55 protein-coding genes and 2 pseudogenes (1 of these 57 cut by a window edge) are annotated in these 55,596 nt (G+C 67.5%); 46 read left to right on the top strand and 11 right to left on the bottom strand.

All coding sequences use genetic code 11. The features are described 5' to 3' along the window. The 8 genes from ASE91_RS15025 to fliA form a co-directional block, all read left to right on the top strand. On the top strand, positions 1-438 hold the 3' portion of the coding sequence (locus ASE91_RS15025; protein ID WP_056627485.1) for a motility protein A. 216 nt of this gene lie to the left of the window's left edge; 438 of the gene's 654 nt are visible here — the last part of the coding sequence; its start codon lies off the left edge, out of view; it ends in the stop codon at positions 436-438. Next, the gene (locus tag ASE91_RS15020; protein ID WP_056627482.1) at positions 435-983 is read left to right on the top strand and encodes a hypothetical protein; all 549 of its coding nucleotides are present in this window, start codon (positions 435-437) and stop codon (positions 981-983) included. Before ASE91_RS15025 ends, ASE91_RS15020 begins: the two co-directional genes overlap by 4 nt. Then, positions 980-1,513 (top strand): flagella basal body P-ring formation protein FlgA, encoded by a 534-nt coding sequence (locus ASE91_RS15015; RefSeq protein ID WP_056627478.1) that lies wholly within the window; start codon positions 980-982, stop codon positions 1,511-1,513. Before ASE91_RS15020 ends, ASE91_RS15015 begins: the two co-directional genes overlap by 4 nt. Before the next feature lie 102 nt (positions 1,514-1,615). After that, on the top strand, positions 1,616-1,921 hold the full coding sequence (gene flgM, locus ASE91_RS15010) for a flagellar biosynthesis anti-sigma factor FlgM (RefSeq protein ID WP_056627475.1): 306 nt from the start codon (positions 1,616-1,618) through the stop codon (positions 1,919-1,921). Then, a complete protein-coding gene (locus ASE91_RS15005; protein WP_056627472.1) occupies positions 1,908-2,246 on the top strand; it encodes a hypothetical protein in 339 nt (112 codons plus the stop codon). Before flgM ends, ASE91_RS15005 begins: the two co-directional genes overlap by 14 nt. Before the next feature lie 214 nt (positions 2,247-2,460). Then, positions 2,461-3,372 carry a hypothetical protein gene (locus tag ASE91_RS15000; protein ID WP_056627470.1) on the top strand — a complete coding sequence of 304 codons (912 nt, stop codon included), beginning with the start codon at positions 2,461-2,463 and terminating at the stop codon, positions 3,370-3,372. Beyond that, positions 3,372-5,471 carry a flagellar biosynthesis protein FlhA gene (gene flhA / locus ASE91_RS14995; RefSeq protein ID WP_200911268.1) on the top strand — a complete coding sequence of 700 codons (2,100 nt, stop codon included), beginning with the start codon at positions 3,372-3,374 and terminating at the stop codon, positions 5,469-5,471. The genes ASE91_RS15000 and flhA overlap by 1 nt, the downstream gene beginning before the upstream one ends. Further along, positions 5,468-6,214, top strand: a complete 747-nt coding sequence (fliA, locus tag ASE91_RS14990) for an RNA polymerase sigma factor FliA (protein WP_056627467.1) — start codon at positions 5,468-5,470, stop codon at positions 6,212-6,214. Before flhA ends, fliA begins: the two co-directional genes overlap by 4 nt. Before the next feature lie 838 nt (positions 6,215-7,052). Here fliA and ASE91_RS20750 read toward each other — a convergent pair. Both ASE91_RS20750 and ASE91_RS20975 read right to left on the bottom strand, forming a co-directional pair. Continuing rightward, positions 7,053-7,379 (bottom strand): annotated as a pseudogene (locus ASE91_RS20750) (flagellin); the annotation flags it as partial. A 792-nt stretch (positions 7,380-8,171) separates the two neighbouring features. Then, positions 8,172-9,053: pseudogene (locus ASE91_RS20975) on the bottom strand (flagellin N-terminal helical domain-containing protein); the annotation flags it as partial. 232 nt (positions 9,054-9,285) lie between these two features. On the opposite strand from ASE91_RS20975, the gene ASE91_RS14980 reads away from it, so the two are divergent. From ASE91_RS14980 to ASE91_RS14875, 22 genes are all read left to right on the top strand, one after another. Next, positions 9,286-10,554 carry a sigma 54-interacting transcriptional regulator gene (locus ASE91_RS14980; RefSeq protein WP_056627460.1) on the top strand — a complete coding sequence of 423 codons (1,269 nt, stop codon included), beginning with the start codon at positions 9,286-9,288 and terminating at the stop codon, positions 10,552-10,554. Further along, entirely contained in the window at positions 10,551-10,916 is a 366-nt protein-coding gene (fliE, locus tag ASE91_RS14975; RefSeq protein WP_056627459.1) for a flagellar hook-basal body complex protein FliE, read from the top strand. The genes ASE91_RS14980 and fliE overlap by 4 nt, the downstream gene beginning before the upstream one ends. 1 nt (position 10,917) lies before the next feature. After that, entirely contained in the window at positions 10,918-12,621 is a 1,704-nt protein-coding gene (fliF, locus tag ASE91_RS14970; protein ID WP_056627455.1) for a flagellar basal-body MS-ring/collar protein FliF, read from the top strand. Further along, a complete protein-coding gene (gene fliG / locus ASE91_RS14965) occupies positions 12,618-13,625 on the top strand; it encodes a flagellar motor switch protein FliG (protein ID WP_056627452.1) in 1,008 nt (335 codons plus the stop codon). Before fliF ends, fliG begins: the two co-directional genes overlap by 4 nt. Continuing rightward, the gene (locus tag ASE91_RS14960; protein ID WP_056627449.1) at positions 13,618-14,412 is read left to right on the top strand and encodes a FliH/SctL family protein; all 795 of its coding nucleotides are present in this window, start codon (positions 13,618-13,620) and stop codon (positions 14,410-14,412) included. Before fliG ends, ASE91_RS14960 begins: the two co-directional genes overlap by 8 nt. Beyond that, on the top strand, positions 14,406-15,737 hold the full coding sequence (locus ASE91_RS14955; RefSeq protein ID WP_056627446.1) for a FliI/YscN family ATPase: 1,332 nt from the start codon (positions 14,406-14,408) through the stop codon (positions 15,735-15,737). The genes ASE91_RS14960 and ASE91_RS14955 overlap by 7 nt, the downstream gene beginning before the upstream one ends. Then, positions 15,727-16,155, top strand: coding sequence for a hypothetical protein (locus ASE91_RS14950; protein ID WP_235530509.1), 429 nt, complete (start codon positions 15,727-15,729; stop codon positions 16,153-16,155). Before ASE91_RS14955 ends, ASE91_RS14950 begins: the two co-directional genes overlap by 11 nt. Positions 16,156-16,186: 31 nt before the next feature. Then, entirely contained in the window at positions 16,187-18,586 is a 2,400-nt protein-coding gene (locus tag ASE91_RS14945; RefSeq protein ID WP_162233669.1) for a flagellar hook-length control protein FliK, read from the top strand. 11 nt (positions 18,587-18,597) lie between these two features. Continuing rightward, on the top strand, positions 18,598-19,275 hold the full coding sequence (locus ASE91_RS14940; protein ID WP_056002744.1) for a flagellar basal body-associated FliL family protein: 678 nt from the start codon (positions 18,598-18,600) through the stop codon (positions 19,273-19,275). A 6-nt stretch (positions 19,276-19,281) separates the two neighbouring features. Then, entirely contained in the window at positions 19,282-20,235 is a 954-nt protein-coding gene (locus ASE91_RS14935; protein ID WP_056002742.1) for a flagellar motor switch protein FliM, read from the top strand. Further along, entirely contained in the window at positions 20,232-20,528 is a 297-nt protein-coding gene (gene fliN / locus ASE91_RS14930; protein WP_056002739.1) for a flagellar motor switch protein FliN, read from the top strand. Before ASE91_RS14935 ends, fliN begins: the two co-directional genes overlap by 4 nt. Beyond that, a complete protein-coding gene (locus tag ASE91_RS14925; RefSeq protein ID WP_056002736.1) occupies positions 20,528-20,782 on the top strand; it encodes a FliO/MopB family protein in 255 nt (84 codons plus the stop codon). The genes fliN and ASE91_RS14925 overlap by 1 nt, the downstream gene beginning before the upstream one ends. Before the next feature lie 5 nt (positions 20,783-20,787). Further along, positions 20,788-21,714, top strand: a complete 927-nt coding sequence (fliP, locus tag ASE91_RS14920; RefSeq protein ID WP_443024549.1) for a flagellar type III secretion system pore protein FliP — start codon at positions 20,788-20,790, stop codon at positions 21,712-21,714. 5 nt (positions 21,715-21,719) lie between these two features. Continuing rightward, on the top strand, positions 21,720-21,989 hold the full coding sequence (gene fliQ / locus ASE91_RS14915; protein WP_056627437.1) for a flagellar biosynthesis protein FliQ: 270 nt from the start codon (positions 21,720-21,722) through the stop codon (positions 21,987-21,989). Between the two features lie 205 nt (positions 21,990-22,194). Next, positions 22,195-22,968, top strand: coding sequence for a flagellar biosynthetic protein FliR (fliR, locus tag ASE91_RS14910; protein ID WP_056627434.1), 774 nt, complete (start codon positions 22,195-22,197; stop codon positions 22,966-22,968). Beyond that, entirely contained in the window at positions 22,965-24,083 is a 1,119-nt protein-coding gene (locus ASE91_RS14905) for an EscU/YscU/HrcU family type III secretion system export apparatus switch protein (RefSeq protein ID WP_056002727.1), read from the top strand. Before fliR ends, ASE91_RS14905 begins: the two co-directional genes overlap by 4 nt. 62 nt (positions 24,084-24,145) lie before the next feature. Then, positions 24,146-25,651: a flagellar filament capping protein FliD gene (gene fliD / locus ASE91_RS14900; RefSeq protein WP_056627431.1), complete on the top strand. Its 1,506-nt coding sequence runs from the start codon at positions 24,146-24,148 to the stop codon at positions 25,649-25,651. After that, positions 25,651-26,052 (top strand): flagellar export chaperone FliS, encoded by a 402-nt coding sequence (locus ASE91_RS14895; RefSeq protein WP_056002721.1) that lies wholly within the window; start codon positions 25,651-25,653, stop codon positions 26,050-26,052. Before fliD ends, ASE91_RS14895 begins: the two co-directional genes overlap by 1 nt. Positions 26,053-26,091: 39 nt before the next feature. Further along, entirely contained in the window at positions 26,092-26,625 is a 534-nt protein-coding gene (locus ASE91_RS14890) for an NADPH-dependent FMN reductase (RefSeq protein WP_056002718.1), read from the top strand. Between the two features lie 61 nt (positions 26,626-26,686). After that, positions 26,687-27,952 (top strand): diaminopimelate decarboxylase, encoded by a 1,266-nt coding sequence (lysA, locus tag ASE91_RS14885; protein WP_056627427.1) that lies wholly within the window; start codon positions 26,687-26,689, stop codon positions 27,950-27,952. Continuing rightward, positions 27,949-28,704 (top strand): precorrin-2 dehydrogenase/sirohydrochlorin ferrochelatase family protein, encoded by a 756-nt coding sequence (locus tag ASE91_RS14880; RefSeq protein ID WP_056627424.1) that lies wholly within the window; start codon positions 27,949-27,951, stop codon positions 28,702-28,704. Before lysA ends, ASE91_RS14880 begins: the two co-directional genes overlap by 4 nt. Continuing rightward, positions 28,701-29,654, top strand: coding sequence for a zinc transporter ZntB (locus tag ASE91_RS14875; RefSeq protein WP_056627421.1), 954 nt, complete (start codon positions 28,701-28,703; stop codon positions 29,652-29,654). The genes ASE91_RS14880 and ASE91_RS14875 overlap by 4 nt, the downstream gene beginning before the upstream one ends. A gap of 21 nt (positions 29,655-29,675) precedes the next feature. On the opposite strand, the gene ASE91_RS14870 is transcribed toward ASE91_RS14875, so the two are convergent. Together ASE91_RS14870 and ASE91_RS14865 are read right to left on the bottom strand one after the other, a co-directional pair. Next, the gene (locus ASE91_RS14870; protein ID WP_235530508.1) at positions 29,676-30,062 is read right to left on the bottom strand and encodes an HIRAN domain-containing protein; all 387 of its coding nucleotides are present in this window, start codon (positions 30,060-30,062) and stop codon (positions 29,676-29,678) included. After that, positions 30,055-30,645 carry an alpha-ketoglutarate-dependent dioxygenase AlkB gene (locus ASE91_RS14865; protein ID WP_056627418.1) on the bottom strand — a complete coding sequence of 197 codons (591 nt, stop codon included), beginning with the start codon at positions 30,643-30,645 and terminating at the stop codon, positions 30,055-30,057. Before ASE91_RS14865 ends, ASE91_RS14870 begins: the two co-directional genes overlap by 8 nt. An 85-nt stretch (positions 30,646-30,730) precedes the next feature. On the opposite strand from ASE91_RS14865, the gene ASE91_RS14860 reads away from it, so the two are divergent. After that, positions 30,731-31,186 (top strand): NUDIX domain-containing protein, encoded by a 456-nt coding sequence (locus tag ASE91_RS14860; RefSeq protein ID WP_056002705.1) that lies wholly within the window; start codon positions 30,731-30,733, stop codon positions 31,184-31,186. 274 nt (positions 31,187-31,460) lie between these two features. Here ASE91_RS14860 and araD1 read toward each other — a convergent pair whose 3' ends face one another. Next, positions 31,461-32,447, bottom strand: coding sequence for an AraD1 family protein (araD1, locus tag ASE91_RS14855; RefSeq protein ID WP_056627415.1), 987 nt, complete (start codon positions 32,445-32,447; stop codon positions 31,461-31,463). Positions 32,448-32,457: 10 nt separating this feature from the next. Continuing rightward, positions 32,458-33,777: a sugar MFS transporter gene (locus ASE91_RS14850; RefSeq protein ID WP_056002699.1), complete on the bottom strand. Its 1,320-nt coding sequence runs from the start codon at positions 33,775-33,777 to the stop codon at positions 32,458-32,460. A gap of 239 nt (positions 33,778-34,016) precedes the next feature. Between ASE91_RS14850 and ASE91_RS14845 the strand changes: the two genes are divergently transcribed. After that, on the top strand, positions 34,017-35,807 hold the full coding sequence (locus ASE91_RS14845; RefSeq protein WP_156357868.1) for an IlvD/Edd family dehydratase: 1,791 nt from the start codon (positions 34,017-34,019) through the stop codon (positions 35,805-35,807). A gap of 406 nt (positions 35,808-36,213) precedes the next feature. Here the strand turns inward: ASE91_RS14845 and ASE91_RS14840 are convergent, their stop codons facing one another. After that, the gene (locus ASE91_RS14840) at positions 36,214-36,519 is read right to left on the bottom strand and encodes a chorismate mutase (RefSeq protein ID WP_056627412.1); all 306 of its coding nucleotides are present in this window, start codon (positions 36,517-36,519) and stop codon (positions 36,214-36,216) included. 198 nt (positions 36,520-36,717) lie between these two features. On the opposite strand from ASE91_RS14840, the gene rpsD reads away from it, so the two are divergent. Continuing rightward, positions 36,718-37,329 (top strand): 30S ribosomal protein S4, encoded by a 612-nt coding sequence (rpsD, locus tag ASE91_RS14835; protein ID WP_056398950.1) that lies wholly within the window; start codon positions 36,718-36,720, stop codon positions 37,327-37,329. 281 nt (positions 37,330-37,610) lie between these two features. Here rpsD and ASE91_RS14830 read toward each other — a convergent pair whose 3' ends face one another. Beyond that, positions 37,611-38,498 (bottom strand): LysR family transcriptional regulator, encoded by an 888-nt coding sequence (locus ASE91_RS14830; protein ID WP_056627409.1) that lies wholly within the window; start codon positions 38,496-38,498, stop codon positions 37,611-37,613. A gap of 97 nt (positions 38,499-38,595) precedes the next feature. Here ASE91_RS14830 and ASE91_RS14825 point away from each other — a divergent pair, with 97 nt between their 5' ends. From ASE91_RS14825 to ASE91_RS14815, 3 genes are all read left to right on the top strand, one after another. After that, positions 38,596-39,531 (top strand): alpha/beta hydrolase, encoded by a 936-nt coding sequence (locus ASE91_RS14825; RefSeq protein ID WP_056627407.1) that lies wholly within the window; start codon positions 38,596-38,598, stop codon positions 39,529-39,531. 26 nt (positions 39,532-39,557) lie between these two features. Continuing rightward, entirely contained in the window at positions 39,558-39,743 is a 186-nt protein-coding gene (locus ASE91_RS14820; RefSeq protein WP_056002684.1) for a hypothetical protein, read from the top strand. A 289-nt stretch (positions 39,744-40,032) separates the two neighbouring features. Continuing rightward, on the top strand, positions 40,033-41,271 hold the full coding sequence (locus tag ASE91_RS14815; RefSeq protein ID WP_056627404.1) for an MFS transporter: 1,239 nt from the start codon (positions 40,033-40,035) through the stop codon (positions 41,269-41,271). Here ASE91_RS14815 and ASE91_RS14810 read toward each other — a convergent pair. Continuing rightward, complete coding sequence (locus tag ASE91_RS14810; protein WP_235530507.1) at positions 41,198-42,313, bottom strand: ROK family transcriptional regulator; 1,116 nt, start codon at positions 42,311-42,313, stop codon at positions 41,198-41,200. The two genes, ASE91_RS14815 and ASE91_RS14810, sit on opposite strands and share 74 nt — an antisense overlap. 174 nt (positions 42,314-42,487) lie before the next feature. Between ASE91_RS14810 and ASE91_RS14805 the strand changes: the two genes are divergently transcribed. The 4 genes from ASE91_RS14805 (at position 42,488) to ASE91_RS14790 (ending at position 47,826) form a co-directional block, all read left to right on the top strand. Next, positions 42,488-45,181 carry a TonB-dependent receptor gene (locus ASE91_RS14805; RefSeq protein ID WP_056627398.1) on the top strand — a complete coding sequence of 898 codons (2,694 nt, stop codon included), beginning with the start codon at positions 42,488-42,490 and terminating at the stop codon, positions 45,179-45,181. Next, complete coding sequence (locus ASE91_RS14800) at positions 45,163-46,320, top strand: hypothetical protein (RefSeq protein WP_156357865.1); 1,158 nt, start codon at positions 45,163-45,165, stop codon at positions 46,318-46,320. Before ASE91_RS14805 ends, ASE91_RS14800 begins: the two co-directional genes overlap by 19 nt. Before the next feature lie 295 nt (positions 46,321-46,615). Next, entirely contained in the window at positions 46,616-47,017 is a 402-nt protein-coding gene (locus ASE91_RS20010; protein WP_056627395.1) for a hypothetical protein, read from the top strand. 50 nt (positions 47,018-47,067) lie between these two features. Next, positions 47,068-47,826: a M23 family metallopeptidase gene (locus ASE91_RS14790; protein ID WP_056627392.1), complete on the top strand. Its 759-nt coding sequence runs from the start codon at positions 47,068-47,070 to the stop codon at positions 47,824-47,826. A gap of 447 nt (positions 47,827-48,273) precedes the next feature. On the opposite strand, the gene ASE91_RS14785 is transcribed toward ASE91_RS14790, so the two are convergent. Further along, positions 48,274-48,828 carry a septal ring lytic transglycosylase RlpA family protein gene (locus tag ASE91_RS14785; protein ID WP_056002669.1) on the bottom strand — a complete coding sequence of 185 codons (555 nt, stop codon included), beginning with the start codon at positions 48,826-48,828 and terminating at the stop codon, positions 48,274-48,276. Between the two features lie 84 nt (positions 48,829-48,912). Between ASE91_RS14785 and ASE91_RS14780 the strand changes: the two genes are divergently transcribed. The 6 genes from ASE91_RS14780 (at position 48,913) to dacB (ending at position 55,007) form a co-directional block, all read left to right on the top strand. Beyond that, positions 48,913-50,022 (top strand): S-(hydroxymethyl)glutathione dehydrogenase/class III alcohol dehydrogenase, encoded by a 1,110-nt coding sequence (locus ASE91_RS14780; protein WP_056627390.1) that lies wholly within the window; start codon positions 48,913-48,915, stop codon positions 50,020-50,022. A 55-nt stretch (positions 50,023-50,077) separates the two neighbouring features. After that, positions 50,078-51,088: an aldo/keto reductase gene (locus ASE91_RS14775; protein WP_056627387.1), complete on the top strand. Its 1,011-nt coding sequence runs from the start codon at positions 50,078-50,080 to the stop codon at positions 51,086-51,088. After that, positions 51,085-51,816, top strand: coding sequence for an SDR family oxidoreductase (locus ASE91_RS14770; RefSeq protein WP_056002662.1), 732 nt, complete (start codon positions 51,085-51,087; stop codon positions 51,814-51,816). The genes ASE91_RS14775 and ASE91_RS14770 overlap by 4 nt, the downstream gene beginning before the upstream one ends. After that, on the top strand, positions 51,813-52,157 hold the full coding sequence (locus tag ASE91_RS14765) for an L-rhamnose mutarotase (protein WP_056627384.1): 345 nt from the start codon (positions 51,813-51,815) through the stop codon (positions 52,155-52,157). The genes ASE91_RS14770 and ASE91_RS14765 overlap by 4 nt, the downstream gene beginning before the upstream one ends. Before the next feature lie 125 nt (positions 52,158-52,282). After that, complete coding sequence (gene fucP / locus ASE91_RS14760; protein WP_082454056.1) at positions 52,283-53,602, top strand: L-fucose:H+ symporter permease; 1,320 nt, start codon at positions 52,283-52,285, stop codon at positions 53,600-53,602. A gap of 4 nt (positions 53,603-53,606) precedes the next feature. Beyond that, entirely contained in the window at positions 53,607-55,007 is a 1,401-nt protein-coding gene (gene dacB, locus ASE91_RS14755; RefSeq protein ID WP_056627381.1) for a D-alanyl-D-alanine carboxypeptidase/D-alanyl-D-alanine endopeptidase, read from the top strand. A gap of 102 nt (positions 55,008-55,109) precedes the next feature. Here the strand turns inward: dacB and ASE91_RS20735 are convergent. Further along, the coding region (locus tag ASE91_RS20735) for a DUF808 family protein (RefSeq protein WP_235530506.1) at positions 55,110-55,596 on the bottom strand (487 nt) is incomplete at its 5' end.

The raw sequence follows: 55,596 nt of genomic DNA, 5'->3' as shown, positions 1-55,596 counted from the left end.
ACGCTCGACCGTTCGCAGATCGCCGATCCCGATATCGCCGAAGCGATCGCCGCGATCGTCGATGGCGCGGGGCCGGATGCGGTCGGCGAGACGCTGAGCCATCGCAACGCCGCGCGTGCCGAGCGCCACCTCGCCGCCGCCGACATGTGGGCGGCGGTCGCCGAACTGGCACCGGCGCTGGGCATGATCGGCACGCTGGTCGGGCTGGTGCAGATGTTCATGGCGATGACCGATCCGACCGCGATCGGCAAGGCGATGGCGGTCGCGCTGCTGTCGACGCTGTACGGCGCGATCGTCGCCGCGCTGATCGGGATGCCGATCGCAGGACGGCTGCGGCGGATGGCGCGGATCGAGGCGTTCGAACGCAGCCGGTTCGAAGGGCCGCTGGTCGCGCTGGCCCGCCGCGAACGTCCGCATTTCCGGGAGGCCGCAGAATGAAGATGTCGCAGTTCGATGTCGCCCCCGGCCGGCCGCTATGGCTGACCACGCTGGCCGATCTATCGCTGTTGCTGGTCGGATTCTTCGTGTTCCTGCAGGCGGCGCAGATGGTCGACCGGAAGGCGCTGACCGCCGGTATCCGCGCCGGGTTCGATGCCGATGCCGCGCCGATGACGCTCGATCGCGGGATCGTCGACGGCTTTGCCACGGGATCGGCCGCCATGCCGGCCAGCTATGCCCGGACGGTGGAGTTCGTCCGGACCGCCGCCACCGACCCGCGGGTCATGGTGACGCTGACCGGCGGCACCGCCGGCGATGTCGACCCGCTGACCGGCAGCGCCGCGATCCTTGCCAGCGACCGCGCCCGGACCGTCGCGACCGCGCTGGTCGCCGATGGCGCGGTACAGCCCGACCAGCTCGCCTTTGCCCCGCCGGCCACCGGCACGCGCGGCGTCCAGATCGATCTGGGCTTTGCCGGCGACCGGCAAGCCGTTGCCGACCGGCAGGCGCCGGTTGCCGCCCCCGCCAATGGAGCCGACCGATGATCCGCCCGATCCTGACCATCGCATTGCTGACTGCCGCCCCCGCCGTCGCGGCGCAGAGTTTCCAGTCGACCGCGCAGCTCGACGAAGCGATCGTGCAGTTCACCGGTGCCAGCATCGGCATGGACGGCGGCGCGCAGATGCGCGTCGATTCCCGGCTGAAGCTGGCGAAATGCACGATGCCGCAATTCAGCTGGCTGTCGGAACGGCAGGATGCGGTGGTCGTCAACTGCATGGCACCGGCATGGAAGGTCTATGTCCCGGTCCGCCGGCTGGCCCGCGCCCTTCCCGAACGCCCCGCGCCGGCCGTTGCCGTCGTCGCCCCCGCCAAGCCCGAACCGGTGATCCGCCGCGGCGACCCGATCATGGTCGAAGCCGGGGCCGAGGGCTTTTCGATCACCCGCGACGGCGTGGCGATGGGCGATGCGCCGGTCGGTGGCCGGTTGATGGTGAAGGTCGATCCCGCAAAGCCACCGATCCAGGCGATCGCGATGGAATCGGGCCGCGCCGCCCTGCCCGGTTTCGATCGCTGACACGGCAAAATCGACAAAAAATCGATCCGCAGTAATTTTTGCTAAAGAAGTTCGCCATGGCGTCGTTTCTCCTCATGTCAGCAGTTCGTGAAGGACGGGGACATGGTAGATTCAGTCGGTTCAAGGCCGGTATCGTCGATCGGGCAGCGTGCCATCGCACGCCCCGAAGGGCAGACACGCGCCGCAGCGACGCCGGCGCCGGACAGCGCGGTGGCGAAGACCGGCGTGGCGATCCTGTCGGGGGGCACGACGGCGGCCGCCATGTCGGCATCGGCACCGGTCGATACCGACCGGGTCGCGACGATCCGCAAGGCGATCGCCGAGGGCCGTTTCCCGTTGTCGCCCGCCACCATCGCCGACCGGCTCATCGCCCTGAAACTCGATTGGAACAGCAATGAACCGGCGTGATGCGCTGATCCAGATCATCGACAGCCTGCATGCGGAAATCGCCGCGTTGCAGGCGAACGATGTCACCGCGCTGGAAACCGCGACGGCGATGAAGCTGCAGGGGATCGAGGCGGTTGCCGCCAACGACGACGTGCCGCTCGACGCCGAACTGGAAACGCTGGCGCGCGAGGCGCAGCGGCTGAACGAGACCGCGCGCATCTACGTCAATCTGATGACCGCCAACGTCCGGCGGCGCATCGACCAGCTGACCGGCGGCGGATTGCCGGCCTACCGGCCAAGCATTGCCGGCACGCCGCAGCGCATGGCGGCGACGGCGTATCGGTAGGCGCTGCACCAGCCGTCTGGCACGTCACCCCAGCGAAGGCTGGGGTCTCATGCGGCTCTTGCGGGATGCTATCACCGGAAGATCCCAGCCTGCGCTGGGATGACGTTTCGGGGCGGGGCGGATGGCGCGCTTCGTGGGGCGGACGCTGGAAATGCAAAACTGGCACGCTGCTTGCTGAATGTTCTCCCGAACAGGGGAAGCGAAGCACAGCCCGATGAATGTCGTTCCGGTAGAAGCCAGATCAAACGTCCATGCAGCGATCGCGACGGCGAGCGCGCGGACGGGCATCGATTTCAATTTCCTGCTGGGTCAGGCACAGGTCGAAAGCGGCCTGCACACCAACGCGCGCGCCGCGACCTCTTCGGCGACCGGGCTGTATCAGTTCGTCGAACAAAGCTGGCTGGGCGTGGTCAAGGCGCATGGTGCCGAGCACGGCATGGGGTGGGCGTCGGACAGCATCCGCCAGGGGAGCAACGGCCGTTACTATGTCGCCGACCCTGCGACCCGTCAGGCGATCCTGCAATTGCGCAAGGACCCTCAGGCATCGTCGCTGATGGCGGCCGAACATGCCGCCGACAACAAATCCGCACTGGAAGGCGCGCTGGGCCGCAACGCGACCGGCACCGACCTGTATATGGCGCATTTCCTCGGCCTTGGCGGCGCGCGCCAGTTCCTGACGTCGATGCAGGCCAATCCCGACCGGTCGGCGGCGGCAATGTTCCCCGCCGCCGCCCGCGCGAACCGGTCGATCTTCTTCGCGCCCGGCGGCCAGCCGCGCTCGCTCGGCGACATCTACGAACGGATGGGTGCAAAGCTCGATCGCGGAGCGAAGACCGGCGGCGGCAGCGGCGTCGAGGATGGCGGCTTTCCGGTCAACCGGATGCAGCAGCCCGCCGTCATGCTCAACGGCTTTAGCGGCGACGTCATCATGGGCAACGAGGCGCAGGGCGGCGACGAGGCATGGCTGGCGACGACCATCGCCAATCTGAACGTGGTCCGCGGCCGTGGCGGCGTCGGGAACGGCACTGGCGGGGCGAACCCGGCGCAGATGGCTTCGCTGTATCGCCCGACGCCTGAATCGGCGCGGCTGGCCTATTCGATCCTCGCCAATCTGGGAGCCGCGTGATGCAGGCGATCCTGAGCGATCCGAAAAGCATCCTGCCCGCGCTGCGCCAATCGGCGCTGCCCGGCGCGATCCTGCTGCTCGTCCTGCTGATGGTCGTGCCGATCCCGGCGTTCATGCTCGACATCTTCTTCGTCATGAACATCATGATCTCGATCGCGGTGCTTATGGTCGCGCTCAATGCGCAGAAGCCGCTCGACTTCTCCGCCTTCCCCACGGTCCTGCTGTTCGCCACGCTGTTCCGCCTCGGCCTCAACGTCGCATCGACGCGCGTCGTGCTGGTCCACGGCCATGAGGGTGAAGCGGCGGCGGGCCATGTCATCGAGGCGTTCGGCAGCTTCCTGATCGGCGGCGACTATGTCGTCGGTCTTTTCGTCTTTTCGATCCTGATCATCATCAACATGATCGTCGTCACCAAGGGTGCCGGGCGCGTGTCCGAAGTGTCGGCGCGCTTCACCCTCGACGCCTTGCCCGGCAAGCAGATGGCGATCGACGCCGACCTGAACGCCGGCCTCATCACCCCCGACGAAGCGCGGACCAAGCGCATCGAGACCGGGGCCGAAGCCGATTTCTACGGCGCGATGGACGGTTCGTCGAAGTTCGTGAAGGGCGACGCGGTCGCCGGCCTGCTGATCCTTGCCATCAACATCGTCGGCGGCCTGATCCTCGGCGTCGTCAGCCACCAGATGGCGGTCGGACAGGCGGCGCAGACCTATATCCTGCTGGCGATCGGCGACGCGCTGGTCGCGCAGGTGCCGTCGCTGCTGCTGTCGATCGCCGCCGCCGCCATCGTCACCCGCGTCACCTCCACCTCGCAACAGGACCTCGCCGGGCAGATCGGATCGCAGTTCGCGTCGCACCGCACCTGGGCGCCGGTCGCAGGCATTCTCGGCCTGCTGGCGATGCTGCCGGGGATGCCGTTCCTCGTGCTGGCGCCGGCCGCCGGCATCGCCGGCTTCGCATCGTGGAAGCTGGCCAAGCAGAAGAATGCGCCGCCCCCCGCCCCGCCGGTCGAGGCGCTGCCCGAACCGGCCGACCTGTCGAAGATCGGCTGGGACGAGGTCAACGACAATTGCCACATCATGCTCGACATCGGCTACGGGCTCGTGCCGCTGGTCGACGAGCGCAAGGGCGCGCCGCTGATGAGCCGGATCACCGGGGTGCGTCGCCAGCTGTCCAAGGATCTGGGCTTCGTCGTGCCGCAGGTGAAGGTGCGCGACGACATCAACCTCGCCCCCTATACCTATCGCATCTCGATCGGCGGCGTCGTCGTCGGCGAGGATATGGCGTCAGCGACCGAGATGCTGGCGCTCGACACCGGACAGGCGGTCGGCGGCTTTCTGGAGGGCAAGACCGCCAAGGACCCGACCTTCGGCCTCGACGCGATCTGGATCCAGCCGGGCGATGCCGATGCCGCGACCGGTGCCGGCTATCTGGTGGTCGATGCCGGGACGGTCGTCGCCACCCATCTGAACCATGTGCTGACGGTCAACGCGACCGAGCTGCTGGGTCCGGACGAGGTGCAGTCGCTGCTCGATGGCCTGAAAGATCGTGCCGCGAGCCTGGTGGCCGCGCTGTGCCCGCAGCCGCTGACGCTGACCACGCTGACGCAGGTGCTGCGCGCGCTGCTGGCCGAGAATATCCCGCTGAAGGAATTCCGCCGCATCGCCGCCGCCATCGCCGTCGTCGCGCAGCGGACGCAGGATGCCGAAGAGATCGTCGAGCTGATCCGGCCCGAACTGGGTGCGCTCATCATCCAGAAGCTGTGCGGCGTGCGCGAGCCGCTGCGCGTCATGACGCTCGAAGGGCAACTGGAGGCGCTGCTGGGACAGGCGATGCGCGGCGATCCGTCGCGGCGCAACGCGATCGAGCCGGATCTGGGCCGGCGCATCATCGACGCGCTGACCCATGCCGCCCAGCCGCTGATGGCGGAGGCCAAGCCGTTCGCGCTGGTCGTGCAACCGTCGATCCGCGTCGCCGTCCGCAAGCTGGTCAAGTCGTGCCTGCCCGACACCCCGGTCATGAGCTTCTTCGAAGTTCCCGAAGACAAGGCAGTCGAAGTCGTCGCCGTCATCGGCGCACCGGAGGCCATTCCCGCATGAACGCCCCCTTCTTTCCGCAGCCCGAGCTGAACGCCGCGACCTATACGCGGCGGACCCGGCCCAACGACGCCGATGCGCTGGTCCGGCGGCACCTGCCGCTGGTCCGGCGGATCGCGTGGCACGTCCATGGCCATATGAGCACGATGGTCGATGTCGAGGATCTGGTGCAGATCGGTCTGGTCGCGCTGGTCGAGGCGGTGCCGATGTTCGAGGATCGCGGCGCGGTGACGTTCGAACAATATCTCGCCACGCGGCTGCGCGGGGCGATGATCGACGAACTGCGGCGGCAGGCGACGATCAGCCGCGGGGCGATGAAGCGGCGGCGCGACTATGCGAAGGCGGTGTCGGCGTTGACGCAGGAACTGGGCCGCGCGCCGGTGCCCGCCGAGATCGCCGGGCGGCTGGACGTGCCGCTGGGCAAGCTCCGGACCGACTATGCCGATGTCCAGTCGGTGCAGTTCGATTCGATCGACGACGTCTATACCGACGAAGCGCCGTGGTTCATGGACGACGGCCCCGACGCGTTCGAGGCGCTGGCCGAGGGCGAGTTGCGCGAGGCCCTGATCGCCGCGATCACCGCGCTGCCCGAACGCGAGGCGCAGGTGATCCAGCTCTATTATGTCGAGGAACTCAACCTCGAGGAAATCGGACAGGTGCTGGGCGTCGGCGCGGCGCGCATCTGCCAGATCAAGAAATCGGCGCATGAGAAGCTGAAAAAGGCGTTGGCGCGCGCGACGGGGTAAGTGATTGGGATATTCGATATTTAGGCGGGGTTGGGCGTAGGTCCGGCCCCGTTTCTGCGTCCAAAGGTCACAAAGGTCACACTTGCCGCGCTTTTCGCATTGTTGCGATTCCGTTGCAACTGACACCCGGTGCGATGGGGTGGTGCCTCGACAGACGTTGAGAAGAAGCGGGACCCCGGATCAGGTCCGGGGTGACGTTCGCGGGTGGACAGGCGTTGTGCCGCGATCGATCGTGTGGATTTGATCCTGGCCCGATTGGCGGGCTGTAGGAAAGCCGCGATTGGTACGCTGCCTGTTCGTTCGGTTCGCGGCCGGTTCATGCCCGGCATGGTACCTCGGGCATGATCTTGGCCCTTGCGAACGTCGCCCGATCAGCGACCTTTCGCCGTACCCNGTTTTGCTTGGCTCTGGACCCCCGCCTGCCCGGGGGTACGGCGGGGCGCGGACGGAATGCGCGATGTTTGCGGTTCGATGCCATGGCCGGCTCGCCTGCGGCCATCCCCCTCCACCATCCTGCGGATGGTCCCCCTCCCCGCTGGCGGGGAGGAGTTTGCTGTGCCCGGATATTGGGCCGGCTCGTTCTGCAAACCGACTTCGCGGCTGCGCCCTGCCCCCGGCAGGGCGCTGTTCGCCGCTACGTCCCCCTCCACGCGAGCGGGGAGGATTTGCCGGGTGCGATCGGCGTGTCGGTGGAGCGCCGTATATATAGAGTCCGGGCGCGTGCGGCGGACGCCGAAAACCCCCGGCGACGTTTCCGTCGCCGGGGGCCGGTCCCGTTAACGGGAGGACCGCTGCCGCCGCCTTCATGCAAGGGGGAACGGCGGCAGCGGAGCCGGGCTTAGCCGAGCAGCTTGAGCACGCCCTGCTGCGACTGGTTGGCCTGCGCCAGCATTGCGGTCGATGCCTGGCCGAGGATCTGCGCCTTGGCGAGCGCGGTCGATTCCGACGAGAAGTCGGTGTCTTCGATGCGGCTGCGCGCTTCCTGCAGGTTCGACGAGGTGGTGGTCAGGTTGTTGACGGTGACCTGCAGACGGTTCTGCACGGCACCCAGATCGCCACGGATCGACGAAACCTTGTCGAGCGCCTTGTCGATCGCGGTCATCGCGGTCGAAGCATTCGCCTGCGTGGTGACGTTCAGCGCGCCGCCGACCATATCCTTGGCACCGCCCTGCGCAGCGAGACCGACCTTGCCGAGCGACGCGGTCGAGCCTTCGACGCGAACTTCCGCACCGGTATCCGACTTCAGTTCAATACGGCCACGCAGCGTCAGACCGCCGGCGATGTTGGTGCCGGTAGCTGCCGTACCGTCATCGCCCTTGACGCTCTTCACAAGACCCGCACCTGCGGCGGTCGGACCGTCCTGAAGGATGATATCGTTGCCAGTCGACGACGTGAGGACCAAGTTACCGTCGGTATCGCTCGACGCCACCAAGCCGCTGATGCCAGCCTTGTTGATGTTGCCGACGAGGTCCGACATCGAGATGGCACCGTCCCCGTTACCGCCCTTCGCGACCGTATCGTCCAGCGCAACAGTTGCGCCATTGATATAGAGGTCGTTTGCCGCGACAAGCATTGCCGCGTCGATGACGACGGTCGCCTTGGTAGTTGCGGTCGCGGTTACACCGCTATCCTTGGTGACGGCGTTGATCGCCGCTGCCTTCGATGCCGCCGAAGCGTCATTCGAGCTACCGATAGCAACGCCGTTGATTTTGAGGTTGTCCGTCCCGTCGAGTACCGAGGTGCCTGCCGTCGAACCCTTGACCGAGGTAGGCGAGCTCGTTTCGTTCAAGCCGATGGCGGCCAGATCGGTCGCGTCGCCCGAGGTCCCGCGCTTGATGTCGATCGGCTGACCGTTCGAGCTGTTGAGCGCGACGAAGCCGCCATAGGTGCCGGCGGTGAAGCCCGCCTTGCCCGCATCGGCACCGGCGATGACGATGGTCTTGCCGGTATCGTTCGACAGGACGATCTTGCCCTCGTTGTCGAGCTGCGCGCTGACACCGCCGACGTCGCGGTTGATCTTTTCGACCAGTTCCTGACCGGTCGCGCCGGTCACGTTGACGGCGGTACCGCCGCCGACCGCGATCGAGAAGCCGGTCGTGCTGGTGACGCCGCCCGAAGCGATCGGGCCGCCCGACAGGGTGTTGTATGCCGATGCCGACACGCCGGTCTGACCGGTGTTGGTATTGATCGCGGCGGCCGTGGTTTCGGCGGTGCCCGTGGTCAGGGCGGCGGCGAAGGCGTTCTTGCCGTTGATCTGGATATCGGCGGCACCGATCGTGGCGGCGCTGATGCGGCCGGTGGTCGCCTGACCCTCGACGCGATAACCGTTCAGGCCAAGCGCGCTGGCCGAGGTATTGGCGAGCGACAGCGCGGTCGTCTGACCTGCCTGCGCACCGGTCTGGAGCGTCACGCCCTTTACCGAGCCGTCGAGCAGGTTGATGCCGTTGAAGTTGGTCTTGGTCGAGATGTCGTTGATCTGTGCGGTCAGCTGGCCGACTTCCGACTGCAGCGCCTTGCGTTCCGAGGTGCCCAGCGAGCCGTTGGCGGCCTGTCCGGCGAGTTCCTTCATGCGCTGCAGCATGTTGGTGACTTCGCCCAGCGCGCCTTCAGCGGTCTGCGCCATCGAGATGCCGTCGTTGGCGTTGCGGGCGGCGACGGCCATCGTCTTGATCTGGCTGGTCATGCGGGTGGCGATGGCGAGGCCGGCGGCGTCGTCCTTGGCCGAGTTGATGCGCTTGCCGGTCGACAGGCGCTCCATCGACATCTTCAGCGCGTCGTTGGCGGCGGTCGAGGCGTTGGCGGCGCGAAGCGATCCGATGTTGGATCCGATAACGGTCATGGTGTTTCCTCCGGTCTGACGTCCAGCGCCCCGTGGTCCCCCCTGATGAAGCGTGCGGGAACGAAGCTGCTGCCCGGAGAAACGGCCGCTGTCGGCGGGGTTTAAGCGAAAAAATCGGCCCTTCGCGCGCGCGGGGGAGCGCACGCGGCATACAGAGCCGAATCAGGCAGGATTTTACCGGGTGTTAACCAGCGTGGCGGCAAAGAGGTGCCGTCCAGGGGAATCACCACCGATGCGCTCGATCTATCCATCCGCTGCCGTCCTCGCCTCGAAGTTCACGCTCGTGTCCTCGCTGCGCGCGCAAGGGTTCGTGCTGGCCAATGCCGGGCAGAAGCCGGGCCCGGCCGATGCGTTCCTGATCATGGAGGGCGAGGTGCCGCCGATCGCGTCGCGCACGCTGGTGCTGGCCGAAGGGCCGGTCGCCGCGACGCCGTTCGCCGATGGCCGCCCGGCGCGCCTGTGCTACACCCATGCCGACACCGAACTGGCCCATGCCTTTGCCGCGGCGCTGCTGTGCGGCCGGCATGAAGCGGTCGCCGCCGATCCCGAGAGCCTGGCGTTGCAGGCGCTGGCCCGCCGCGTCGCCGCCGCCGACATCACCGTGCTGGTGGGCGGCCCGACCGGCACCGGCAAGGAAGTGCTGGCGCGGACCATCCATGCCGGCAGCACCCGCGCCGCCGGCCCGTTCATCGCGATCAACTGCGCCGCGCTGCCCGAAACCATGCTGGAGGCGATGCTGTTCGGCCATGTGAAGGGCGCGTTCACCGGCGCGGGCGCGGCGGGCGAAGGGTTTTTCCGCGCGGCGCACGGCGGCACGCTGCTGCTCGACGAGATCGCCGAGATGCCGCTGCCGCTGCAGGCCAAGCTGCTGCGCGTGTTGCAGGAACGCGAAGTCGTGCCGATCGGCGCGACCCATGCCGAGGCGGTCGATGTCCGCGTCGTCGCCTGCGCCAATCGCGATTTGCAGGAAGAGGTCGCCGCCGGCCGCTTCCGCGCCGATCTCTATTACCGGCTGAGCGTGTTCCCGCTGACCACCCGCGCGCTGGCCGAGCGGCCGGGCGACATCGCGGCGCTGGCGGCGGCGATGGTCGTGCGCCATGCCGCCGATCGCGCGACGCTGCCATGGATCTCGGACGCGGCGCTGGCGCTGCTGCTGCGCCACGACTGGCCCGGCAATGCCCGAGAGCTGGAGAATGTGATCCAGCGCGCGCTGCTGCTGGGCATGGGCGACCGGATCGAGGCGCACGACATCGTGTTCGATCGCGCCGGTCCCGCCGCGCAGCCGCGGATCGCCGAACCGGTCGCGGCGACGCTGACCAACATCGTGCAGATCCACGAATTCGCCGCGATCCGCCGGACGCTGGAGGAATGCGGCGGCAACCGGGTCGAGACCGCGCGGCGGCTGGGCATTTCGGAACGCACGCTGCGCTATCGCCTCGCCAAGGCGCGTGAGGCCGGCGAGACGCTGGCACCGGCACATGCCGTGGCGGCTTCGGCATGAGCGTCGGCGGTGTCGGCGGCGCGATGGGCGTCGACCGGGTGATGCAGCTTCGCGCGCAGATCCTGGAGCGCAATCAGGCGCTGTCGAAGGCGAACGCACAGGTCGCGGCGGCCCCGGCCCCGGCGGCCGAACCCGCGAAACCGGCGAGCTTCGCCGATGCGATGGGCGACGCGCTGAAGGGCGTGAACGCGCAGCAGAACAAGGCGAGCGAATTGTCGGCGATGTACGAACGCGGCGAGACCGTGGACATCGCGAAGGTGATGATGGCGCGCCAGCAGGCATCGGTCGGTTTCGAAGCGACGATGCAGGTGAGAAATAAACTTTTGTCCGCCTACAAGGACATCATGAGCATGCCGGTCTGATATGGAAAACGCTCTCGCCACCACCGGTGCAGGCGGTGTTCCCGCCCCCGCCGCCGCCGCGCGCTTCGCCAACCCGCTGACCCAGGTCGGCGGATTGATGAAGAACCCCGCCGTCAAGCGCAGCCTGCCGATGATCTTCATCATCGGCCTCGTGCTGTCGGCGGCGATCGCGTGGATGGCGCTGGCCACCCCGCCACAGCGCGTGCTGTTCCCGCAGCTGCCCGACAGCGACAAGCAGGCGGTCGTCGATGCGCTGTCGGCCGCGAAGATCGACAACAGCGTCGACGATTCGGGCGGGATCACCGTCGGCGAGGACGATTATCACCGCGCCCGCATCCTGCTGGCCGGGCAGGACCTGCCCAAGGCCGCACCGGGCGGCTATGCGATCCTCGACCAGTTGCCGATGGGCGTGTCGCGCGCGGTCGAGGGCGAGCGGCTGCGCCAGGCACGCGAGACCGAGCTGGCCAAGTCGATCGGCGAGATCGAATCGGTCGCCGATGCGCGCGTCCACCTCGCCATGCCCGAATCGTCGGTGTTCGTGCGCGACAATGCCCAGCCTTCGGCATCGGTCATCGTCCGCCTCGAACCCGGTCGCAGCCTGACGCAGGCGCAGGTCCGCTCGATCGTCAACCTCGTCGCCTCTTCGGTGCCGGGGATGAAGCCCGATCAGGTGACGATCATCGACCAGATGGGCGCGCTGCTGAGCAAGCCGAGCGACGGCAGCGACAGCAGCACGCTGTCGGACGAGCGGATCGATTATCAGCGCCGGATCGAGGACAAGTATCGCGCGCAGCTCAACACGCTGCTGACCCCGCTCTTGGGTGCAGGCAATTTCTCGGCCGAGATTCAGGCCGATGTCGATCTGGACGAGAGTCAGGCGACGCGCGAAAGCTATGACAAGCAGGGCGTGGTCCGTGCCGAACAGGGGACGTGGGCCGGCAACACGCCGGGCGAGACGACGCCGGGCGGCATCCCCGGTGCGCTGAGCAATACCGCGCCCGCCGCATCGACGCTGGCGACCGCGACACCGGGTCCGTCCGGTGCCACGGTGCAGCCGGGCACCGCGCCGGGGGCACCCGCGCCGGTCAAGACCAGCGAGAATTTCAACCGCGCCTATGATCTGGGCAAGGAAGTGTCGGTGACGCGCGCCGCGCCGGGCGCGATCAAGCGGCTGTCGGTGGCGGTGCTGCTGCGCGAGGCGGAAGGCGGCAAGCCGCGTACCCCGGCCGAGATCCAGCAGATCAACGACCTGGTGAAGGCGGCGGTCGGCTTCAACCAGCAGCGGCAGGACACCGTGACCGTCATCAGCCGCAAATTCTCGCCCGATGCGGTCGCCGGCGACGTCGTGCGGCCATGGTACGATGCCGACTGGGTGCCGATGGCGGCGCGCAACGGCACCGCACTGGTCATCGCGCTGCTGGTGCTGTTCATGGGCGTCCGCCCGATGGTCAAGGCGATCAACGAGAAGCGCAAGGCCGAGGCCGCCGCCGAAACCGCGCGGATCGCCGCACAGGAAGCCGCCGCACAGGCCGCGCTCGCCCCGCCGCCCGCCGAGCCCGAGCCCGAGCCGGTAAGCATGGAAATGCTGGAAGGGGCGCGCAGCTATGACGACCGGGTCGGTCTGGTCCGCGGCTTCACCCGCGACAATCCGGCGCGCGCCGCGCTGGCCGTGCGGGACATGATCCAGTCGGATGCCAAGCAGTGAACGCCCCCACCCGTATCCATAGCGGCGTCGAACGCGCCGCCGTCCTGATGATGCTGGTCGGCGAGGAGGAAGCCGCCGCGATCCTCCAGAAACTGGACCCCGAAGAGGTGCAGCAGCTGGGCAAGGCGATGTTCACCGTTGCCGATGTCAGCGAGGACGAGGTGACCGTCGTGCTCGACGATTTCGTCGAGAAGGCGCGCGAGCGCACGACCGTCGGCTTCGATCCGCGCCCGCACATCGAAACGGTGATGAACCGCGCGCTGGGGGCCGACAAGGCCGAGAGCGTGCTGGCCAAGATCACCCCGATCGAGACCGCGTGCCAGATCGAGCTGCTCGACTGGATGGATGCCAGCGAGATCGTGAGCCTGATCAAGGACGAACATCCGCAGATCGCCGCCGTGCTGCTCGCCAATCTCGACCCCGCCATCGCCGCGCAGGTGCTGGAAGGGCTGCCCGAGGCCGCGCAGCCGCAGATCCTGCACCGCATCGCCAAGCTGGGTCCGATCACGCCCGAGGCGATCGAGACGCTGAAATCGATGCTGTCGCGCCGTTCGACCGGCCGGTCGGGCGGGAGCGGCGTGCAACTGGGCGGTGCCAAGGATGCCGCGCGCATCCTGTCGTCGGGGCGCAAGGCGACCGAGAACCGGGTCATGCCGAAACTGGCCAAGATCGACCGCGACATCGCCCGCGCGATCGAGGACCAGCTGTTCGTCTTCGACAACCTGCTGGAGATGGACGACAAGAATCTGGGCGTGCTGATCCGCAACGTCGACAGCGACCTGCTGGTGCGCGCGCTGAAGGGCGTCGACGAGGCCGGCCGCAACCGGTTCCTGGGTTGCATGTCGGCGCGCGCCGCCGACGGCATTCGCGACGAGATCGAGGCACGCGGACCGATGAAGCTGGCCGAGGTGCTCGACGCGCAGAAGGGCGTCATCACCGTCGCCCGCCAGCTGGCCAAGGACGGCACGATCATGATGGGCGGCGGCGACGACGATTATGTTTGAGAGCGCCGCCCCCCGCGCCGCCGGCGGCTTCGTCGCGGGCTTCGCCAGCCGCCACGTCGCCGCCGCCGACATCCTCGCCCGCGCCTTCGGTGCGCCCGATCCGTTCGCCGAAACCGGTGTCGTGCCGGTCCGCCCTGCCGATTTCGGCGCAGCGGCGGCGGGCGCGGCGGCATCGGGACAGGCCCCTGTACAGGCAACGAGCGGCCCCCGGCATTTCCGCCCGGCCGATCCCGACAGCAATCCGACCGAGGGCTGGGACCCGTTCGGCGCCAATGCCGGCGATGTCGCGGCCACCACGCTGGACCCGGCCGTCGAGGCGCATGCCGCCGGCTATGCCGAGGGTCTGGCCGCCGCCGCCGCCGCCAGCCAGTCCGAACACGCCCGCGACCACGCCTTGCTGGCGCGACTGACCGAGGCGCTGGGCACCGCCACCCATATCGACCGCGAGGCGATGGCCGACCGGCTGCGCCAAACGGTGCTGACGCTGGTCCGTCAGATCGTCGGCGAGGTCGGCGTGTCGGCCAACCGGCTGGCCGAGCGCATCGACGCCGCCGCCGAACTGCTGGCCGACAGCGCCGAATCGGCGATCCTGCGGATGCACGAAGCCGACATTCCGCTGGTCGAGGGCAAGCTGGCCAAGGCGGTGTTCCCGGTCGCCGATCCGGCGGTCGAACGGGGCGGCTTCGTCCTCGAAACCGCGTCGACCGTGGTCGAGGACGGCCCGTCGCTGTGGCTGGAGCAGCTGGGCGCGGCCATCGAAACCGTACCGGTACCCGTATCATGCTGAACCGTTTTGCCGGCGACTATCTGGGCGCGCTCGCCCCGACCGATTTCCGTCCGCGACCGCGCGTCGCCGGACGGCTCGCCTCCTATGACGGGCTGTTGATGGAAGCGGTCGGGCTGTCGCTGCCGGTCGGCACCGTGTGTCAGGTCGGCACCGGCGACGGCGGCCATGTCGAGGCGGAGGCGATCGGGTTTCGCAACGGCCGGACGTTGATGATGAATCTGGGCGGCCCCGCCCCGCTGCTGCCGGGTGCCTTGGTTCGGCCGGGCGACAAGCCCGGCGAGGCCGAGGTCGGCGAGGCGATGCTCGGTCGCGTCGTCGATGGCGCAGGCAAGCCGATCGACGGCAAGGGTCCGATCCGGGGTGCGGGCCGCTGGCCGCTGGCCGGGCGCATCCAGTCGCCGCTCGACCGTGGCCGCGTGCTGGAGCCGATGGACGTCGGTGTCCGCGCGATCAACGGGCTGCTGACGATCGGTCAGGGCCAGCGCGTCGGCATCATGGCGGGCTCCGGCGTCGGCAAGTCGGTGCTGCTGGGCATGATGGTCCGCGCCGCCAAGGCCGATGTGATCGTCGTCGGCCTGATCGGCGAGCGCAGCCGCGAAGTGTCCGACTTCCTCGAAACCAAGCTGAGGGGCGATGCCCGCGCGCGATCGGTCGTAGTTGCGGTGCCGGCCAATCATTCGCCGGTGCTGCGCATTCGCGGCGCACTGCGCGCCACCGCGATCGCCGAGGCGTTTCGCGAACAGGGCAAGAAGGTCCTGCTCATCATCGATTCGCTGACCCGCGTCGCCCATGCCGGGCGCGAGATCGGGCTGGCGCTGGGCGAACCGGCGTCGGCACGGGGCTATCCGCCCAGCGCCATCGCGATGCTGCCGGGGCTGATCGAGCGGGCGGGCACCTGTGTCCGCACCGGCGGGTCGATCACCGCCATCTATACCGTGCTGGCCGATGGCGACGACAACAGCGATCCGGTGGTCGATTCGGCGCGGTCGATCCTCGACGGGCATATCGTGCTCAGCCGGCAACTGGCCGAGCGCGGCGTGTATCCGGCGATCGATCTGGGTCCGTCGGTCAGCCGCGTGATGACCGATATCGCCGACCGGCCGCATCTGGCCGCCGCGCGGGTGCTGCGCCGCCATCTGGCGACGTACGAGGAAAATCGCGATCTGGTGCTGATGGGTGCCTATCGCCCCGGCACCGACGCCGCGATCGACGGCGCGCTGGCGGCGCATCCGGCGGTGATGGAATATGTGAAGCAGGATTCGGACGAGATCGTCTCGCTCGACGATGCGGTCGCCGAGCTGGTGGGTATCTTCGGTGACGGATAAGGCCAAGCGCCTGTCGCGCGTGCTGCGCGTGCGGACCATGCAGCTGAACCTGACCCAGGCAGAGGAGGCACGCGCCGCCGCGCGCGTCGCCGACGAGATCGCGCTGCGCGAACGCATCCACAAGCTGGCCGAGGCGGTGTCGCCGGTGCCGACCCCCAGCGCGACCGCCGCCGGGCTGGGCGCCGCCGCGCATTATCGCGAACGGCTGCACGCCACCGCGCAGGTCGTCGACCGGCGGGTGGTGCAAGCCGACGAAGGGCTGGAGCGCGCCCGATCGGCGACGATGACCGCCAGGCGCGACCAGAGCGCGGTCGAAAAGCTGCTCGAACGCGCCCATGCCGCCCGCGCTCTCCGCGAACTCCGCGCGCTGGAAAATGCGCCGCCGGTGCGCCGACCCAATCGGCACGATCCTTGCTGATCGACCGGTCGAACGCTTGACGGATCGACCTATGCAGCTTCTCACCGCCCTATCCAGTACCGCTTCCCCGCTGGCGATGCAGGCCGCACCGCTGGCCGGTGCCGCCGCAGACGCGTTTGCCGCGCTGTTCGCCACCATCGTTCCGGCGGGTGGCGACGACGGACGGCAGGCCGCTGCCGATGGCGGCAAGCCATTGCCGGTGACGGGCGTCCCGACAATGCCGGTCGTACCCATGCCGGTTGCCACCACGACGACCGTCGCTGCGCCGGCAGTCGTGCCGGTATCGGCCGTCCCGGTGGTCGCGCCGGTGCTGCCGGGTTCGGCCAGCGAGGCGATCGCGATGGTGCCGGCCGATCCCGCACCGCCGGTCCCGACCGTGCGCGACGCGGTGCCGGTGATCGCCGCCGCCGGGGTGCTGGGTGCGCTCAAGCTGCTGCCCGAGGAAGAGCCGGTCGCGGTCCGCGCGCCCGAACCGAGGCCCGAACAACTGATCCAGCCGATGCCGGCGCGCTTCGCACCACCGCTGCCGGTACGTGCCCGCCGCGCGGCGGAGGAACCGGCCGTTCCGACGCCCGATGGTGACGATGCCGATGCGAGCGAGGACGGCGACGTGCCGGTCGTCATGGCGTCGGCCGATGCGCCGCCGATCGACCAAGCGCCGCCCGACCTGCCGCCGATGATCGCGACGCCCGCCGACGCTCTCGCGCCGGTGCCCGACGACGCCGAGCCGGCGATGAAGCGGATCGGCCCGAAGCTGCCGGATACGGAGCCGGCAGTGACGACCAGCGCCGGCCCTGCGCCGGCCGCATCGGGAACGACGGACGCGCGTCCGGCGATGGTCGGTGGCGATCGCGCCGCCGCGTCCGATGGTTCGGCCATGCCGCCGCCCCGTCGGGTTCCGGGCGCACCGGTGGATACGCCAATCGTCGACCAGCGTCCGGGCGTGGACGGCCTGAAGCCGGTTCGTACCCGCGAAACGCCGACCGCCACCGCCGCCACCGTTCCGCAGGAGGCCACCACCGTGGGGCAGCCGGTTGTCGCAGACGGCAGCCCTGCCCCGGCAGCACGCGCGACGCTGGCAACCGGCAATCGCCGCGTTCCCGACCATCAGCGTGCGGCACCCGTCGAGCCCCCCTCCGCGCCCACCCGGCGGTTCGCACCGGTGGCACTTGGCACGTTGCCCGGTACGCCGACCGTCGATCCGGTGCGACCCGACTGGCAGACCGAGGCTCCCGTCGCCAACGGGTTCGCGCCGATCGCTCCGGGCAATGCCGCCGTGCAACCGCAGCCGGGTGTCGGGCCGATCGCGATCGACATCCCCTCGCCCGCCGTCGATGCGGCCGCACCGCCCGCCGATCCGGTGGCGCCGGTCGCGGTTCCGCCGCCGCTCGCCCGGACGCCGGGCGTTTCGTCGGCCGACGTCGCGCCGGTCGTTGCCCCGCAGATCGTCGCACAGGCCGCGCCGATTGCTGCGCCACGCCGGACGGGTCCGATCGCCGCTGCACGCGATACCGCCCCATCGGCCTCGATCGCCGACAAGCCTGCCGCCCCGATGGTCGATCCGGTTACGCCGGCACCTGTCGCCGAGCCGATCGGGCGCGCACCGGTCGTCGACACCGCGCAACGCATACCGGTCGCGGACGCCGCCACGCGTCCGGCCGATCCGGCAACGGTGCTGATCGATCAGCCGACGGTACCGTTCGCGCTGCCGGCCGGACGCGGGGCCGTCGCGCAACCGATCGCCGAACCGCTGACCCCCAATCGACAGACGATCGCGGGCGAAGCAGGCGCGCCGGTCGTGTCGGTCGCGGCATCGACCGTGCAGCCGACCAAGGCCCCGCCGGTCACCCGCGTCGCGGCCGCACCCACCCCCGAAGCCGTGGCCGAGGTCGCGCTGGCCGACGCTGCGCCCGTGCGTCCGCGCCGCGACGACGATGCGCCGCCGCTGCCGACCCCGGCCGCCCCGGCGATCGACGCCGCGACGCTGCGCCCCGTGTCGGCACCGGTCACCGCCGCGCAACCGCATCTCGACACCCGCCAGCCGCAATGGGTGGAGGGAATGATCGACCGGATCGAGACGCTGCGCGACGCCTCGCCGACGCAGGGCGAAACCCGCATCCGCCTGTCGCCCGACGCGTTGGGCGATGTCGAGGTCGCGATCCGCACGACCGAGGACGGCCGCGTCCATGTGCATTTCAGCAGCGAGAACGCCGATGCCGGCCGCCTGCTCGCCGATGCGCAGCCGCGCCTGCTGCAAATGGCCGAGGCCCGCGGGCTGAAGCTGGGCGGCATGCAGGTCGATGTCGGCACGCAGCAACAGCCATCGCAGCGTCAAGCGCAGGATCAGGGGTCGCAGCAACCGCGCGCGCCCCGCTCCACCTTTGCCGACACGCCGGCGTCCTCCACCCGAACCGATAAACGCATCGCCTGAGGAACCACGACATGAGCGACAAGGAAACGCCGGAAGAAAAGCCGGCCAAGAAGAAGGGCAAGCTGGTCAAGATCCTGGTCATGGTCGTCGGCGTCCTCGTCCTGCTGGGCGGGGGCGTCGGTGCCGGGCTGTATGCCAGCTCGTCGGGACTGATCGGCGGCGGCGGCGAGCACGGCAAGGAGGAACCGCCCGAAGAGAAGAAGGACCTGCCCAAGCTGGTCCCGAAATCGGAAGAGGTGAAGGCCGGTGCCGGTGGTGAAGGCGGCGAGGGCGGCGGTCATGGCGGCGGCGAAGGCGGCGGCGAGGGTGGCGAGGCCGCCCATGGCGACGAGAATAGCCGGCCGACGCCCGAGATGGAGGGCGGCGATCGCTGGGCATCGACCTATTACGCGATGGAGAAGGAATTCACCTCCAACCTGTCCGACAGCACGCACTTCATTCAGGTAGGCGTCGCGATCTCCACCTCGTACGACAACAAGGTGATCGAGAATCTGAAGACCCATGAGATCGCGATTCGCTCCGCCATCCTGCTCGCGCTGGGCGAAACGACCGAGGATCAGGTGTTCACCCCCGAGGGCAAGAAACAGCTGTCGCTGCGCCTGAAGAAGGCGATCAACGACACATTGGAGCAAAAGGAAGGCTTTGGCGGCATCGGTAACGTTTATTTTACCACGTTTGTGGTTCAGTAAACGTCCATGGTTAACAGCCCATCCACCGTGCCCGAAGGCAGCGAACGGAGTCGCCGCACGGCGGCTGCGTCGCATGCGCCGAGCCTGGGTGCGGCGAACCTCAATCCGTTCGGCGATCTGCGCGCGCTCGAACACCTGTCGGCCCGCATGGCGCGGTCGTTGCGGCAGGTGTTCGAACCGCTGTTGCGCAAGGGGGTCAAGAGCTGGTCGGAACCGGTCGAGGTCGACCGGTTCGCGGGCTATTGCGCGGCGCGGCGTCCCTATGGGCTGACCGGGTGGGTGCCGCTGACGCTGTCGACCGGGGGAAGCCCGGCGATCATCGTCATCGACGGTACCTTCCTGCTCGAAACGCTCGACACCTTCTTCGGCGGGTTCGGCGAAGCGCCCAATCCGATGCCGATCGAATTCTCCCCCGCCGCCGAAGCGATGCTGCGCCGGCTGGCGAGCGCGATCGCCGCGCCGCTGGGCGAGGCATGGGGGCCGTTGGCCGGCATCGCCTTCGAACCCGGCACACCCGAGGCCAATCCGGCGATGATGGGTGCGATCGACGGCGAGGATGCGGTGATCGCGACGCGGTTCGGCATCCAGCCGGGCGATGCGATGCTGCCGACCTATATCGACATCCTGTATCCGGTCGCGGCGCTCAAGCCCCATGCGCCGCAGCTGTCGACCAAGGTCCATGGCCGCAGCGCGCCCGATCCCAAATGGCTGTCGGGGCTGACGCGGGCGGTGATGACGGTGAAGCTGCCCGTCCGGTCGGTGCTGGCCGAACCGGTCGTGTCGCTCGCCACCTTGCTCGAGCTGAAGGAAGGCGACATCATCCCGATCAATTTCGGGCCGCAGGTACCGGTATGGGTGTCGAACCGGCGGCTGGGAACCGGCACGGTCGGCACCGCCAACGGGCAGGCCGCGATCAAGCTGAACTCCATCGACCCGGGCTTCGAAGAGGAATTCCAATGAACGAGATGACCGGTGGCTTCCCCGCCGAGGCGTCGCTCGCCACCAATTTCAAGCTGTTGCAGGATGTCGACGTCCGCCTGACCGTCGAGATCGGGTCGACGCAGCTGACGCTGCGCGAATTGCTGGCGCTGAGTGAAACGAGCGTGATCGAACTGGACCGCGGTGCCAACGAACTGCTCGACGTGTTCGTCAACGGCACGCTGATCGGGCGCGGCGAGGTGGTGACCGTCGGCGACCGGTTCGGCGTGCGGATGACCGAACTGGTCAGCCCCGACAAGCGGGTCAGCCGCTGATGATGTGGTCGTACATCCTGAAGCTCGTCATCCTGCTGCCGCTGGTGTGCGGGCTGATGATCGGCTGCCTGTATCTGTGGCGCCGGCTCGAAGCGCGGATGCCGGGCAATCAGGGGGAGCGGCTGGTCAAGGTGCGCGAGACGATGATGGTGTCGACCGGCACCAAGATCGCGGTGCTGGAATTTCAGGGCCGGCAGCTGCTGGTCTCGGTCAGCCGTAACGGCGTGACCCTGCTCGACCGGGGCGACAAGTGAACAGGTTGAGCACGACGTTCGACCCGCTGCTGGCCCGGATGCGCCATCGTCCGGCGGCAGTTGCGCGGCGGCGTGCGATGATGGCGACGCCCGCCCCCGCACGCGTCGTGAAGGTTGCGCGCCCGTCGCGCACGCGGGCCAACTGGCGGTTCGAACTCGTACTCGCGGCGATCGGCATCGCGCTGATGCTGTTCCTTGCGGTGCCAGCGATGGCACAGGCGCCGGCCGCGCCCGCCCCTGCCCCCGGTGCCGCCGACGCGCTCGACCGCGCGCTGGGCCAGCTGGGCGGCGGCAACGACGCGCCGATGGCGCTGTCGCTGCAGATCCTCATCATCATGGGGCTGTTGTCGGTCCTGCCCAGCATCCTGCTGATGATGACCAGCTTTACGCGGATCATCATCGTGCTGGCGGTGCTGCGCCAGGCGCTGGGGCTGCAACAGTCGCCCCCCAATCAGGTGCTGATCGGCCTGTCGCTGTTCCTGTCGCTGTTCGTGATGTCGCCCGTGATCGGGCGGATCAACGATACCGCGATCAAGCCCTATGCCGCCGGGCAGATCAATTCGACCCAGATGATCGAGAACGCCAGCCTGCCGCTCCACGCCTTCATGCTGAAGCAGACCCGAACCAAGGACGTGACGATGTTCGCGCAGATGGCGAAGAGCGGCCCGATCGCCTCGCCCGCCGACACGCCGTTTTCGATCCTGCTGCCCGCCTTCGTCACCAGCGAGCTGAAGACCGCGTTCCAGATCGCGTTCCTGATCTTCCTGCCGTTCATCGTCGTCGATCTGGTGGTGGCGACGGTCCTGATGTCGCTGGGCATGATGATGCTGTCGCCGACGATCATCTCGCTGCCGTTCAAATTGCTGCTGTTCGTGCTGGTCGATGGCTGGGCGCTGACCATGGGCAGCCTTGCCGCGTCGTTCGTGAGTTAGCGCGCATGGACGCGAGCTATTTCATGACCGTCGCGCGCGAGGCGATGTGGGTGCTGGCGCTGGTCGCGGCACCGATCCTGATCCCGGCGCTGGTCGCCGGCCTGATCCTCGGCATGATCCAGGCGGCGACGTCGATCAACGAACAGACGCTGTCGTTCGTGCCGAAGCTGGCGGTGGTCGGCATCAGCCTTGCGGTGTTCGGCAGCCTGATCCTCGGGCTGCTCAGCGATTTCACGACGAGCATCTTCGAGCGGATTCCGGATCTGGTGCGGTGATCTTCGCGGCCGCTACCTGCGCGCCCTCCGTCCTTCCGGCGGAGACCGGAATCCATGGATGGGGCGACGGTCGCGCGCTTTCGACAGCATCCGACACAATGGATTCCGGCCTCCGCCGAAAGGACGGGGTGGGCGTAGCTGGCGGTTTGCCTATTCCGAGCTTTACCCCCGCGCAGGCGGGGGTACGGTTGGCGGCGAACCGGCCATGCTAGGCTTCGGCCTTGCGGTCGAACCGCAGCTCTGGGCGCTCCTGTTCACCATGGTCCGGGTCGGCGCGGCGTTCATTATCGCGCCGGTGTTCGGGGCGGTGGCGATGCCGGTGCAGGTGCGCGTGCTGCTGTCGGGGGCGATCGCGGTGCTGGTGCTGCACGCGCAGGCCTTTGCCATTCCGACCGACATCTTTTCGCTCACCACCTTCCTCGCCATCGCGGCAGAGGGGCTGGTCGGCCTCGCCATCGGGCTCGTTCTCCAGATCGCGTTCGCCGCGCCGGTGATCGCCGCCGAGGTCATCGGCATCTCGATGGGCATCGGCTTCGCGGCGATGGTTGATCCGCAGAATGGGGCGCAAAGCCCTGCATTAGGGACCTTCTTGTCGGTGCTGTTGACGTTGCTGTTCCTGTCGCTCGACGGGCATCTGATCCTGATCGACATGCTGGTCCGGTCCTATGAACTGCTGCCTCCCGGCGCGGCGTGGCTGACGCCCGCGAAGCTGCAGAACATCGCGATCTTCGGCGGCTATGCGTTCCTGTCGGGGCTGTTGCTGGCGCTGCCGGTCGGGTTCCTGCTGCTGTGCCTGAACCTCGTCATGGGCATGTTGTCGCGCTCCGCCCCCGCGCTCAACCTGTTCGCAGTCGGCCTGCCCGCCAGCCTGTTCGTCGGGGTCATCGCGCTGTTCGTCGCATTGCCGGCGATGACCGATTACATGCTGGTCGTCGTGCAGGAGGCACTCGAAGCCGCGCACACGCTGGTGCTGGGATGAGCGAGGACAAAACCGAAAGCCCAACCCAGAAGCGCCTCGACAAGGCGCGCGAAGACGGCGACGTCCTCAAGTCCAAGGAACTGGGCACCGCGCTGGTCATCCTCGCGGGGTGCGGCTGGCTGGCGATGTTCGGGCCGACGCTGGTCGCCGCGTGCAAGGCGGTGATGACCGCCAGCTTCCGGTTCGGCCGCGCCGATGTCGAGGATTTCCAGCCTTGGCGGCCGCTGGTCGAGGCCGGATGGAAGCTGGCGGTGCCGGTCGGCAGCGTGCTGGTCTTTGCCGTCGTCGCCAGCATCGTGACGCAGGCGGGACTGACCGGCATCCGCTTCAACGGCGGCGCGCTGGCCCCCAAGGGGTCGCGGATCAACCCGGCATCGGGCATGAAGCGCGTGTTCGGGACGCAGGGCTGGATCGAACTCGGCAAGTCGCTGCTGAAGGTCATCCTGCTCGGCGCGATCGGCTATGTGATGCTGAAATCGGCGGCGGTCAGCTCGATGGGGCTGGTGTCGTCGAACGTCGAACAGGCGATTTCGGACCTGGGCGGCACGTTCCTGACGCTGTTGTTCGTGATGGCGGGCGGGCTGGTGCTGATCGCCGGCCTTGACGTACCGCTGGCGATCTTCCAGCGGATGAGCCGTCTGCAGATGACCAAGCAGGAAGTGCGCGACGAACATAAGGAAAGCGACGGCGATCCGCATGTGAAGGCGCAGATCCGCCAGCGGCGGCACGACATCCTGAAGGGCGGTTTCAAGGCGGCGGTGGGCGAGGCGCATGTCGTGCTGACCAACCCGACCCATTTCGCGGTCGCGCTGCGCTACGAACACGGTCGCGATCAGGTGCCGGTGGTGGTCGCCAAGGGGCGTGGCGCCACCGCGCTCGCGATCCGCGAACTGGCGGCGGAAGCGAAGATCCCGATGCTGGAATATCCGCAGCTCGCCCGCGCCGTCTATTACACCAGCAAGCAGGGGCAGGAGGTTCGCGACGACCTGTATCTCGCCATCGCGACGGTTCTGGCGTTCGTCTTCGGCGTCAACCGGCAGGCGGGCGGAATCCAGCCGCCGGTCACCGTGCCGCCCGAGGCGCGCTTCGATGAAAACGGAAAGATTTCCGCTTAAACGTCCCTAAAGATTTCCGCGCTGCTGCCGCTTGATAGGGGGAGAGTGCGCGGGAGAAGACGATGGCGACCACGACCAGCACAGCGACCGCGTCGACCACGACGATTCCCAAGACGACGACGACCAAGGCCACGACTCCGAACCTTGCCAACGCGCTGGGTGCCGGTTCGGGCGTCGACACCGCCGCGCTGGTCAAGAGCCTGGTCGAGGCGCAGTTCGCCAACAAGAACGCGCAGCTGACCAAGAAATCCGATGTGCTGACCGCGCAGATTTCATCGGTCGCCGAATTGAAGTCGGGCATCAACGAATTCGCGACCGCCCTGACGACGCTGGCCGAATCGAGCGGCCTCAAGACCCAGCTGAGCAGCAGCGGTCCGGCGGTCAGGGTGTCGGTGGCGAGCGGCAAGACCGTCACCAGCCTGAACGCCAGCGTGACCGTCGCCCGCCTCGCCACGTCGCAGGTGGCGGTGACCAAGGATTCGTTCAGCACCACCGGGTCGGTCGGCACCGGCACGCTCCAGCTGAAGCTCGGCAGCGTCGGCGCGGACGGCACCTTCACCGCGAACGGCACGACGATTCCGCCGATCGCCATCGATGCCGGCGATGCGACCTCGTTGCAGAAGGTCGCCGACAAGATCACCGCGGCCAAGGCGGGCGTGACCGCCAGCGTCGTGAACGACGCCAATGGCCAGCGACTGGTGCTGCGCAGCACCGATGGCGCGAACCAGGCCTTCACCATGACCGCCACCCCCGACAGCGGCAGCGCGGTGCCCGGGCTGGAGCGGCTGAACGTCGATTTCGACAGCAGCACCACCGACGGTGCCGAGGTCGTGACCCGCGCGGGCAATGCGGTGTTCAGCGTCGACGGCGTGCCGATGGTCAGCGCGTCGAACACGATTACCGGTGCGGACGGCGTGAAGCTGGAGCTGAAGGCGGTGACGACCGACGGCCCGGTCACGCTCAGTTCGTCGCGACCGACCGACGCGCTGAAGGAGGCGGTGAAGAACGTCGTCGAGGCGTATAACAACATGCTGGCGTCGGTGAACAAGGCGACCGACCCGATCACCGGCGACCTGCGCGCCGACCCGGCCGCGCAGTCGCTGAAGCGGTCGCTGCAGAAGCTGAGCATCGCCGACCTGACCGGCAAGACCGACGGCAGCCCGACGACGTTGGCGCGGATCGGCGTCGCGACCAACAATGACGGGTCGCTGCGCGTCGATGACGCTTTGCTGTCGGCGGCACTGATCGACAATCCCGACGCGGTCGAGGCGATGTTTGTGCCCGGTACCGGCAACGACAAGACGGGCGGCCAGAGCCTGCCCGCCGCGCTCAACCGTATCGCGATTGCGGCGAAGAGCACGACGCTGGGGCTGGGCGCGAGCGACAAGCGCTATGCCGAGGCGCAGACCAATCTGGCCAAGGAACAGGCCAAGGTCGCCGATCAGACCGAAACGACCTCCACCCGGATGACGCAGCAGTTCGCGGCGTCCGAAGCACGCGTCGCCGCGTACAAGGCACAGCAGACCTTCATGGAAAACCAGATCAAGATGTGGACGCGGAGCGAATAATGACCCGCTATGCCACCGCCCTTTCCGGCGATCCCGCCCAGACCTATCGATCGGTCGACCTTGCCGCGCGCACCGGCGGCGCGGACCCGCACGCGCTGGTGTCGCTGTTGTACGAAGAAGCGGTCCGGGCGCTGCGGTCGGCGGCGTGGGCGACCGACAACCGCCAATATGCGATGAAGAGCGACCGGGTGACCCGTGCGACCGCGATCCTGTTCGCGCTGGAAGCGGGTCTCGATTTCGACAAGGGCGGCGACCTGTCGCAGACCCTGTCGCGGCTCTACACGTCCTTGCGCGAACAGATCGTCAATGCCAGCATCGGGCAGGATGCACGCCCCTTCCTGAACGCCGCCGCGTCGCTGACCGATATCGCCGAGGCATGGGAAGCGGTACGGCCGCGTTGAGGCTGGCAAGCGCGGCGATGATCGGTTAGCGCTGCGGCCATGAAGCAACCGCATATCGTCGCGCTGGGGGGCACGCTGCGCCCCACCTCGGGAACCGCCGCCGCGCTGGAGCGGGCGCTGACCCATGCCGCGACGCTGGGTGCGCGCACGACGCTCCTGACCGGGCCGGCGATCGACTTTCCGAACTACGAACCCGAAACGGCGGGCAGCAATGCGCGCATCCAGTCGTTCCTGCGCGCGCTGCGCGATGCCGACGGGATTATCATCGGGTCGCCCGGCTATCACGGTACGCTGTCGGGGCTGGTCAAGAACGCGCTCGACCATGTCGAGATGCTGCGCCGCGACGACCGCGTCTATTTCGACGGACTGCCGGTCGGGCTGGTGGCGACCGCCGCCGGGTGGCAGGCGGCGGTGGCGACGCTCGGCACGCTGCGCACCGTCGCCCATGCGCTGCGCGGCTGGCCGACGCCGATCGGGGTAGCGATCAACACCGTCGAGGATGGTGCGATCGACAAGGCGGACGGCCAGTTGCGGCTGATGGTCGAACAGATGATCGGTTTCGCCGCGCGGTAAGGCGGACCAACGACACGTTCGGCCATTCTCATTGCGCCCGCGCCGTTCTAAAGGCTGGCGCATGGACTGTTTCACGCTTCGCAACGGCACGCTCCATGCCGAGGATGTCAGCCTGCCCGCCATCGCCGATGCGGTCGGGACCCCCGTCTATGTCTATTCGACCGCGACGCTCGAACGGCATGTCCGCGTGTTTCGCGATGCGGTGGCCGGGCTCGGCACCGGCGAACCGCTGGTCGCGTTCGCGGTAAAGGCCAATCCGAACAAGGCGGTATTGGCGACGCTCGCCCGCGCCGGCATGGGGGCCGATGTCGTGTCGGGCGGTGAGCTGTACCGCGCGCTCGACGCCGGCATGGACCCGGACAAGATCGTATTCTCGGGCGTCGGCAAGACCGCCGACGAAATGGCGCAGGGGCTGAATGCGGGCATCGGCCAGTTCAACGTCGAATCGGAACCCGAACTCGACATGCTGTCGGCGGTCGCCACCCGCCTCGGCACGGTCGCGCGGATCGCGATCCGGGTGAACCCCGACGTCGTCGCCGGCACCCATGCGAAGATTTCGACGGGCGGCAAGGAGAACAAGTTCGGCATCGATTACCATGCCGCCCCCGCCGCCTATGCCCATGCCGCAGCGCTGCCCGGTATTCAGGTGCGCGGCGTCGCGGTGCATATCGGCAGCCAGCTCACCGATCTCGTGCCGCTGGCAGAGGCGTTCGACCGGGTCGGTGCGCTGATCGCCGAACTGCGCGCCGCCGGTCACACGATCACCCATGCCGATCTGGGCGGTGGACTGGGCGTACCCTATGACCCGGTTCGGCCGTTGCCGCCCAGCCCGGCCGACTATGGCGCGATGGTCGCCCGCGCGACCGCCGGCTGGGACGCACGGCTGATGTTCGAACCCGGTCGGTTGATCGTTGCCAATGCTGGGGTGCTGGTGTCGCGCGTCATCCGCGTGAAGCAGGGGGCGACCGCGCCGTTCGTCGTCGTCGACGCGGCGATGAACGACCTGCTGCGCCCCAGCCTGTACGACGCCTATCACGACATCCGTGCCGTCCGCCCGACCGGGGAACGTGCCGTGACCAACATCGTCGGCCCGGTGTGCGAGACCGGCGACACCTTCGCGCTGGGTCGTGAGATGGATGTGGTCGCCGCCGACGATCTGGTCGCGTTCATGACCGCCGGCGCGTATGGCGCGACCATGGCCTCCACCTACAATTCGCGCGCGCTGGTGCCCGAGGTGCTGGTGGCGGGCGACCGGTTCGCGGTCGTGCGCGAACGCCCGCCGATCGCGGCACTGGCCGAGGCCGATCGCCTGCCGCCCTGGCTGTGAACGGGCTGCCGATCCTGCTGCGCACCGCCGGGCGGCGTGTCATCCTTGTCGGGGAGGGCGAGCCGGCCGATGCCAAGCGCCGCCTGCTCGAACGCAGCGGGCTGACCGTCGTCGCCGACGACGCCCACGCCCGCATCGCGGTGGTCGCGGTCGAGGACGATGCCGAGGCGCGCACGGCGATCGACGGGCTGAAGGCGCGCGGCATCCTCGTCAACGCCGTCGACCGGCCCGCCGATTGCGACTTCACCCTGCCCGCGATCGTCGACCGGTCGCCGATCCTGATCGCGATCTCGACCGGCGGCGTGTCGGCGGGGCTGGCAGCGGCGATCCGCCAGCGGCTGGAGGCGATCCTGCCCGCCGGGGTCGGGCGGCTGGCCGAGGGGCTGGGCGCGGCGCGCGCGGCGTTGCGTATCCGCTTTCCCGATGGCGGCGACCGCCGCCGCGCAATCGGTGCGGCGATCGCGGCGGGCGGACCGCTCGACCCGATGGTGCCGCATGCCGACGATGCGGTCGCGCGGTGGCTGGACGGGGTCGCAGCGGTCGCCGGCCGGGTCGCGGTGATCCGGCTGCGGTCCGCCGATCCCGACGACCTGACGCTGCGCGAGGCCCGCTGGCTGGGACAGGCCGACCGCATCCATCACGCGCCGCACGTGCCGGCGGCGATCCTCGACCGTGCGCGCGCCGATGCCGTGCGGATCATGGAACCCGTGCCCGCCGAGCCGCTGCCCGGCCTGACGATCGATCTCGCATGACGTGCTCGGCATGGCATATCGAGGGGGGCAAGGCGACGCCGGTCGACCCGCTGACGGCAATCGATACGACGGGCGGCTTCACGTGGATCCACCTGCACGGCGAAGGCGATCAGGTCGCGCTGTGGCTGCGCGACCATGCCCATTTGCCCGAATATGTCATCGAGCCGCTGACCGCCGTCGAGACGCGACCGCGCTGCGACGCGATCGGCAAGGGGGCGTTCGTCAACCTGCGCGGCCTGTCCGACGACGTGCTGAGCAGCGCCGATCCGCTCGCCTCGGTCCGGCTCTATGCCAGCGCCGGGCGGGTCCATTCGGTCACGCGCCGCCGGCTGACCGCCTTCCATACGGTGGTCGACCGGGTCGAAGGTGGCGGCGTCGCCGATCCCGGCGACCTGATCGTCGCCTTTGCCAGCGCGATCACCGAACAGCTCGATCCGTTGATCGCCGATCTGGGCGACACGCTCGACGAATGCGAAGAGGCGCTCGACCCGACCCGCATCTTCGAACAGCGGCGCGCGGTGACCCATACCCGCGTCCGCGCGATCGGTTATCGCCGATTCCTCGTGCCGCAGCGCTCGGCACTCGAAAAACTCGGCCAGTTGCAGGGCGACTGGCTGCAACAGGACGACCGCCTGCACCTCGCCGCCGCCGCCGACCGCGCCGCCCGCATGGCCGAGGAAGTCGATTCGATCCGCGAACGCGCCGCGCTGATCCATGAGACGCTGACTGACCTGCGCGCCGAACAGTTGGACCAGCGATCGTTGCAGATTGCGATCGCGGCGATGGTCTTCCTGCCGCTGACCTTCCTGACCGGTCTGCTCGGCATGAATGTGAAGGGCATTCCCTTTGCCGACGAACCATGGGCCTTTGCCGGCGTGGTCGGGCTGTGCGTCGTCATGAGCGGCGTGATCGTCGCATGGTTCGCGCGTAGGCACTGGATCGCGCGGTAGCGAAGCAGGCCCGCATCGCCCTCAATCGTCGGGGGGAAGGTCGTCCGGCCAGAAATCGGGGTCGGAATCGGCCTGTACCACTACCGGCCGGGGCAGCGTCGGCACCGCGCCATCGAACGCGATCCGGATTGCCGCGCCCATCGCGGTCACCTGTTGAAAGATCGCCGCGACGTCCCGTCCGCTGCGCAACATGCCGACGATCCATGCCGCGCGGTCGGCCGTCAGATAGCCGATCTGGACCCCGCGCGCGCTCAGCACCATTACCGCATGCGGGTCGACCGGATTGCGCGGTTCGGGGACCAGCGTCACCGCCTCCCCCGGCGCGCACAGCAGTATCTCGAACCGGCGGTTGCCGCCGCCGCGATTGGGATGGTCGGCCCCGACGACATGCAGGCTCAACTCACGCATCGCGCAAGCTCCGTGCAAACCGTTCGGTCAGGCTGCGAAAGGTGATCGACCAGCGCGGTTCGGCCATCGGGGCGATACCATGTTCCCAGTCCCAGCGCGCCTCTCCGGTCAGGTGATAGGCGCCGCCCGCGACCAGCGGCAGCGCGAACCGGTCGAACCCACCCTCGCGCCGCCGTCGGAAGCGCAGCGTCGCGGGCGCACCGATCGACAGGCCGACGACATGTTCGAACACCGGCCGGTCGCGATGCCAGCCGATGCCGGCACCCGGATCGTACCGGATCAGCAGCGCCTGCACCAGCGCGTCGGGACGTAGCCCGGCGAACGCCGCCGCCCGCGCGCGCACCGCCAGCAGCCAGTCGGGCATCGGCTCGGCGCGCCCCACGCGGCCCTGCTCGAAATCATAATGCCAGCCATAGGACACCGTCCGCCGCAGCCCGGTCCATTGCTGGAACCGGAAGGGGACGAGCGGCGCGGTATCGATCGCCGCCGCCAGCACCGGCAATTCGTCGTCCGCCACCAGTCCGGGCCGATGGGTCAGCCCGGGCAGCACCGGTTCGGCGGCGAAGAGGTCGAGTTGCGGCATCGATGGAACGCAACATGGGTCGGCGGCGTCTGTCCATCAACCAAGGGCGACGGTCACGATCGCCCGAAAAATCGGGGACTCCTTCATGCCACAGCATAGCGCCGGCATCCTGCTCTATCGTCGAACGCCCCGGCCGGCGGTGCTGCTCGTCCATCCCGGTGGCCCGTTCTGGGCGCGACGGCATGTCGGCGCGTGGCAGATTCCCAAGGGGCAGATCGAACCCGACGAAGCGGTCGAGGACGCCGCACGCCGCGAAGTGGCCGAGGAACTGGGCGTCACCGTCACTGGCCCGCTCGAACCGCTCGGCATGGTGCGACAGGCGGGCGGCAAGTCGGTATCGGCCTTCGCCGCCGAACAAGATGTCGATACCGGGGCGATCACCAGCATCCTGTTCGAAATCGAATGGCCCCCCCGCAGCGGCCGTCGCCGCAGCTTTCCGGAAGTCGACGCGGCGCGGTGGATGCCGGTCGCCGAGGCCCGCACGCTGATGCTGAAGAGCCAGCTGCCGCTGCTCGACCGAATCGAACCGTTGCTGGAGTAGGCCGTTCGGTTCCAACGCAGGTTCGTGCCCGTACCTTCGTCATTCCAGCGCAGGCGGGAGGCCATACACGCCAAAGGTTGCGGCTCAGGCAAGATCGTTGGCGGATATGGATTCCCGCCTTCGCGGGAATGACGAAGGGGCGACGTAGCATCACACCAATCCCCAACCGTCATCCCGGCGCAGGCCGGGATCCATGGATGCCGTCAGTTCGCGCATCTTTCGATATCCCGGCCTGCGCCGGGATGACGATGAGATCACCGGAACGGCGAGACTATCAGAGCAACTTCACCGCCACACTCTCTTCCGTCGAGCGCGTCAGCCGGTTGCGCAGCGGCAACGTGAACGGCGCGGCCTCGATCTCGAACACGTCGCCTTCCTCGGTCCGCACCCCGTCCGAGAAGGACAGCGTCGCCGTGCCGAAGAAATGGACGTGGATGTCGCCGGGGCGGCGGAACAGCACGTATTTGAAATGATGATGTTCAAGGTTCGACAGGCTGTGCGACATATTCGCCTCGCCCGACAGGAACGGCTTTTCCCAGATCGTCTCGCCATTCCGGACGATGCGGCTGGCCCCCTCGATATGCTCGGGCGGCGTGCCGACCAGCAGTTCGGGGCCGACCGATGCCTGCCGCAGCTTGCTGTGCGCCAGCCACAGATAATTGTGCCGTTCGGTCACATGGTCCGAAAATTCGTTGGCGAGCGCGAGGCCGATGCGGTGCGGCGTGCCGTCCGAACCAATCACATAGATGCCCGCCAGCTCCGGCTCCTCGCCGCCGTCCTGCGCGAAATGCGGCATGGTGAAGTCGCCGCCCGGCGCGACCATCTGCCCGCCATCGCCCTTGTAGAACCATTCGGGCTGCTGCCCGACCTGCCCCTCGGCCGGCTTGCCGCCCTCGACCCCTTCGAGGAACATCCGCATCGAATCGGTCTGGGTCGCGGCTTCGGCGGCGGCGCGGTGCATCTTGTCGCGGCCCTCGGCCGATCCGAGATGGGTGAGGCCGGTACCGGTCATGATGACGTGCGCCGGGTCCTCATGGTCGATCGGCGATCCGATCGCACCGGCATCGAGCAGCGCGGCGATATCGACCGCCTCGCCCTGCCCCAGCGCCGCGACCTCGTCGGCGATGCTGTGGCCGGCATCGATCGCGCGCAGCGCCAGCGCGCGGACGCTGTCGACGCCGGGGACGATGTGCGCAGCCGTTTCGGTCGCGGCGATCACGGCGCGCGACGGGGCGACGCGCTGCAACAGACGGAGAGTCATCGAAGTTTCCTTATGCAAAGACGTCGGTGTCGGCGGGGACGTCGTCGATCGGGTTGGTCACCTTCGATCCCCAAACCGCATAGAACAAGATGTACAGTTCGCAGGCGGCGGTCAGCAGGAACGACCATTGCAGGCCGTACCGGTCGGCCAGCCAGCCCTGCACCACCACCAGCGCACCGCCGGCGATCGCCATGATGAGCAGCCCCGACCCTTCCTCGGTCAGCGGCCCCAGACCCTTGATGCCCAGCGTGAAGATCGTCGGGAACATGATCGAATGGAACAGCCCGACGAGGATCAGCGACCACATCGCGGCCGGTCCCGACAGGAACGTCGCGCCGAGCATCACCACGAACGCGCCGATCGAGAAGAATGCCAGCACCTTGCCCGCATCGACCTTCTGCATCACGAAGCTGCCGACGAACCGGCCGACCATCATGCCGCCCCACAGGAAGGTCAGGTAGCGCCCGGCCAGTTCGTTGGTGACGTTGGCGATGTCGGGCTGGCTGACGAAGTTCACGAACAGGTTGGCGACGCCGATCTCGGCGATCAGGTAGATGAAGATCGCGGGCACGCCGAACACCAGATTGCGGTGGTTCCACAGCGAATGCTTCTTGCGTTCCTCCTTCGCCACGCGACTGGTCGACGATCCCATCGCCGGCAGCGGGAAGCGGGCGATGATGACCGCCAGCACGACCAGCACGATCGCGACCAGCACATAGGGCAGGATCACCGACTGCGCGTCGGCCAGCCGTTCGGCCTGGGTCAGCACCGTGCCCGCCTCCGACGTGCCGCCTTTCGACCGGCCGAGGATCAGATACGCACCGAACAGCGGCGCGAGCATCGTGCCCGCCGAGTTCATCGCCTGCACTAGGTTGAGCCGTGACGACGCGGTGGCCGAGGGACCGATCACCGCGACATAGGGGTTGGCCGCGACCTGCAGCAGCGTGATGCCGCTGGCGATCACGAACAGCATGATAAGCGTCACGCCATAGGAGGGCAGGCTGGCGGCGAGCACCATGCCCAGCGCCCCGGCCGCCATCACCAGCAACCCGATGACCAGCGACTTCTGATACCCGATTCGCTCGATCAGCTTGGCCGAGGGGATCGAGGCGAAGAAATAGGCGATGAACCACACGCTTTCGATCAGCGTCGTCTGGGTATAGTTCAGGTCGAACACGCTGCGCAGATGCGGCAGCAGCGTGTTGTTGATGACGGTGATGAACCCCCACATGAAGAACAGGCTGGCCAGCAGCGTCAGTGCGGGCGCGTAACTGGCGCCCGACGCGCCTTGTGGCACCGCGCCCTGGCGCGCGGATATTGGGGCCGGCATCCTCGTCTTCTCCCATTTTACGGCTGGCGGGACGGTTTGGTCCGTCGCATCGCTTGCCCAATTCGATTTTGTCTGACTATATGCGCCAACGCATGGCGTCAACGGCGCTTGATACGGGGAGGAAGCAGGGTGAAGACGGGCAGCGTCCGACTCACCTGCACGCACCCGGCTCGGTCGTCCGCGTTGCCTGCCCCCCGATTGCCCTTGTTCGTCCGTCCACTTGCTGCACCGGAATTTCCATGAACGACATGCCCCCCCTGCGTAGCCGCGCCTGGTTCGACAATCCCGACAACATCGACATGACGGCGCTCTATATCGAGCGCTATCTGAACTTCGGCCTGAGCCAGGAAGAACTGCAGTCCGGCAGGCCGATCATCGGCATCGCCCAGACCGGCAGCGACCTCAGCCCCTGCAACCGCCACCACCTCGTGCTGGCCGAGCGGCTGCGCGAAGGTATTCGCGAGGCGGGCGGCATCGTCCTCGAATTCCCGGTCCATCCGATCCAGGAAACCGGCAAGCGCCCGACGGCCGGGCTCGACCGCAACCTCGCCTATCTGGGTCTGGTCGAGGTGCTGTACGGCTATCCGCTCGACGGCGTGGTGCTGACGATCGGGTGCGACAAGACGACGCCGGCGTGCCTGATGGCCGCCGCGACCGTCAACATCCCCGCCATCGCGCTGTCGGTCGGCCCGATGCTCAACGGCTGGCACAAGGGCGAGCGCACCGGATCGGGGACGATCGTGTGGAAGGCGCGCCAGCTGCTGGCCGCCGGTGAGATCGACAACAAGGAATTCATCCGCCTCGTCTCGTCCTCCGCGCCCTCGACCGGCTATTGCAACACGATGGGCACGGCGACGACGATGAACTCGCTGGCCGAGGCGCTCGGGATGCAGCTACCCGGTTCCGCCGCGATCCCCGCGCCGTATCGCGACCGGCAGGAAATCGCGTACCGCACCGGCCTGCGCATCGTCGACATGGTTCGCGAGGACCTGAAACCCTCGCAGATCCTGACCAAGGACGCGTTCCACAACGCGATCAAGGTCAATTCGGCGATCGGCGGTTCGACCAACGCCCCGATCCATCTGGCGGCGATCGCCCGCCATATCGGTGTCGACCTGCCGATCGAGGATTGGCAGGAACAGGGCCACAAGGTCCCGTTGCTGGTCAACCTGCAACCCGCCGGCGAATATCTGGGCGAGGATTATTACCGCGCGGGCGGCGTGCCGGCGGTCGTGCGCGAACTGATGGGTGCGGGCCTGATCGCCGAGGACGCGCTGACCGTGAACGGCAAATCGATCGGCGACAATTGCCGCGACGCGACGATCGAGGACGAAAAGGTCATCCGGCCGTTCGGCCAGCCGCTCAAGGAAGAAGCCGGCTTCATCGTGCTGAAGGGCAATCTGTTTGACGCGGCGGTCATGAAGACCAGCGTGATCGGTCCCGAATTCCGCGAACGCTATCTGTCCAACCCGAACGATCCCGAAGCGTTCGAAGGGCCGGCGGTCGTGTTCGATGGCCCCGAGGATTATCACCACCGTATCGACGATCCGTCGCTCGGCATCACCCCCGAAACGCTGATGTTCATGCGTGGCGCGGGGCCGATCGGTTATCCGGGTGCCGCCGAGGTCGTCAACATGCGCCCGCCCGCCTACCTCATCACCGAGGGCATCAGCGCGCTGCCGTGCATCGGCGACGGACGTCAGTCGGGCACGTCGGGATCGCCCTCGATCCTCAACGCCTCGCCCGAAGCGGCGGCGGGCGGCGGCTTGGCGCTGCTGCGCACCGGCGACCGCGTCCGCATTGATCTGGGCAAGGGCCGCGCCGACGTGTTGCTGGCGGACGAGGAACTGGCCGCACGCCGCCGCGAGCTCGAAGCGGCCGGTGGTTATCAATATCCGGCCTCGCAGACCCCGTGGCAGGAAATCCAGCGCTCGGTCGTCGGCCAGATGTCGACCGGCGCGATCCTCGAAGGGGCGGAGGCGTATCAGCAGATCGCCCAGACCCGCGGCCTGCCGCGCGACAACCACTGAGACAAAACCCCCGGACGCTGATCCATCCGACGGGAAACGTCACCCCGGCAAAGGCTGGGGTCTCCAGCGGCTCCTGCCGAATACTGTCACCGGGAGATCCCAGCCTTCGCTGGGATGACGTCCGATTCGATATGGATGGATCAGATTCCACGGACCCCCGCGCCGGCAGGGGTCCAGGGCGGCAATCAAAACGGCCGGTTTCAAACAAGACCGTTCGTGCTGAGTAGGGGCTGAGCGAAGTCGAAGACCCGTATCGAAGCACTTGTGCCACGGGTCCTTCGATACGCCATTTCGACAGGCTCAATGCCTGTCCTGAGCGACTGCCGCAGGCAGGCAGTCGAAGGGGCTACTCGGGACGAACGGTTACTGGCCAATGCAGCCCGTGACGCAGCAACCTACCGCCGCCTTACCCCCGCGTAGCGTCGAACCGCGCCAGCTCATACCCGATCGACGCCTCGACCAGCCGCTCCCACAGATCGGCGACCACCGCATCGGGCACGCCGGCCTCCGCCGCCGCCGCCCGCGCGTTCGCGATCACCTGTGCCTTGCGCGCCTCGTCACGCACCGCTTCGCGGCCCGGCTTGATGCGGGCGGCGGCGTCCATATAGGCAAAGCGCCGCGCCAGCAGCGCGACCAGTTCGCGGTCGACCTGATCGACGCCGGCACGGACGTCGGTCATGGTGGTGCAGTCGGGGCCGGGCAGGATCGTCATGCCCCGCGCTGTGGCGGCTGCGCTGCGGCTTGTCCAGCTTGACTCCGTCGGGGCATCCGGCTAGGCGCGCCCCTTCGCAATTCGGCCCCGCATTCCCGGTGAAGCGGTGGCCCCGGTCGCAAGGCCGGCGGCGAATACCGGGAGCCGCGATCGTCCGCGTGGATGGTCAAACGTTACTGCAATTGCATTGGATTTACGATGTCGAAGCGCTCCAGCGCCAAGTACAAGCTCGATCGCCGTCTTGGCGAGAATATCTGGGGTCGTCCCAAGAGCCCGGTCAACAAGCGTGAATACGGCCCCGGCCAGCACGGTCAGCGCCGCAAGGGCAAGATGTCGGACTTCGGCACCCAGCTGCGCGCCAAGCAGAAGCTGAAGGGCTATTACGGCGACGTCACCGAAAAGCAGTTCAAGCGCACCTACGAAGAAGCGTCGCGCATGAAGGGCGACACCGGTCAGAACCTGATCGGCCTGCTCGAACAGCGCCTCGACATGATCGTGTACCGCGCCAAGTTCGCGCCGACCGTCTGGGCCGCGCGTCAGCTGGTCAGCCACGGCCACGTCCGCGTCAACGGCGTGAAGTGCAACATCGCGTCGCGTCGCTGCTATGTCGGCGACGAAATCTCGCTGGGCACCAAGGCGCAGGAAATGGCGCTGGTCCTCGAAGCGCAGACCCTCGCCGAGCGTGACATCCCCGAGTACATCGGTGCCGAAGGGACCAAGGTCACCTTCACCCGCGTTCCGACGCTGGACGAAGTGCCCTATCCGGTGAAGATGGAACCGAACCTCGTGGTCGAGTTCTACTCGCGCTGATGCAAGACGGCAGCGAAGCTGCCGGCAAGCTCTCACCCAGCGCGAGCGGCCGGCGCTGCTACAGCAGCGACCGACGACGCGGGCTTGGCCCGCGGCGCTGACAGAAACGAAAGGGCGGCTCCGCAAGGAGCCGCCCTTTTCGTACCTGCGGCCCGCCGATGACCGAGGAACCCGATGGCCGTTGTTGAAGAGGACGGAGATCCGAGAATGCCGAAGGCCACTCGATAGCGGAACGCTTCGCGCTGACAGATTGCCAGTCCGAACGCGGACGACGCCGGGGATCAGATGGTTCGCGTCAGCAGATCGATGAAGCGGCGAACTTTCGGGGCGAGGTAGCGACGACTCGGGTAGATGATGCTGATCGGCACCGGGGCGGCGGCATAGTCCGCCAACAGCGTGACCAGACGGCCATCGGCCAGATCGCGGTCGACGAGGTAGCTCGGCAGGAACGCCAATCCCGCACCCGACACTGCCACGTCGCGTAGCGCTTCCCCGCTGTCGAGCGAGAGGCGTGCGTGCGGTTTCACCTGAACGATCCCGCCTTCGACAACGAAACGCCAGGCGCGCTTTTGGCCGGCACTCACGTAATTCAGGCAGGTGTGGCCGGACAGATCGTCGGGATGCTGCGGTGCCGGATGGGTCGACAGATAGGTGGGGCTCGCGACGACCACGTCATGCTGATGGGTCAGCGTCCGGATGATGAGGCTGCTGTTATCGCGGGTTTCGCCAATTCGGATCGCAAGATCGATTCCGTCTTCGATGATGTCGCTCACCCGGTCCGTAAAGCTCACGTCCGCCTTGAGCCTTGGCCACGACGCGATAAAATCGTTGAGCAGCGGCAGGACCATGAGACGTCCGAACGTCATCGGCGCGGTCATCCGGAACAGACCCTGCGGCTCGCCGCCGCCATCCGACATCGACAATTCCGCTTCTTCGAGGTCGGCAAGGATCTGCGTGCAGCGATCGAGGAAAAGGCGACCGTCGTCGGTCAGGCCGAGGCTGCGTGTCGTCCGGTGGAATAGCCGCACGCCCAATCGATCCTCCAGGCGGGCGACGCTCTTGGCAATGCCCGATCGCGTCATCGAGCGCGCGCGTGCTGCTCCTACAAAGCTTCCGGCTTCGGCTGCTGCCACGAAGGCGACGATATCGTTGATATTGCCCGGTGCCATCAGACGCCCCTGTTCCTCCGCAGTGTCGACGCGCGCTCGCCAATGAATGGACTATATCGATGATCTGAACAAATCTACGACATCAGGAGCAAGTGAAATGGCGTTCAACGACATTGTGACGCACCGCCTCCAGCAATGGGCCGAAAGCCTGCGGGACCTTGGTCCCGTCATCCTCGGCGAAAACACCGACGTGACGATCGACGAAATCCGCCAGTCCTATGTCCGCAAGATGGCCGAGCACCCGACCCCGGCCGACGTACGGATCGAGCAGATCGATATGGGTGGCGTACCCGCAACGCTCATCACACCGGAAAACGTCGAGCGCGACGGCGTGCTTTTCTATATCCACGGTGGTGCGTACATCGTCGGCGGGCCGGGCGGGTATCACGGGCTGGCTGCCGCGTTCGCAAAGGCGATGAAGGTGCGCGTCTACCTGCCGGACTACCGACTGGCGCCGGAACACGCCTTCCCCGTTCCGATCGAGGATACGTTCGCCGCCTACCGCTGGCTCATCGATCAGGGGCAGAACCCGAAATCGGTAACATTCGCCGGGGACTCCGCAGGTGGAGCGATGGTCGTATCGGTGATGGTCATGGCGCGCAATGCCGGCGTACCGCTGCCAGCCGGCGGAGCGGCGCTCTCGCCATGGGCGAATCTCGAGCATACCGGCGCTTCGATGTTCAACCGCGAGGGACTGGACAAGCTCAACACGAAGGCGGGCCTCGATCTGATGGCCCGGACGTTTCTGGGCGACGCACTGCCCAACAGCCCCGAAGCGTCGCCGGTCTTCGCCGATGTCCGTGGCCTGCCGCCCATCATCGTACAGATCGGGGAGGGCGAACTGATGCTGAGCGACGCCATCCGCCTTGCCGCGCATCTGGGCGAGAACCGCGTATGCGTCTCGCTGGAAATATGGCCGGGCATGTTCCACGTCTGGCACATGTTCCACGCCGAACTGGCCGAAGGGCGGGAGGCAATTGCGAACGCGGCAGCATTCCTCGATCAAGCCGTCACGACGGCTTTGGCAAAATAGGTAGGCAGGCGCGCTACGCATGGATCATGCATAGCGCGCCGTTCGCCGGCTCCGGCGATGCCGGTCATCTTGCCGCCAGCATCGACAGCCACGTGGAAACCGCCACGCTCAACGACGCCGAGGTCCGGCGGGCCGACACCATCAGCACGATCGCCGACTATCCGGCTCGCCGGGTCGCTGACTTGCCGACCTGGAACTGCCGCCCCGCCTGACACGGTGCGCTCGCGGGACGCTTGCCGGCTGCACGCTCGCGCCGACCTCGAAAACGACAAGCGGGTCTACCGCATCATGGCGGCGATCCGCTCCGACCTGCGCTGGCGTCCGGACGGCTTAGAGTTCGCCTGCTGGAATGGGGGGCGTTACACAAAAGGGGCACAGATGTGCGCTAGGGTCCGGTGACGGGGGTGCTGTTGCCCTCGCTCCGTCGATGGGACTGCGCAAGAGAGGATGGTAGCCCACAGCCCGAAGGGTCGACCGCGACGATGGCTGGCAGCGTCGACGATGCCTTACCTGCTCGCTCATTTCGCCAAGAGCCAGCTATGGCACGCCAGCACGTTGTTGTTCGCCTTCTTCCTGACCGAGGCTTGCGGACTTGGTGCCAGATCGATGGGCTCGATCATGGCCGGGTCGCTCGCCCTCAACGGCGCAATCGATGCCGCGCTCGGCCTGCGGTGGCGTACGAGGGTGGTCAGTACCGTCGAAGCCTTGCGTCTTCAGGCGTGGGGTGCGCCGGTGACCTGCCTGTTCTTCCTGCTGTTCTGCGCGACGCCGTTGATCGCGCCCGGTTTCCGACTGGCCTGGGCTCTCGCGATGCTGGTGGCTTTTCGAGCCAGCTATCCCAGCATCGACGTACCCCAGAACGCCGTGGTCGCGCTTGCCGCTCTCACCGATGATGCGCGATGCGCATTGCTCGCCAGACGCAACATCGCGTCGGGACTTGCAGCTCTTGCCGTGGGAGGGCTTGCCGCGCCGCTCCTGATCGAAGGTCGCGGCGCTTCTGTCTGGATCGTCTGGGCAGGATGCCTCTCGATACTCGCCTGCGGCACCGCATGGCTGTTGCGGCGTACGGGAATGACCGGTGCCGGCGCTTCGGCGGCATCGGAAGCGCATTCCATGCAGAGGTTGCCATTCGTCGTGATCCTCGCGGCGCTCACCGTGATGATGACGGGCACCGCGATCTTTCGCACGCTGGAGCCCTATCATGCGGCCTTTGCCGGCAATGGCGTGGGGCTGCTGCTCTGGGCAGCGGTCGGCGGACTGGTCAGCCAGATGCTTTGGTTCGCCGGGCGGCACAGGATCGGCGTTACCAGCATTCTGATGATTGCCGCGTCGCTTCTGGGGCTGGCAGCCGCCGGCCTTCTGCAGGCGACATCGCCCGGCGCGGTCACGGCAGGCATGGGGTTCGGCATGGGAACCGGCGGATTATGGCTGGTGCTGTGGTCGGCGATGATGAACCACGCGGCAACGGGACGAGCCACCGTCTATGTCGGTGTTTTTACCGGCGTATCGAAATGCGCACAGGCTGCGGCCCTGTTGCTGCTCAGCCAGGTGCTGGCGGCCTCCCCCTATCGCGATACGCTGGCCGATCCGTGGTCCGTGCCGTCGCTGCTGATGGTCGGCGCGATCGGAGCGATCGGAGCGACGGCGCTCGCGCTGGCATACGCATTCAATCGAACAGCGTGCGATGAAAGACGAGCGACGCCGCACCCAACGGTCCGGCCAGATCGGGTTCCAAGCTAGCGACATCGAGCAGCGTCATCGGCGCGCGTGTCGCGCGCCGGTCGGTCAGCGTCGTTTCCGGCCATTCCACGGCATCGACGATCCGACGCGCGAGCACGCGCGGCAGACGGCCGCCCAGGATCATGGCCTCGCAATCCAGCGTGCGGCGAAGCACCCCGAACAGATAGGAAAAGCTCGGCTGATGCTCGGCCAGCCAGGCTTCGACGCCGGGCCATGCCGGATCGAACCGTGCGACCATGTCGGCGATCCCTGCGGTCGGCACGGCGTGGTCGGCCAGACAGGCACGCAACGTGGCGAGATTGGGCGTAACCCGCCCCGCCATCGGAAAGAGGCCCGCGATTTCTCCCGCATTGCCGTGTCGCCCGCGCATCAGCATGCCGTCGACGATGATCCCGGCGCCGAAGCCCGACGCGACGTTGATGTAGCAGGAACTGCCATAGCGGGAGCCGACGCCGAGCATCCGTTCACCCAAAGCCGCGGCGCTGGCGATATTCTCCACCACGACGGGCAAGGCGAGCCTGCGCGATGCGTCCGCGCGCAGATCGACCAGTGCCCAATCCTCCAGTTCCCCGGACGGATTGACCATGTCGGGTCCGACGAAAAAACCCGCGACGGCGATGCCGAGGCCGTTCAGCCGGGATGGTTCGATGCCCAGCGAAGACAGCGCTTCGGTCCCGAACGCCGCTGCGGCGTCCAGCAGGGCCGCGCGGGGCATTCCCGGCATCGTGATCTCGGCGCGTGCCCGAACGCATCCCGCCAGGTCGAGCAGGACGACATCGGCGCGATCGGTCATCACCGACAGGCCGAGGGCAAAGGCGGCGTCCGGTACGATATGGATGATATTGCTGGGTTGTCCCCGCCCTGCCGCGACGGTTTCGCCGGCACGGGCCAGTCCGGCAATCTCCAGTTCCTCCGTCGCGCGGAATATCGCCGTGCCGGAAAGACCCGTCTCGCGGATCAGGACCGCACGCGAGACGCTGCCATGCCGTCTGATCGCGGCGAGCACGGTGCGCGCGCGCGCGGAAACGCCTGCCGCTTTCATGAAACGCCTCTTCATCATGTGCCGTCGCTAACGACCGCGACGAAAATCCGCCAGTTTCGCCGCACTGTCAAATTAATATCATACAACGTGATATATATACCGTGGCAGGAAATGGGGGACTGATTCGAAATGCGTTACCAAAGCCGCTGGGTTCACGGCCTGCTTGCAGGCACCATGCTGACCAGCACTGCCGCACTGGCGCAGTCGTATGCGCCTGCCGTGGGTCCCGACCAGTCGGCAGTCGCCGACGCCGGAGACGGTCAGGATATCGTCGTCACCGGCTTTCGCGCTTCGCAGCGTTCGGCGACCAGGGCCAAGCGTGACTCTGCCGTGATCCTCGACGCCGTGTCGCAGGACGATGTGGGCCGGCTGCCCGACCTCAACATCGTCGAGGCAAGCCGCCGGATCACCGGCGTTTCGGTGGTCGGCGGTGCCGATCCGACCAAGAACCGCGACATCTACCAGCGCGCGACGATCCGGGGGCTCGATCCCAAATACAATCTGGTGACGATCGACGGCATTCCGCTGGCCTCGCCCGACTGGGTGTTCCGTGGTGCGCGTCTGGACATGCTGCCGTCGTCGCTCGTGTCGCGGATCGAGGCGATCAAGAGCGTCACCGCGCAATATGATCCGCACGCGCTGGGCGGGCAGATCAACATCGTGTCGAAGAGCGCCTTCGACGGTCGCGGCGACCGGTTCTTCGTGATGAACGCCAATGGCGGCTACAACGACACCACCGGCAAGCTCATCCGCGATGGCGGAGCGTCGATCCGAACGGATGCAACCGGCGCGCTGCGCTTCGGTGCCGACCGGACGTTCGGGGTCGTCGCGTCGGTGGAATATCAGCGGTTGCCGTCCAGCGCGCGCGCCGAACTGCCGGGCGACAGCAACGGCGCGGGTTGGTCGTATTTCACCGCGGCGGGCGCACGGACGCCGTTCCCGAACCGGTCGAACGGTTTGCTGGTGCCGGTGCGCAACCAGGATTATTTCTTCGAGAACATGCGAACCCGGCTCAGCGGCAATCTGAAGCTGGAATGGAAGCCCGACGCTGCGACCGACGTGTCGCTGTTCGGTGGCTATTACCGCGACAAGGATACCGAGACACGGTATGAAATCCTGACGTTGCCGACCGGTGCGCCCACCGCCGTCACCGCGACGAGCGGCGCGTTCGCACAGGGCGATCTTCAGCAGGGGCTGACCTATCAGCCGGTCCAGCGGGATACCTGGCTGATCGATGCGAAGGGGCGGCATGATTTCGGCGACGGCGTCGTGCTCGACACGACACTGGCGCGTTCGAAGGCGCAGTATCGCGAGCTGCGCGAGATGATCAAATACGACACCAATCCGCGCGCCGGTACGTCGTCGGCGGGATTCCTGCCGGCGTTCGGTTATGGCTATACCATCACCAACGGTCGTCCGCGGCTGACGATCAACAATATCACGGCCGCGAACGATCCCGACAGCTACCGCGCGCTCTATTATCGCAGCATCAACCGCGATCTCGATTCCACCGTCGATTTCGGCAAGGTCAATCTCGGCATCAACGCGACCACCGACGATCGGGGTTTCGGGGCCAATATGGGCGCGGCGGTCACGCGCACCGACCTGTCCTACGACCAGCGCTACACCGAATATGTCCCCGCCACTGTCGCAGGGCAGACAACCGCCGGGACGCTGCGCGGCATCCTCTACGACACGAATCCGACGGCCTATCTGACACCAGCGGTTCGCTATCTCCTGATCGACCGGCCGGCGGCATGGCAGCGTTTCGACGCCAATCGCGGCGCGTTCACCACCACCGATCAACGCGCCAACAACGCCGCCGACGACTTCCGCGACCTGGAAACGACGAAAGCGGTCTATGCGCAGGCACTGTTCCGCGCCGATCGGTTCGATGTGCAGGCGGGCGTCCGTTACGATGCGACGAACCTCGTCATCGATACCAACGCCCCGGTCCGAGCGGGCGCATCCGACTATCGATCGACACGGCGCACGACCGACTATGCCTATTGGCTACCCTCGGCGCTGGCGACCTACCAGCTTGGCGACGGGATGCGGGTACGCGCGGGCGTATCGAAGACGATCGGCCGCCCCGATTACAGCCAATATGCCGCCCGCACCTCGTTCGGGATCGGCACCGACGGCACGCTGACGATCAACACCGGCAACCCCGATCTGAAACCGCGCGAGGCGTGGAATTACGACCTGTCCTACGAATGGTATATGGGCGCGGGCATGCTGTCGGTCGCCGGGTTCGTGAAGGACATCCGGAACGAGATCTTCACGAGCAGCCAGCAAGGTCCGGTCACCACCTTTCAGGGCGTGACGTATCAAAGCGTCTTCGTCAGCACGCCGCGCAATGCCGCCGGGGCGAAGATCAAGGGGCTGGAAATCGGCTATACGCTGGATCGTATCGCCGCGCTGCCGGGCCTTGGCTTCAACGCGAACGTCACGCTGCTCGACGGATCGTACCGCCAACCGGTCAGTGCCGCAGGCGTCGCGGCCGGTCTGCCCGCAACCCGCGAGACGAGCGGGCTGATCCAGCAGCCGGACTATATCGCCAATCTCACCGTCTTCTACGCCACCGGGCCGGTCGAACTGCGCGCCTCGTACAACCGTATCGGCCGCGCGCTGCAATCGGCGGACGGCGACACGCCGACGCGCGACCTGTATCAGGAGCCACGCCAGCAGATCGACGTGCAGGCACGGATGGCCGTGCGCGAAGGTGTGGAACTGGTCGGGCAGGTCCAGAACCTGACCAAGGCGCCGTTCGTCGTCCGGCAAGGCACGGGCCGCGACTATCTGAACTACTATTTCCCGGTCGGGCGCACGTTCTGGCTCGGCCTGTCGTGGAAGCCGAACTGGTGAAGCGGGCATCGCTCCTTCTCGTGCTGGCGGGACTTTGCGCGTCCCCCTCACCGGCCCTGCCCGCTGACGGGCAGCCGGCGGACACCGTGCGGATCGTCCTGAAGTTCGTGAAGCGCCGTCCCGCAACCGGACCCGTCGCGCGGTTCGATCCGGCGTCCTGCCCGTCCTGCACGGCGGTCGCCACGCCCCTGTTCAATGCGGAGAATGCGCGCGAGACGGTCATCGCGCTGAACGTTCCGCGTCGACGGTCGCTGGAACTCGCCTTCCGGGGGGCGGGCGACGCCGTGCGCCGGGTCATTCTGGAGGGTGGCGACCTGCCGTTCGAGGCGGACGGAGGGCGCATCATCGTGCCGGTGCCGCCGGTTGCCGTGGACGCGGTGACGGCGGGGGAGGTCGCGACGCACATCGTCGAGCCGGGCATGGTCCTGCGTTTCGAGCATGCCGATCCGGCGCGACGGGCCGGATTCTATGCGACGGGGCCGTTCCCCGACGTGCAACGCCGCGCCGCCAACGTCCTCGAATTCGCGCAACGCGAAGTCGTTCGCGAACTGGGGTTGGGCGAACAGGTCGAACGGGAGCATCTGGGGCGTATCCAGATCATGGGGTTCGACACCAACGCCCCCCATGGTCACACCGACGCCCCGCCGCACATGCACATGCATCTGCGCTGGCCGGGCAATACGGGAACGCAGATCGGGCATTATTATATCGGTGCCGATGGCCTGCTGACCCATAATCAGGTGGGCGTGAAGGACATTCCCGGCAGGGAGCGCCGGTTCGAACGGGGCGAGCCTTTCACGACGGTGGGTCCGAACGGCCACGGGGTCTATACCCACCGCATCACGACCGAAGGCTGGCTGGAACTCGGCCGGGCCGGAGATGCGCCGTGTCTGATCCGGCCTGACGGCGGAACCGGGTTCGGGTCGGGTGCGACGATCCGGTGCGCCGGCCACCCGGAAGTACGTATCAGGGTGGAGGACGATCGATCGCGCGGCGTCATCACCGTGGCAACTGGCGATGTAACCGAAACCTTCCGGTACGACATCGACACAGGGGCATTGATCTCGCCCGCCGCCGTCACGCCGCCCGGCCCTTCCGTCTATCAGGACGGGTCCGCCGACCCGATACCGACCAGATGATCGTCGATGCCGACCAGCAGGGGATGTCCGGCGGACGGCGCGGGCCGATCCAACCGATCCCGACATATGCCAGATCTGCACGACGAACCCTGTCGCCTTGTTCTGCCATGCGGGAACCGGGCTTCAAGGGTTTGTCGCCCATGCCGGTGGGCTGATATCGTCGGCCGACGACCGGCGATCGGTCGACCTGCAACGTCGCGCGCCGGTGGTGTGGAATGCGACCCGAAGCAGTCACCATGACTTGCTGCCGGAAACCATGGTACCGCATTCGCCTCTCGCCAGAACGGGGTGCCGTGTGAAACGATTTGAAGGCTGGATCGTAACACTGCTGGTGCTCGCCCTCCCGAATGCGGCGACCGCGCAGTCGACGGCTGTTCCGTCGGTGACCGCCACCGCGGGACCGGTGATCCATCAGGCCCAGGTCGAGGCACGCATTCCCTTCGCACCGCACATCGTGACCGGCAGCGACGGACAGACGCATCTCGCGTACGAGTTGCGGATCACCAGCTTCCAGTCCGATGACAACCCGCTCAGACTGATACGACTGGCCACATTCACCGGCGCCGACACGGTCGCGTCGAGCGTCGTCGAGGGCGCCGGCCTCCAGCGACTGCGCAACAAGCCGCTGCAGAGGGCGACCCCATCGACAGCCTGCCGATCGCATCGGGCCGCACGCTGTCGCTGTTCCTGTGGCTGACCCTGCCCGCCGGGACGAGGACCGCGAGCCTGCGGCACCAGCTGACCTTCGTGACGGCCAAGGGTGAGATCCAGCGCGCCGACGACGTACGCGCGGCTGTCGTCGAAACCCCGGCCGTCCGGATCGGTCCGCCCCTGCGCGGGGGACGCTGGCTGGCGGTCGACGGGCCGGGCAATCCCCTGTCGCATCACTGGGGCAGTCCCGTCGCGATCAACGGCAAGTTGTCCATTCCGCAGCGGTTCGCGATCGACTGGTTCGGGCTGGACAACGGCAACCATTCCCTGCGCAGCAAACATGCAGCGCTTACCGACACCGTCGACGCGGATTGGGTGGGCTACGGCAAGGACGTTCTCGCCGTGGCCGATGGCGTCGTCGTCGATGCCCGTGACGGCATTGCCAACGGCGAACCGCTGCGCCCGCTGGAAACGCCCGACGACCTTACCGCCCGCACGTTGTACGGCAATTTCGTGATCCTTGCGATCGCACCCGGCGTCTATGCGCATTACGCCCATCTCCGGCAGGGCAGCGTGACCATGCGCCCCGGAATGCACGTCAGGAAGGGCGACGTGATCGGCCGCCTCGGCCAGACCGGTGCCGCTGGCGCGCCCCATCTCCATTTTCACATCAGCGACCGGGCGACGTTCGAGGGATCGGAAGGGCTCCCCTTCGTCATCGATGGCTTCACCCTGTATGGACGGGAAAGCGTCGAGGACAGCTTCGACCCGACGATAGCGCGCCCGCTTGCAACGCGGCCGGCATCGCACACGAACGAAATGCCCCTCGACGGTGACATCCTGGGGTTTCGCTGAACGATTTGTTGCCGCCGCCTTCCCGATCGGGAACCTCCTGGCGGCAAATTAACGCTGCCGACCGCATGGATACGCGCCCCCTCGGAACGGTGGGTTTCCCATAATCCGTTCCCGAATGCTTCTTCCCGAAATGGTGCATCGAATATGGGATATCGGGACCGACGGAGAGGCCGATCAGGGTCGGGCACCGATATGGAACGGGCTGGCCCCAGCTGTAATCCGCGCAAGGCCGGCGGTGGCCGGCGCCACCCCCGATCGGAACGGCGAGTGACGTTCGCCGGGGCCGACGAACAGGACCAGAATAGTCACTTTCCTACAGCGCCACGAAACGCCACGATCGCGCAGGGTTCGCTCGCCCACCGTTCTTTCCCATCGCCGCTACGTTTGAGAAACAACCGCGCCGCCAATTGCGTGCGAGTGTGACCTTTGTGACCTTTGGCTTGCGCGCTACAGCCCGCTCGCGCGCAACTGCGCCCGCAAATTGGCCCGCATCCGCTCGTCCACCGGCGGCAGTTCGCGCGCGCTCTTGCCCTTGCGCAGCCGCGCCCGGTCGCGCTCGTCGGGCGACACCACCCGCACCCGCACCGGCACCACGCCGGCCCCCCGCACGCCCAGCGCCTCGGCCGCACCGCGCGACAGGTCGAGGATGCGCCCGCGCCCGGTGAACGGCCCGCGATCATTGACCCGCACCAGCACCCGCCGCCCGCTGTCGAGCGCGGTCACCTCGACATAGCTCGGCAGCGGCAGCGTGGTGTGCGCGGCGGTGACCCAGCCGGGCCGGAACCGCTCGCCATTGGCGGTGCGCCCGCCCGACTCGCTGCCATACCAGCTCGCCAGCCCCAGCATGTCATATGCCGGATCGACGGCGGGCGCATAAGTGACGCCGCGCACCTGATAGGGCCGACCGACCTTGACCACCGCATCGCTGACCGGCCGGTACCCGCCACCGGCACAGGCCGAGAGCAACAGGGCGGCACAGGGCAGGAGCGAACGTGCAAGCATGGCATTGCCTCCTAGCGCACCACCGCCCCCTTGCCGACCCCCGTCCGCGCCCGCTAGTCCCACGGCACCCCAAGGAGACGCCCCATGAAGACCCGTGCCGCCGTCGCGTTCGAAGCCAAGCGCCCGCTCGAAATCGTCGAACTCGACCTCGAAGGCCCCAAGGCCGGCGAGGTGCTGATCGAGATCATGGCGACCGGCATCTGCCATACCGATGCCTATACGCTCGACGGGCTCGACAGCGAGGGGCTGTTCCCCTCGGTGCTCGGCCATGAGGGCGCGGGGATCGTGCGCGAAGTCGGCGCGGGCGTGACCAGCGTCGCGGTCGGCGACCATGTCATCCCGCTCTACACCCCCGAATGTCGCCAGTGTAAGTCGTGCCTGTCGGGCAAGACCAACCTGTGCACCGCGATCCGCGCGACGCAGGGCAAGGGGCTGATGCCCGACGGCACGACCCGCTTCAGCTACAAGGGCCAGCCCATCTATCATTATATGGGCTGCTCGACCTTCTCGAACTTCACCGTCCTGCCCGAGATCGCGGTCGCCAAGATCCGCGAGGACGCGCCGTTCCAGACCAGCTGCTATGTTGGCTGCGGCGTCACCACCGGCGTCGGCGCGGTGGTCAACACCGCCAAGGTCGCGCCGGGCGACAACATCATCGTCTTCGGTCTGGGCGGCATCGGGCTGAACGTGTTGCAGGGCGCGCGGATGGCCGGTGCGAACATGATCGTCGGCGTCGACATCAACCCCGCGCGCGAGGAATGGGGCCGCCGCTTCGGCATGACCCATTTCGTGAACCCGAAAGATATCGACGGCGATATCGTGCAGCATCTGGTCGCGCTGACCGATGGCGGCGCGGACTATACGTTCGACTGCACCGGCAACACGCAGGTCATGCGACAGGCACTGGAGGCGTGCCATCGCGGCTGGGGCACCAGCATCATCATCGGCGTGGCCGAAGCGGGCAAGGAGATCGCCACCCGTCCGTTCCAGCTGGTGACGGGGCGCAACTGGCGCGGCACCGCGTTCGGCGGGGCGAAGGGCCGGACCGACGTGCCGAAGATCGTCGACTGGTACATGAACGGCAAGATCGAGATCGACCCGATGATCACCCATGTCCTGTCGCTGGACGAGATCAACAAGGGCTTCGACCTGATGCATGCCGGGGAAAGCATCCGCTCGGTCGTCGTCTATTGATTTGGTTTTGACAGGTGAAATTTCTTCGCGAATATAAGCGGAGAGAGGACACGCGATGACCGCAGGGCAGCGTCCCGCCAAGCTCGGCTTCGGCGGAGCGGCGATCGGCAATCTATATCGTCCGGTCGGCGCGGATGCTGCCCGGGCGACGATCGACGCCGCATGGGATCACGGCATCCGCGCGTTCGACACCGCGCCGCATTACGGCTTCGGCCTGTCCGAACGACGGCTGGGCGATGCGCTGGCGGCGCGCGACCCGGACGGCACCGCCTTCGTGTCGACCAAGGTCGGACGCGTTCTGCAACCGGTGCCCGACCGCGATCTCGCCACCGAACGACAGGGATTCGTGTCGCCCGAGCCGGTCGAGAGCGCGTTCGACTATTCGCGCGACGGCGTACTGCGGTCGTTCGATGCCAGCCGCGGCCGGTTGCGGCGCGATCGCATCGACCTGTTGCTGGCGCATGATCTCGGCGCGATGACCCATGGTGCCGATGCCGCCGCACGGATGGCGACCTTTCTCGACGGCGGTTATCCGGCGATGCGGAGCTTGCGCGACGCCGGCGCGATCGGCGGGATCGGCATCGGCGTCAACGAGATCGCGGTGTGCGAGGAACTGCTCGATCGGGTCGAACTGGACGCGATCCTGCTCGCCGGCCGCTACACGCTGCTCGAACAGGGCGCGCTCGACACGCTGCTGCCGCGCTGCGAGGCGATGGGCGTCCGCCTGATCCTCGGCGGGCCGTATAATTCGGGCATTCTCGCCACCGGCACCGGCGGCGACGCGCGCTATAACTACGAAGCGCCGCCGGCTGATATCGTCCGCCGGGTCGATGCGATCGCCGCGATCTGCGCACGCCACGCCGTGCCGATGGCGGCCGCGGCGCTGCAATTCGCGATGGCGCATCCCGCCGTCGACACCGTCATTCCGGGCATGGCCGACGCGCAGGAAGTCGCGCAGGCGGTGACGCTCGCCACCCTGTCGCTGCCCCCCGCGCTGTGGCACGATCTGGTCGACGCCGGTCTGGTCCGCGCCGACGCCCCCGTTCCTTCCTCGGAGACCGCATGACCCGTCTGTCCGGCAAAACCGCCATCGTTACCGCCGCCGCGCAAGGGATCGGCCGCGCCGCCGCCGAACTGTTCGCCCGCGAAGGGGCGCGGGTGCTGGCGGTCGATATCAACGCCGACGCGCTCGCGACGCTGGATGGCTGCGAGGCGCACGTCGTCGACCTGCTCGACGCCCAGGCGATCCGGGATTTCGCCGGCCGGGTCGGCGCGGTCGATATCCTGTTCAACTGTGCGGGCTTCGTCCATGCCGGCACGATCCTGACCACCGAAGAGGCCGACTGGGACTTCAGCTTCGACCTGAACGTCCGCGCGCAATACCGCCTGATCCGTGCGCTGTTGCCGGCGATGATCGACGCGGGCGGCGGATCGATCGTCAACATGTCGTCGGTCGCCAGCCATGTGATCGCGGTGCCCAACCGCTTCGTCTATACCGCGTCGAAGGCGGCGGTGATCGGCCTGACCAAGTCGGTGGCGCTCGATTTCGTCGGACAGGGTATCCGCTGCAACGCGATCTGCCCCGGCACCGTCCAGTCGCCGTCGCTCGAGGAACGCATGGCCGCGACCGGCGACGCCGACGCCGCGCGCGCGTCGTTCACCGCCCGCCAGCCGATGGGGCGGCTGGGCCGGGCGGAGGAAATCGCCGAACTGGCGCTGTACCTTGCCTCCGATGCATCGTCCTACACCACCGGCGCGGTGCATGTGATCGATGGCGGCTGGTCGAACGCATGATCCATGTCCTGACCCTCGACCTCGCCGACGACGAAGCCGCCATCGCCGAGTACGAATACTGGCACCGGCCGGGCAACGTGCCCGCGCCCGTACTGGCGTCGATCCGCGATGCGGGAATCACGCAGATGGACATCTATCGCACCGGCAACCGGCTGGTGATGACGATGGTCGTCACCGATGCGTTCGATCCTGTGGCCAAGGCCGCCGCCGACCTCGCCGATCCCGACGTCGTCGCATGGGAAGCGAAGATGGGCCAGTTCCAGCGGGCATTGCCGCACGCTCCCGATGGCAGCCGCTGGACGCCGATGACGCGCATCTTCCGCCTGACCGACCACGCATGACGCAGCGGTCGGGCCTGTCACCGTCCGGCGCTGCTGATATCAACGACGGGTCGCCGTGCGTCTCGCCGGACCGTCGGCGCTGACGACAAGAATGGACCCGGACTTCGCCGGGCGGAGAGGAAGCCATGCCGATCCCGATCATCACCGCCCCACCGCCGCCGTCCGGTGCCTCCGGCGATCCCGGCGCGCGTCGCTTCATCACGCCGGGGTTCGGCGTCGGCTTTGCGGTGGTGGTCAGCCTGTTCTTCCTCTGGGCGCTCGCCAACAACTTCAACGACATCCTGATCCGCCAGTTTCAAAAGGCGCTGGCGCTGAACCGGGCGGAGGCGGGCTTCATCCAGTTCGTCTTCTATCTCGGCTATTTCCTGATGGCGCTGCCCGCCGGAATCGTCATGCGCCGCTTCGGGTATCGCGCCGGCATCCTGGCGGGCCTCGGCCTGTATGCAGTCGGCGCGCTGCTCTTCTATCCGGCGGCGGAAATCCGCGAATATGCCGGGTTCCTCGCTGCGCTGTTCGTGCTGGCGGCGGGGGCGGCGTTCCTCGAAACGGCCGCCAACCCCTATATCGTCGCATTCGGCGATCCGGCGCGGGCCGAACAACGGCTCAATCTGGCGCAGGCATTCAATGGTCTGGGCGGTGCGATCGCCCCCAGCATCGGTGCATTGTTCATTTTTTCTGGCGTCGAGCATGATCGTGCGACGCTCGACGCGATGGCTCCCGCCGCGCTCGAAGCCTATCGGGCGAGCGAAGCACAGATGGTGCAGCTGCCCTATCTGGTGCTGGCCGGGGTCGTCATCCTCATCGCGATCGCGGTGGCGGTGGTTCGCCTGCCCGATATCGCCCATGATACGCGCGGAGGCACGCTGGCGGGGCTGAAGTCGGTGATCGGTGTCCGGACGCTGCGCTGGGCGGTCGTCGCACAATTCTTCTATGTCGGGGCGCAGGTCGGGGTGTGGAGCTTCTTCGTCGATTTCGTGAAGTCGTTGAGCCCCGCGACGCCCGAGCGCGACGCCGCCTATCTGCTGTCGATCAGCCTCGCGCTGTTTCTTGCCGGGCGGCTCGTCGGGACGCTGTTGATGCAGAAGGTCGCGGCGACGCGGCTGCTGGCAGGATTTGCGCTGGCGAACATCGTGTTGACGCTGGTCGCGGCGCTGGCCGGGGGCATGGTCGCGATCGGGGCGCTGCTGCTGACCGGCTTCTTCATGTCGATCATGTTCCCGACAATCTTCTCGCTGGGGGTGCGCGATCTGGGACCTCAGGCGACGCTGGGCGCACCGCTGATCGTGATGGCGATCATCGGCGGCGCGCTATTCCCGCCGGCTATGGGATTGCTGAGCCACGATATCCTGTCGATCCAGACGACGATGCTAATACCGTGCCTGTCATTTGCGGTCGTGCTGGCGTTCGCATTGGCGATGCGTCGAAACGCCGTTTCAGGGGGGTAGGCACATGCGATACGGGCGGGCGGGGTTGGCGGGCGCGGCGCTGTGGCTGACGGCGGCGGCACCCGATCCCGGTGTCGAGGCGGCGGTGCGCGCCGCGCTGGCCCAGGCCCCGGCGGGAACGCGGTTCGGCTTGGTCATCCGCGATGCGGCGGGCGTCGAGCGCGTCGCGATCGACCCCGACCATCGCTTCGTACCCGCTTCGAATACCAAGATTTTCACGACCATCGCCGCCTTTGCCCATCTGGCGGTGACGGGGCCGGACGATGCCCGGACGGGCGTGCGGACCGAGGGGCATGACGTGGTGCTGGTGGGTGCGGGCGATGCGCGGCTGTCGTCGGCGGAGGATTGTCGCAGTAATTGCCTGACCACGCTGGCCGATGCGGTGGCGGCAACCACGCGGGTGGTGGGGGACGTGATCGGCGACGACAGCCGGTTTCCCGACCAGCGCTGGTCGCCGGGCATGGGGTGGAACAATATCGCCACCCGGTCGGGCACCGGCATTTCCGCGCTGTCTCTGGACGATAACGAACTGGTCCTGAACGTCCGTACCGAGGGTGGTCGGGCAGTGGTAAGCGGTTCGGATTATTACCGGATCGACAACCGGGTGACGGTCGGGACGCGCAACGCCATCGGCTATGACCGGATGCCGGGCAGCGATCTGCTGCGGGTGTCGGGGACGGTCGCCACGGGGGACGGCGAGCGCATCCGGGTGGGGATCGACGACCCCGCGCACTATGCGGCGTGGAAGTTTGCGAAGGTGTTACGTGACAGGGGGGTAAGGGTCACCGGCAAGGTGGCGGTGCGCCACCGGCCCCATGTCCCGGCGGAGGACGGGGCAGTCGTCGAACGTGGCACATTCCCGCCGATGTTGGCACAGGTGCAGCCCGGACCGCTGGTCGAGGACATCGCGCTCACCAACAAGGTCAGCCAGAATCTGCATGCCGAACTGTTGCTGCGCCGGATCGGCGCGGTTCGGGGAACCGGATCGATCGCCGACGGGCTGAAGAAGGTCGGCGCGATCATGACGCTGGCCGGCGTGCCGCGCACCGCATGGGATCTGTCGGACGGGTCGGGTATGTCGACCTATAACCGGGTCAGCCCGCGGGCGATGGTCGCGCTGATCGGCTGGGCACGGGCGCAACCATGGGGCGCGGCGTGGCTGGAGACGCTGCCGGTCGCAGGCGTCGACGGCACGCTGGCGCGGCGGTTCCGCGATACGCCGCTGGCGGGCAGGCTGCGCGCCAAGACCGGATCGCTGTCGGGTACCTCCGCGCTGGCGGGGACGATGACCGCAGCGAGCGGGCAGACGCTGACCTTCGCGCTCTATGCCAACGACATTCCCGAAGGCGCGTCGGCGACGGCGGCGATGGATGCGGCGTTGAGCGCGGCGGCGGCGGGGCTGTAGCGCGGGGGACGGGGTTCTCGACGGACGCTTCTCGACAGGCTCGAAGCTGCTCGAACCGAACGGTATCTTGATGGGAAGGGGAGCAGACGCCCCCCCTCCCGGTCAATGCTTGCGGGGGATCATGTGCAGCACGCCGGCGATGATCGCGCCGATGACGATACCGACCACTGCCGACAGCGCGGCGTTGCCGATCCAGTTCGCGACACCGCCGATCGCGGGCAGCGCCTCTGCGGCGTGATGCGCGATATCGTGGATAAGGTGCGGCAGGGCGACCAAGCCGAACTCCTCCATACCGTGCACGATGATCTGCCCGCCGACCCACAGCATCGCGGCGGTGCCGATCAGCGCCAGCGCCTTCAGCAGTACCGGCATCGCCTTGACCAGTCCGCGCCCGATCGTCTGCGCGACAGCACTGGAACGACGGACGAGCGCGAGGCCGATATCGTCCATCTTCACGATCAGCGCGACGACGCCGTACACCCCTACCGTGATCGCGATGCCGACCGCCGCCAGCACCACCGCCTGCATCCACACCGGCATGTCGGGCAGCTCGTTCAGCGCGATGATCATGATTTCCGCCGACAGGATC

Origin of the sequence: Sphingomonas sp. Leaf62 (genome assembly GCF_001421915.1) — a bacterium.
Lineage (GTDB): Bacteria > Pseudomonadota > Alphaproteobacteria > Sphingomonadales > Sphingomonadaceae > Sphingomonas.
Note: the sequence above shows the minus strand (reverse complement) of the source record. Positions and strands in the feature narration are given on the sequence as shown.

What these genes read in the sequence shown, in the direction of transcription:
- flhA (WP_200911268.1), top strand. Translation starts at nt 3,372, where the DNA reads ATGCAGGCGATCCTGAGCGATCCGAAAAGCATCCTGCCCGCGCTGCGC.
- fliE (WP_056627459.1), top strand. Translation starts at nt 10,551, where the DNA reads ATGAGCGTCGGCGGTGTCGGCGGCGCGATGGGCGTCGACCGGGTGATG.
- ASE91_RS15015 (WP_056627478.1), top strand. Translation starts at nt 980, where the DNA reads ATGATCCGCCCGATCCTGACCATCGCATTGCTGACTGCCGCCCCCGCC.
- rpsD (WP_056398950.1), top strand. Translation starts at nt 36,718, where the DNA reads ATGTCGAAGCGCTCCAGCGCCAAGTACAAGCTCGATCGCCGTCTTGGC.
- fliA (WP_056627467.1), top strand. Translation starts at nt 5,468, where the DNA reads ATGAACGCCCCCTTCTTTCCGCAGCCCGAGCTGAACGCCGCGACCTAT.
- lysA (WP_056627427.1), top strand. Translation starts at nt 26,687, where the DNA reads ATGGACTGTTTCACGCTTCGCAACGGCACGCTCCATGCCGAGGATGTC.
- fliR (WP_056627434.1), top strand. Translation starts at nt 22,195, where the DNA reads ATGCTAGGCTTCGGCCTTGCGGTCGAACCGCAGCTCTGGGCGCTCCTG.
- ASE91_RS14905 (WP_056002727.1), top strand. Translation starts at nt 22,965, where the DNA reads ATGAGCGAGGACAAAACCGAAAGCCCAACCCAGAAGCGCCTCGACAAG.
- fucP (WP_082454056.1), top strand. Translation starts at nt 52,283, where the DNA reads ATGCCGATCCCGATCATCACCGCCCCACCGCCGCCGTCCGGTGCCTCC.
- ASE91_RS14940 (WP_056002744.1), top strand. Translation starts at nt 18,598, where the DNA reads ATGAGCGACAAGGAAACGCCGGAAGAAAAGCCGGCCAAGAAGAAGGGC.
- ASE91_RS14935 (WP_056002742.1), top strand. Translation starts at nt 19,282, where the DNA reads ATGGTTAACAGCCCATCCACCGTGCCCGAAGGCAGCGAACGGAGTCGC.
- ASE91_RS14895 (WP_056002721.1), top strand. Translation starts at nt 25,651, where the DNA reads ATGACCCGCTATGCCACCGCCCTTTCCGGCGATCCCGCCCAGACCTAT.
- ASE91_RS14810 (WP_235530507.1), bottom strand. Translation starts at nt 42,313, where the DNA reads ATGAAAGCGGCAGGCGTTTCCGCGCGCGCGCGCACCGTGCTCGCCGCG.
- ASE91_RS14840 (WP_056627412.1), bottom strand. Translation starts at nt 36,519, where the DNA reads ATGACGATCCTGCCCGGCCCCGACTGCACCACCATGACCGACGTCCGT.
- ASE91_RS14820 (WP_056002684.1), top strand. Translation starts at nt 39,558, where the DNA reads ATGCATAGCGCGCCGTTCGCCGGCTCCGGCGATGCCGGTCATCTTGCC.
- fliN (WP_056002739.1), top strand. Translation starts at nt 20,232, where the DNA reads ATGAACGAGATGACCGGTGGCTTCCCCGCCGAGGCGTCGCTCGCCACC.
- ASE91_RS14870 (WP_235530508.1), bottom strand. Translation starts at nt 30,062, where the DNA reads ATGCGTGAGTTGAGCCTGCATGTCGTCGGGGCCGACCATCCCAATCGC.
- ASE91_RS14925 (WP_056002736.1), top strand. Translation starts at nt 20,528, where the DNA reads ATGATGTGGTCGTACATCCTGAAGCTCGTCATCCTGCTGCCGCTGGTG.
- ASE91_RS14865 (WP_056627418.1), bottom strand. Translation starts at nt 30,645, where the DNA reads ATGCCGCAACTCGACCTCTTCGCCGCCGAACCGGTGCTGCCCGGGCTG.
- ASE91_RS14980 (WP_056627460.1), top strand. Translation starts at nt 9,286, where the DNA reads ATGCGCTCGATCTATCCATCCGCTGCCGTCCTCGCCTCGAAGTTCACG.
- ASE91_RS14960 (WP_056627449.1), top strand. Translation starts at nt 13,618, where the DNA reads ATGTTTGAGAGCGCCGCCCCCCGCGCCGCCGGCGGCTTCGTCGCGGGC.
- ASE91_RS14815 (WP_056627404.1), top strand. Translation starts at nt 40,033, where the DNA reads ATGCCTTACCTGCTCGCTCATTTCGCCAAGAGCCAGCTATGGCACGCC.
- ASE91_RS14890 (WP_056002718.1), top strand. Translation starts at nt 26,092, where the DNA reads ATGAAGCAACCGCATATCGTCGCGCTGGGGGGCACGCTGCGCCCCACC.
- ASE91_RS14770 (WP_056002662.1), top strand. Translation starts at nt 51,085, where the DNA reads ATGACCCGTCTGTCCGGCAAAACCGCCATCGTTACCGCCGCCGCGCAA.
- fliD (WP_056627431.1), top strand. Translation starts at nt 24,146, where the DNA reads ATGGCGACCACGACCAGCACAGCGACCGCGTCGACCACGACGATTCCC.
- ASE91_RS14825 (WP_056627407.1), top strand. Translation starts at nt 38,596, where the DNA reads ATGGCGTTCAACGACATTGTGACGCACCGCCTCCAGCAATGGGCCGAA.
- ASE91_RS15005 (WP_056627472.1), top strand. Translation starts at nt 1,908, where the DNA reads ATGAACCGGCGTGATGCGCTGATCCAGATCATCGACAGCCTGCATGCG.
- ASE91_RS14845 (WP_156357868.1), top strand. Translation starts at nt 34,017, where the DNA reads ATGAACGACATGCCCCCCCTGCGTAGCCGCGCCTGGTTCGACAATCCC.
- fliQ (WP_056627437.1), top strand. Translation starts at nt 21,720, where the DNA reads ATGGACGCGAGCTATTTCATGACCGTCGCGCGCGAGGCGATGTGGGTG.
- dacB (WP_056627381.1), top strand. Translation starts at nt 53,607, where the DNA reads ATGCGATACGGGCGGGCGGGGTTGGCGGGCGCGGCGCTGTGGCTGACG.
- ASE91_RS14860 (WP_056002705.1), top strand. Translation starts at nt 30,731, where the DNA reads ATGCCACAGCATAGCGCCGGCATCCTGCTCTATCGTCGAACGCCCCGG.
- ASE91_RS15020 (WP_056627482.1), top strand. Translation starts at nt 435, where the DNA reads ATGAAGATGTCGCAGTTCGATGTCGCCCCCGGCCGGCCGCTATGGCTG.
- ASE91_RS14765 (WP_056627384.1), top strand. Translation starts at nt 51,813, where the DNA reads ATGATCCATGTCCTGACCCTCGACCTCGCCGACGACGAAGCCGCCATC.
- araD1 (WP_056627415.1), bottom strand. Translation starts at nt 32,447, where the DNA reads ATGACTCTCCGTCTGTTGCAGCGCGTCGCCCCGTCGCGCGCCGTGATC.
- ASE91_RS14785 (WP_056002669.1), bottom strand. Translation starts at nt 48,828, where the DNA reads ATGCTTGCACGTTCGCTCCTGCCCTGTGCCGCCCTGTTGCTCTCGGCC.
- ASE91_RS14875 (WP_056627421.1), top strand. Translation starts at nt 28,701, where the DNA reads ATGACGTGCTCGGCATGGCATATCGAGGGGGGCAAGGCGACGCCGGTC.
- ASE91_RS14830 (WP_056627409.1), bottom strand. Translation starts at nt 38,498, where the DNA reads ATGGCACCGGGCAATATCAACGATATCGTCGCCTTCGTGGCAGCAGCC.
- ASE91_RS15000 (WP_056627470.1), top strand. Translation starts at nt 2,461, where the DNA reads ATGAATGTCGTTCCGGTAGAAGCCAGATCAAACGTCCATGCAGCGATC.
- fliF (WP_056627455.1), top strand. Translation starts at nt 10,918, where the DNA reads ATGGAAAACGCTCTCGCCACCACCGGTGCAGGCGGTGTTCCCGCCCCC.
- ASE91_RS14850 (WP_056002699.1), bottom strand. Translation starts at nt 33,777, where the DNA reads ATGCCGGCCCCAATATCCGCGCGCCAGGGCGCGGTGCCACAAGGCGCG.
- flgM (WP_056627475.1), top strand. Translation starts at nt 1,616, where the DNA reads ATGGTAGATTCAGTCGGTTCAAGGCCGGTATCGTCGATCGGGCAGCGT.
- ASE91_RS14945 (WP_162233669.1), top strand. Translation starts at nt 16,187, where the DNA reads ATGCAGCTTCTCACCGCCCTATCCAGTACCGCTTCCCCGCTGGCGATG.
- ASE91_RS14780 (WP_056627390.1), top strand. Translation starts at nt 48,913, where the DNA reads ATGAAGACCCGTGCCGCCGTCGCGTTCGAAGCCAAGCGCCCGCTCGAA.
- ASE91_RS14955 (WP_056627446.1), top strand. Translation starts at nt 14,406, where the DNA reads ATGCTGAACCGTTTTGCCGGCGACTATCTGGGCGCGCTCGCCCCGACC.
- ASE91_RS14805 (WP_056627398.1), top strand. Translation starts at nt 42,488, where the DNA reads ATGCTGACCAGCACTGCCGCACTGGCGCAGTCGTATGCGCCTGCCGTG.
- ASE91_RS14775 (WP_056627387.1), top strand. Translation starts at nt 50,078, where the DNA reads ATGACCGCAGGGCAGCGTCCCGCCAAGCTCGGCTTCGGCGGAGCGGCG.